Annotated in this window: 48 protein-coding genes and 1 pseudogene (1 of these 49 only partly in view); 27 read left to right on the top strand and 22 right to left on the bottom strand. The window is 69.9% G+C overall.

The window, feature by feature from the left end; translation table 11 throughout:
- Window positions 1-581, bottom strand: partial view of an ABC-F family ATP-binding cassette domain-containing protein gene (locus RZ1_RS11425; RefSeq protein WP_072811918.1) — the start only. It extends 958 nt beyond the left edge of the window; only the first 581 of its 1,539 coding nucleotides appear in the window; the start codon lies at window positions 579-581; its stop codon lies beyond the left edge, outside the window.
- A 235-nt stretch (window positions 582-816) separates the two neighbouring features.
- Between RZ1_RS11425 and RZ1_RS11420 the strand changes: the two genes are divergently transcribed.
- From RZ1_RS11420 to RZ1_RS11405, 4 genes are all read left to right on the top strand, one after another.
- On the top strand, window positions 817-2,235 hold the full coding sequence (locus tag RZ1_RS11420) for a WS/DGAT domain-containing protein (RefSeq protein WP_169917915.1): 1,419 nt from the start codon (window positions 817-819) through the stop codon (window positions 2,233-2,235).
- A gap of 68 nt (window positions 2,236-2,303) precedes the next feature.
- Window positions 2,304-4,094, top strand: a complete 1,791-nt coding sequence (locus RZ1_RS11415; protein ID WP_072812062.1) for a penicillin-binding transpeptidase domain-containing protein — start codon at window positions 2,304-2,306, stop codon at window positions 4,092-4,094.
- A gap of 83 nt (window positions 4,095-4,177) precedes the next feature.
- Window positions 4,178-5,854: a penicillin-binding protein gene (locus RZ1_RS11410; RefSeq protein WP_072811915.1), complete on the top strand. Its 1,677-nt coding sequence runs from the start codon at window positions 4,178-4,180 to the stop codon at window positions 5,852-5,854.
- 57 nt (window positions 5,855-5,911) lie between these two features.
- Window positions 5,912-6,652 (top strand): sulfite exporter TauE/SafE family protein, encoded by a 741-nt coding sequence (locus RZ1_RS11405; RefSeq protein WP_072811913.1) that lies wholly within the window; start codon window positions 5,912-5,914, stop codon window positions 6,650-6,652.
- A 52-nt stretch (window positions 6,653-6,704) separates the two neighbouring features.
- On the opposite strand, the gene RZ1_RS11400 is transcribed toward RZ1_RS11405, so the two are convergent.
- The 5 genes from RZ1_RS11400 to RZ1_RS11380 form a co-directional block, all read right to left on the bottom strand.
- A complete protein-coding gene (locus tag RZ1_RS11400) occupies window positions 6,705-8,171 on the bottom strand; it encodes a peptide MFS transporter (RefSeq protein ID WP_072812060.1) in 1,467 nt (488 codons plus the stop codon).
- A 64-nt stretch (window positions 8,172-8,235) separates the two neighbouring features.
- A complete protein-coding gene (locus RZ1_RS11395; protein ID WP_072811912.1) occupies window positions 8,236-8,616 on the bottom strand; it encodes a DUF3054 domain-containing protein in 381 nt (126 codons plus the stop codon).
- 75 nt (window positions 8,617-8,691) lie between these two features.
- Entirely contained in the window at window positions 8,692-9,249 is a 558-nt protein-coding gene (locus tag RZ1_RS11390; protein WP_072811910.1) for a YceI family protein, read from the bottom strand.
- Window positions 9,250-9,340: 91 nt separating this feature from the next.
- Entirely contained in the window at window positions 9,341-10,492 is a 1,152-nt protein-coding gene (locus RZ1_RS11385) for a lysylphosphatidylglycerol synthase transmembrane domain-containing protein (protein ID WP_072811908.1), read from the bottom strand.
- Between the two features lie 42 nt (window positions 10,493-10,534).
- Entirely contained in the window at window positions 10,535-11,992 is a 1,458-nt protein-coding gene (locus RZ1_RS11380; RefSeq protein ID WP_072811906.1) for an adenylate/guanylate cyclase domain-containing protein, read from the bottom strand.
- A 168-nt stretch (window positions 11,993-12,160) separates the two neighbouring features.
- On the opposite strand from RZ1_RS11380, the gene macS reads away from it, so the two are divergent.
- Both macS and RZ1_RS11370 read left to right on the top strand, forming a co-directional pair.
- Entirely contained in the window at window positions 12,161-13,318 is a 1,158-nt protein-coding gene (gene macS, locus RZ1_RS11375; RefSeq protein WP_072811904.1) for a MacS family sensor histidine kinase, read from the top strand.
- A gap of 19 nt (window positions 13,319-13,337) precedes the next feature.
- The gene (locus RZ1_RS11370) at window positions 13,338-13,967 is read left to right on the top strand and encodes a response regulator (RefSeq protein ID WP_072812058.1); all 630 of its coding nucleotides are present in this window, start codon (window positions 13,338-13,340) and stop codon (window positions 13,965-13,967) included.
- A 9-nt stretch (window positions 13,968-13,976) separates the two neighbouring features.
- Here the strand turns inward: RZ1_RS11370 and RZ1_RS11365 are convergent, their stop codons facing one another.
- Entirely contained in the window at window positions 13,977-15,185 is a 1,209-nt protein-coding gene (locus RZ1_RS11365; protein WP_139281816.1) for an RNA polymerase sigma factor, read from the bottom strand.
- Window positions 15,185-15,562 carry a YciI family protein gene (locus RZ1_RS11360; protein ID WP_072811901.1) on the bottom strand — a complete coding sequence of 126 codons (378 nt, stop codon included), beginning with the start codon at window positions 15,560-15,562 and terminating at the stop codon, window positions 15,185-15,187. Before RZ1_RS11360 ends, RZ1_RS11365 begins: the two co-directional genes overlap by 1 nt.
- Before the next feature lie 192 nt (window positions 15,563-15,754).
- Here RZ1_RS11360 and RZ1_RS11355 point away from each other — a divergent pair, with 192 nt between their 5' ends.
- Complete coding sequence (locus RZ1_RS11355; RefSeq protein ID WP_072811899.1) at window positions 15,755-16,387, top strand: DUF1707 SHOCT-like domain-containing protein; 633 nt, start codon at window positions 15,755-15,757, stop codon at window positions 16,385-16,387.
- A gap of 1 nt (window position 16,388) precedes the next feature.
- On the opposite strand, the gene RZ1_RS11350 is transcribed toward RZ1_RS11355, so the two are convergent.
- From RZ1_RS11350 to trmB, 3 genes are read right to left on the bottom strand one after another with little or no spacing between them, the layout of a single operon-like run.
- The gene (locus tag RZ1_RS11350; RefSeq protein ID WP_072811897.1) at window positions 16,389-19,694 is read right to left on the bottom strand and encodes an MMPL family transporter; all 3,306 of its coding nucleotides are present in this window, start codon (window positions 19,692-19,694) and stop codon (window positions 16,389-16,391) included.
- A 10-nt stretch (window positions 19,695-19,704) separates the two neighbouring features.
- Window positions 19,705-20,397 carry an NYN domain-containing protein gene (locus tag RZ1_RS11345; protein WP_072811895.1) on the bottom strand — a complete coding sequence of 231 codons (693 nt, stop codon included), beginning with the start codon at window positions 20,395-20,397 and terminating at the stop codon, window positions 19,705-19,707.
- Complete coding sequence (gene trmB / locus RZ1_RS11340; protein WP_072812056.1) at window positions 20,394-21,140, bottom strand: tRNA (guanosine(46)-N7)-methyltransferase TrmB; 747 nt, start codon at window positions 21,138-21,140, stop codon at window positions 20,394-20,396. Before trmB ends, RZ1_RS11345 begins: the two co-directional genes overlap by 4 nt.
- Before the next feature lie 142 nt (window positions 21,141-21,282).
- Between trmB and RZ1_RS11335 the strand changes: the two genes are divergently transcribed.
- From RZ1_RS11335 to RZ1_RS11320, 4 genes are all read left to right on the top strand, one after another.
- Window positions 21,283-21,879 (top strand): hypothetical protein, encoded by a 597-nt coding sequence (locus RZ1_RS11335; RefSeq protein ID WP_072811894.1) that lies wholly within the window; start codon window positions 21,283-21,285, stop codon window positions 21,877-21,879.
- Window positions 21,876-23,309, top strand: a complete 1,434-nt coding sequence (locus RZ1_RS11330; protein ID WP_072811893.1) for a hypothetical protein — start codon at window positions 21,876-21,878, stop codon at window positions 23,307-23,309. Before RZ1_RS11335 ends, RZ1_RS11330 begins: the two co-directional genes overlap by 4 nt.
- 43 nt (window positions 23,310-23,352) lie before the next feature.
- Window positions 23,353-23,679 (top strand): DUF6802 family protein, encoded by a 327-nt coding sequence (locus RZ1_RS11325; RefSeq protein WP_072811891.1) that lies wholly within the window; start codon window positions 23,353-23,355, stop codon window positions 23,677-23,679.
- 275 nt (window positions 23,680-23,954) lie between these two features.
- Complete coding sequence (locus RZ1_RS11320) at window positions 23,955-25,787, top strand: phosphoenolpyruvate carboxykinase (GTP) (RefSeq protein WP_072811889.1); 1,833 nt, start codon at window positions 23,955-23,957, stop codon at window positions 25,785-25,787.
- Between the two features lie 72 nt (window positions 25,788-25,859).
- Here the strand turns inward: RZ1_RS11320 and RZ1_RS11315 are convergent, their stop codons facing one another.
- Window positions 25,860-26,849 (bottom strand): bile acid:sodium symporter family protein, encoded by a 990-nt coding sequence (locus tag RZ1_RS11315; protein ID WP_218020459.1) that lies wholly within the window; start codon window positions 26,847-26,849, stop codon window positions 25,860-25,862.
- Window positions 26,850-26,979: 130 nt separating this feature from the next.
- On the opposite strand from RZ1_RS11315, the gene RZ1_RS11310 reads away from it, so the two are divergent.
- The 11 genes from RZ1_RS11310 to katG all read left to right on the top strand — a co-directional run bounded on the left by RZ1_RS11310 (window position 26,980) and on the right by katG (window position 37,627).
- Entirely contained in the window at window positions 26,980-27,651 is a 672-nt protein-coding gene (locus RZ1_RS11310) for a GntR family transcriptional regulator (RefSeq protein ID WP_072811887.1), read from the top strand.
- Complete coding sequence (locus tag RZ1_RS11305; RefSeq protein ID WP_072811885.1) at window positions 27,648-29,069, top strand: amidase; 1,422 nt, start codon at window positions 27,648-27,650, stop codon at window positions 29,067-29,069. Before RZ1_RS11310 ends, RZ1_RS11305 begins: the two co-directional genes overlap by 4 nt.
- A gap of 133 nt (window positions 29,070-29,202) precedes the next feature.
- Window positions 29,203-30,000, top strand: coding sequence for a transporter substrate-binding domain-containing protein (locus tag RZ1_RS11300; RefSeq protein WP_072811884.1), 798 nt, complete (start codon window positions 29,203-29,205; stop codon window positions 29,998-30,000).
- 6 nt (window positions 30,001-30,006) lie between these two features.
- Window positions 30,007-30,720 (top strand): amino acid ABC transporter permease, encoded by a 714-nt coding sequence (locus tag RZ1_RS11295; RefSeq protein WP_072811882.1) that lies wholly within the window; start codon window positions 30,007-30,009, stop codon window positions 30,718-30,720.
- On the top strand, window positions 30,717-31,466 hold the full coding sequence (locus RZ1_RS11290) for an amino acid ABC transporter ATP-binding protein (protein ID WP_072811880.1): 750 nt from the start codon (window positions 30,717-30,719) through the stop codon (window positions 31,464-31,466). The genes RZ1_RS11295 and RZ1_RS11290 overlap by 4 nt, the downstream gene beginning before the upstream one ends.
- A 17-nt stretch (window positions 31,467-31,483) precedes the next feature.
- Window positions 31,484-32,221 (top strand): fumarylacetoacetate hydrolase family protein, encoded by a 738-nt coding sequence (locus tag RZ1_RS11285; RefSeq protein WP_218020458.1) that lies wholly within the window; start codon window positions 31,484-31,486, stop codon window positions 32,219-32,221.
- Window positions 32,218-33,204, top strand: coding sequence for a DUF4862 family protein (locus RZ1_RS11280; protein ID WP_169917911.1), 987 nt, complete (start codon window positions 32,218-32,220; stop codon window positions 33,202-33,204). Before RZ1_RS11285 ends, RZ1_RS11280 begins: the two co-directional genes overlap by 4 nt.
- Window positions 33,205-33,302: 98 nt before the next feature.
- The gene (cysK, locus tag RZ1_RS11275) at window positions 33,303-34,238 is read left to right on the top strand and encodes a cysteine synthase A (RefSeq protein WP_072811874.1); all 936 of its coding nucleotides are present in this window, start codon (window positions 33,303-33,305) and stop codon (window positions 34,236-34,238) included.
- 8 nt (window positions 34,239-34,246) lie between these two features.
- Entirely contained in the window at window positions 34,247-34,831 is a 585-nt protein-coding gene (epsC, locus tag RZ1_RS11270) for a serine O-acetyltransferase EpsC (protein WP_072811872.1), read from the top strand.
- Window positions 34,832-34,939: 108 nt separating this feature from the next.
- Entirely contained in the window at window positions 34,940-35,383 is a 444-nt protein-coding gene (locus RZ1_RS11265; RefSeq protein WP_072811870.1) for a Fur family transcriptional regulator, read from the top strand.
- Window positions 35,384-35,446: 63 nt separating this feature from the next.
- A complete protein-coding gene (katG, locus tag RZ1_RS11260; RefSeq protein ID WP_174565192.1) occupies window positions 35,447-37,627 on the top strand; it encodes a catalase/peroxidase HPI in 2,181 nt (726 codons plus the stop codon).
- Window positions 37,628-37,683: 56 nt separating this feature from the next.
- Here the strand turns inward: katG and RZ1_RS11255 are convergent, their stop codons facing one another.
- The 5 genes from RZ1_RS11255 to RZ1_RS11235 all read right to left on the bottom strand — a co-directional run bounded on the left by RZ1_RS11255 (window position 37,684) and on the right by RZ1_RS11235 (window position 43,053).
- A complete protein-coding gene (locus tag RZ1_RS11255) occupies window positions 37,684-39,132 on the bottom strand; it encodes an aldehyde dehydrogenase (protein ID WP_072811866.1) in 1,449 nt (482 codons plus the stop codon).
- A 31-nt stretch (window positions 39,133-39,163) separates the two neighbouring features.
- Window positions 39,164-40,291 (bottom strand): phosphotransferase family protein, encoded by a 1,128-nt coding sequence (locus tag RZ1_RS11250; protein WP_072811864.1) that lies wholly within the window; start codon window positions 40,289-40,291, stop codon window positions 39,164-39,166.
- A gap of 96 nt (window positions 40,292-40,387) precedes the next feature.
- Window positions 40,388-41,284, bottom strand: a complete 897-nt coding sequence (locus RZ1_RS11245) for a dienelactone hydrolase family protein (protein WP_072811862.1) — start codon at window positions 41,282-41,284, stop codon at window positions 40,388-40,390.
- A 55-nt stretch (window positions 41,285-41,339) separates the two neighbouring features.
- Window positions 41,340-42,224 carry an ROK family protein gene (locus RZ1_RS11240; RefSeq protein WP_072811860.1) on the bottom strand — a complete coding sequence of 295 codons (885 nt, stop codon included), beginning with the start codon at window positions 42,222-42,224 and terminating at the stop codon, window positions 41,340-41,342.
- A 49-nt stretch (window positions 42,225-42,273) separates the two neighbouring features.
- A complete protein-coding gene (locus RZ1_RS11235) occupies window positions 42,274-43,053 on the bottom strand; it encodes a class I SAM-dependent methyltransferase (RefSeq protein WP_072811858.1) in 780 nt (259 codons plus the stop codon).
- An 87-nt stretch (window positions 43,054-43,140) separates the two neighbouring features.
- Here RZ1_RS11235 and RZ1_RS11230 point away from each other — a divergent pair, with 87 nt between their 5' ends.
- The 3 genes from RZ1_RS11230 (at window position 43,141) to RZ1_RS11220 (ending at window position 46,450) form a co-directional block, all read left to right on the top strand.
- Entirely contained in the window at window positions 43,141-43,797 is a 657-nt protein-coding gene (locus RZ1_RS11230) for a GntR family transcriptional regulator (protein ID WP_072811856.1), read from the top strand.
- Complete coding sequence (locus RZ1_RS11225) at window positions 43,794-45,089, top strand: MFS transporter (protein WP_072811854.1); 1,296 nt, start codon at window positions 43,794-43,796, stop codon at window positions 45,087-45,089. The genes RZ1_RS11230 and RZ1_RS11225 overlap by 4 nt, the downstream gene beginning before the upstream one ends.
- A gap of 143 nt (window positions 45,090-45,232) precedes the next feature.
- Window positions 45,233-46,450 (top strand): glycosyltransferase family 4 protein, encoded by a 1,218-nt coding sequence (locus RZ1_RS11220; protein WP_072812052.1) that lies wholly within the window; start codon window positions 45,233-45,235, stop codon window positions 46,448-46,450.
- Here RZ1_RS11220 and RZ1_RS11215 read toward each other — a convergent pair.
- Window positions 46,373-48,106, bottom strand: a complete 1,734-nt coding sequence (locus RZ1_RS11215; RefSeq protein ID WP_072811852.1) for an MmpA family trehalose lipid delivery protein — start codon at window positions 48,104-48,106, stop codon at window positions 46,373-46,375. The genes RZ1_RS11220 and RZ1_RS11215 overlap by 78 nt on opposite strands.
- A gap of 41 nt (window positions 48,107-48,147) precedes the next feature.
- On the opposite strand from RZ1_RS11215, the gene RZ1_RS11210 reads away from it, so the two are divergent.
- Window positions 48,148-49,374, top strand: coding sequence for a polysaccharide biosynthesis protein (locus RZ1_RS11210; protein WP_072811850.1), 1,227 nt, complete (start codon window positions 48,148-48,150; stop codon window positions 49,372-49,374).
- Between the two features lie 126 nt (window positions 49,375-49,500).
- Here RZ1_RS11210 and pgfA read toward each other — a convergent pair whose 3' ends face one another.
- Window positions 49,501-50,742 (bottom strand): cell envelope lipid trafficking protein PgfA, encoded by a 1,242-nt coding sequence (gene pgfA / locus RZ1_RS11205; RefSeq protein WP_072811848.1) that lies wholly within the window; start codon window positions 50,740-50,742, stop codon window positions 49,501-49,503.
- 195 nt (window positions 50,743-50,937) lie between these two features.
- Between pgfA and RZ1_RS31235 the strand changes: the two are divergent.
- Window positions 50,938-52,101 (top strand): annotated as a pseudogene (locus RZ1_RS31235) (acyltransferase family protein); the annotation flags it as partial.
- On the opposite strand, the gene RZ1_RS31765 reads toward RZ1_RS31235, so the two are convergent.
- From RZ1_RS31765 to RZ1_RS11185, 3 genes are all read right to left on the bottom strand, one after another.
- The gene (locus RZ1_RS31765; protein ID WP_307718282.1) at window positions 52,008-56,267 is read right to left on the bottom strand and encodes an alpha-(1->3)-arabinofuranosyltransferase; all 4,260 of its coding nucleotides are present in this window, start codon (window positions 56,265-56,267) and stop codon (window positions 52,008-52,010) included. The pseudogene RZ1_RS31235 and the gene RZ1_RS31765 overlap by 94 nt on opposite strands.
- A 40-nt stretch (window positions 56,268-56,307) precedes the next feature.
- Window positions 56,308-56,481, bottom strand: a complete 174-nt coding sequence (locus RZ1_RS11190; protein WP_072812050.1) for a DUF2613 domain-containing protein — start codon at window positions 56,479-56,481, stop codon at window positions 56,308-56,310.
- Window positions 56,482-56,575: 94 nt separating this feature from the next.
- The gene (locus RZ1_RS11185) at window positions 56,576-57,658 is read right to left on the bottom strand and encodes an isochorismate synthase (RefSeq protein ID WP_072811844.1); all 1,083 of its coding nucleotides are present in this window, start codon (window positions 57,656-57,658) and stop codon (window positions 56,576-56,578) included.
- Window positions 57,659-57,671 lie beyond the last annotated feature (13 nt).

Raw genomic sequence — 57,671 nt, 5'->3', positions numbered from 1 at the left:
AACTGCCGTAACGCCTCGGACAACCTGCCGCGCGCGGCGGTGTCGAGGTTGTTGGTCGGTTCGTCGAGCAGCAGGACCTGCGGATCGTCGAGCAGTCGCGAGGTGAGCGCGAGCAGGACCGTCTCGCCGCCCGACAGGGTTCCGACGGTGCGATCGAAGTCGTTCCGGTCCTGCAGGATCCGGTCGAGCCCGAGCCTGTGCACGGTCGCGATCGCGCGTTCCTCGATGTCCCAGCGATCGCCGACGGTGTCGAAGTCCGCGGCGGTTCCGTCACCGGATTCGATGCGCCGCAGTGCTGCCCGGACGTTCTCTATTCCGAGGACGGTCTCGACCCGCAGGTTCGCGTCGAGGGTGATGTCCTGCGGCAGGTAGCCGACGCGTCCGCGTGCCGTGACCGAACCGCGAGTCGGCCTCAGGGATCCCGAAACAAGATGCAGCAGAGTGGTTTTTCCGGATCCGTTGCGGCCGACGAGACCGGTGCGGCCGAGCGGGAACGTCGCGTCGAGCCCGTTGAACACGGGATCGCCGTCCGGATGCGCGTAGTGCAGATCGGAAAGTGAAATGCCGACGGGAGAGGTCATGGGAACTCCTGGAGGTGGGGGCGGATCGCACGTGGGACGTGCGGGGTGCGAAACCTCTACAGGAGCAAGGGCCTTCTCCGATCGGCGACGATGTGACGTAACCACGGTAGGCATCGGGGTCGGGACGCGCAACCGATTTGTCACTGCACTCACAGCGGTCGCCGGGGACACACGGTATCCGGGGCGGGCGTGGGTGCAGAGGGGCGACCCGAGCGTTTCGGTACAGTGCACCCTCATGGTCATTCGTGCGGGTCACGACGCGCTGCGAAAGAGTGGGGTGGGACCGACATCGCAGGCTCGGCCGGTCGACGCTGCCTATGTCCTCGAAGCCGATCGCGGTCACCACCTCGACACACTCTTCTTCTGGGTTTTCGATTCCGGGAGCGGGACACCCCCGACCCCCGCGGAGATCACCGAACACTTTCGGCGGCGCGCGCCGTTCTACGCGCCGATGAGCCGTCGCTTCGTGCGCGTTCCCGGACACCTGGACCACGCGTACTGGGTGGCCGACGACCAGTCGGTGGAGCAGCGGGTCGTCCATGACCAGCGGACAGGACTCGACTGGCCGGCGTTGATCGACGCACTCGAACAACTCGCCGCCACCTCGCTCGACGTCCGCGTCACGGCCTGGCGGATCGACGTATTCCACGGTGTCCGGAACGTTCCCGGCACGACCGCACCCGGGACCGTCGTGGTGTTCCGCGGGAACCATTCACTGATCACGGGACCGATCCTGGATCCCTTGTCGGAGGCGCTGTTCGGCGACGGTATCGAGCCGGTGCACTTCCCGGGTCTGGGCCCGGTCGTTCCTCGCGTGAATCGTGTCCTCGCCGCGGCGCGCGGGATTGCCCGAGCCCCCCGCGCGACGGTGCACTACCTGCGGACGATGCGTGCCGCGCTGCGCGACGCCGAGCGGGCCCTGGCCGGCGCCGCCCCGGGTTCTGCTCCACCGGCGAGCCTCACCGCGACCACGCTCAACCGCGATCCCGGCGACCGGCGCACGCTGCTCGTTCTGCGGCTCGGTCGCGCCGGGCAGCTCCCGAAGGGTTTCACGGTCACCGCGCTCGCGCTGACGGCGGTGTCGGTTGCGCTCGAGCGGTATCTCACCAGCGTCGCCGGACAGTGCCCCCCGGACCTGACCGCATTCGTCACGATCGCGTTGGGTGCGGAAGCGGAGGCCCTCGGCATCAACAGCATCGACTGGACGGATGTCGCGTTGCACCCCGGCATCGACTCGATCCGCGGACGCGCGGCAGCGGTGCTGGCGTCGCTGGTGGAGCGCAGGGAGGCGTCCTCCCTGCGGCATCTGACCGACACGAACGCGATTCCGTCGTTCCTGCTCCCGGCGGAACTGGCCGCGAACCGGCGACGCCTGCGCGCCAGGACCGGTCCGCGCATGCATACGATGCTGACCAGCATCCGAATCGGCAACGACGGTCCGTGGGCGCTGGCCGGTCGGCCGATGCTGTTCGGAACCCTCTGCCCGCCGTTGACCCCTGAGGCCACCGTCACCCACGGGCTGATCGGCCTCGGCGACGATCTGACCCTGACGGTGCTGACCTCCCCGGAGATCATGCCGGACCCGCAGCGCTACGCGGCGCTTCTCGAAGCGGCATTCGAGGAGGTGGCGGCGGCACTCCGGCCCGGGGCGTGAGTGCGGCCGACTCTCGCGGCTGCGAGGTAATGGGTGTCGGTGACCGGCACGGGTCGTCGAACTCGGGCATGATCGAACGGGTGCGCCCTCTTCGACGACGAATGGTCCTGCCGACGCTGACGGTGGCTGCGCTCGTGGTGGCCGGATGTTCCTCCGGTCCCGATCAGCCGGATACTGTCGCCGGGCAGTTCGCGGAGGCGCTCGAGGCGGGTGACGCGCAGACCGCGGCGGATCTGACCACCGACCCGGCGGCCGCGGCCGCAGTGATCGGCGGGTTGTTCGAGGGGCTCGGCTCCGACTCACCCGACGTCACGCTCGGTGGTACCGGGGACGGGGGCACATTCGAGCTCGACGTCGTGTGGCGGTTGGGACCCGACGCGGACGCCGCAGGTGATTCCGGCGAGTGGTCCTATCGCACCGCCGGGTCCGCGGTCGACGGCGACGCGGGCTGGCGGATCCGCTGGGATCCCGCGGTGCTCGCACCCGGGCTGACCGCGGACACGTCGTTGCGGTATGTCCGGACCCAGGGCGTGCCCGCCTCGGTGCTCGATCGCAGCGGTCAGCCGTTGATGGAACAGCGGGTCGTGACGTTGGTGAATCTCGATGCGACCGCGGATCCGGCGGCGGTCGCACCGGTGCTGGCGACCGTCGTGCCGTCGATCACGGCGGAGTCGCTGGCGGCGGATCTCGCGGCGGCCGGGTCCAGCCCGGTGACCGCGTTGACGTTGCGCGACGAGGACCTGGCACCCGTCGAAGCGCGGCTGCTCGCGTTGCCGGGAGTGTCGCTGGTCGCGCAGACACGGTTGCTGACCGTGGATCGGGCACTGGCATCGCCGGTGTGGTCGGGTCTGGCGGAGCGGTGGCAGGACGGGCAGGACGCGGCGGCCGGATGGGCCGTGCAGTCGGTGGAGTCGGACGGTCCGGCGAGGCGGGTGGCGGGTGTCGACGGGTCGGACGCGCCGGACGTGCGCACGACCATCGATCTCGGATTGCAGGCACGCGCGGAGGCCGCGGTCGCGCCGGTGTCGCAGCCTGCCGTCGTCGTGGCGGTGGAACCGTCGACGGGAGCGGTGCGCGCGGTCGCGCAGAACGCGGCGGCGGACGCGGAGGGCCCGGTCGCCCTGACCGGTCTGTACCCACCGGGGTCGACCTTCAAGACGGTGACGACATGGGCGGCGTTGCAGGCGGGCGTGGCGGATCCGGACACCGTGCTGCCGTGCCCCGGCGTCGCGACGATCGAGGACCGCACGATTCCGAACGACGACAGCTTCGATCTGGGAGCGGTGCCTTTGCACACGGCGTTCGCGCGCTCCTGCAATACGACGATGGCGCGGTTGGCGGTGGGCCTGCCGGCGGATGCGCTGACCGATGCCGCGGCACAGTTCGGTCTCGGTATCGACTATGTGACACCGGGGTTGGTGACCGTTACCGGCAGTGTGCCGGTAACGGAGTCGGCGGCGCAGCGCGTCGAGTCGGCGATCGGTCAGGGGACGGTCACGGCATCGCCGTTCGGGATGGCGATGGTCGCGGCGTCGATCGTGCGCGGTTCGCCTCCGCTTCCGATGATCGTGCAGAGCGAGCCGGCGACGGCGGACCGAACAGTGGACGCGGCGTCCGAAACGACGACTGCTGCATTGCGAACTATGATGCGCGAGACCGTGACCGACGGGACCGCAACCGCTTTGCGGGACATTCCGGAACTGATCGGTAAGACGGGGACCGCAGAGTACGGTGACAACAGCGGGGCGCACGGATGGTTCATTGCAGCGCAGAACGATCTTGCGTTCGCGGTTTTCGTTGCGGGGGCGGGTAGTTCGGCTCCCGCGGTGGAAGTGGCAGGACGAATGCTCAGGGGGTGATTCGATCCTCGTAGTCCAACTGTGACAGCATCGTAGGCAAGCTGTGCTTGAGGCTCCAGTGACTGAAGTGAAGGTTGAACTGTATGGGTTCTCGGGAACGGCGACGAGTGCGCGTGGTCGCCCTCATCTCCGCGATCGTGATCTGCGTGGCGGCTGGGATCGTGGCGTTCACGATGGCCGATTCCCGCACCGATGCGGAGCGCCTCGTCGACGATTTCGTCGCAGAATTGAACGATCGTGACGTCGAGGGCGCCGCCGCCCTCACGTCCTACCCGAACGCAGCAGCCGCGACCCTGGCCCAGCTGTTCGACGGGCTCTCCGACGGCACCGTCGACTTCGACATCACCCAGTTGGTCGAGCTCTCCGGCGAGTCCGGCTACTTCACCCTCGCGGGGAACTGGAATTTCGGCCCGGACAAGGACTGGTCCTATCAGGTGGACGGTTCCGTCAAGAAGCTCGCCGTCGGCTGGCGCGTGTCGTGGAGCCCCGACATCGTCGTGCCCGACCTCGGGGGCGGACGTACCGTCCACCACGTGCGCACCGACGCCGCGCCCCCGCGGATCTTCGATCGCAACGGGCAGTTGCTGATGGCCGAGCAGACGATCAACACCGTCGTGCTCGATCCCGCGAAGATGCCCGACCCGGTGTTGACGACCACGCTGCTCGGCGACGTCCTCGCGCCGGTCGCACCGGTCATCACCGCCCAGTCGATGCAGCAGCGCCTCGCGGATCAGCCCGGTGAACGGATCGCCGCCGTCAAGCTGCGTGACCAGGACTACCAGTTCCTCGAGGACGCCATCGTCCCCATTCCCGGCGTCGAGGTGATCAAGACCCCGACGCTCGTCAGCGCCGATCGTCGGATCTCGAGCCCGCTCCTCGACTCGCTGCGCGGCGCGTGGCAGCTCGAGCGCGATCGGACCGCCGGCTGGGCCGTGACCCTGGAGGATCCGCAGGACGGCCCGATCCAGGTCGCCGGATTCCAGGGGCCGCCGCCGCCGGACCTCGTCTCGACCCTCGACTCGCACGTCCAGCTCGCCGCGAAGGAAGCGGTCGTCAGTGTCGGCACGCCCGCCGCGATCGTGGCGGTCCAGCCGTCCACCGGCGGCATCCTCGCCCTCGACGTGAACAACCAGGCGATGGAGCTCGGGCCCGTCGCAACCCTCGGGCTGTACCCGGCGGGCTCTGCCCTGGACCCGGTCCGGGTCGCGGCAGGCATCGCCCTGGGGAAGGACCCGTCGCAGGTCAGCACCGCCGAACTGGGTGACATCGCGCGCAGCCTCGGTCTCGGCCTCGACTATTCCGTGCCCGGATTCGACTTCGAGACCGCACAGTTCGGCCAGGGTCGCAGCGGGGTCGTGCAGTTCGCGAGATCCGCGGCCGACAGCGACACCCTGCTCAGCCCGATCGGGGCCGCGCTGCTCGCGGCGTCGATCGCCCGCGGCACGGCGCCCCCGCCCACGATCGTCCAGGGACAGCCCGCGACCGTCGCGGACCCGGCCGAACCGCTGCCGGCCGCGGTGATCGACGCGCTGCGCGGCATGATGGGCGACAACGTCCAGAACGGACCGGCGTCGTTCCTGAAGGGCCATCCCGGCCTGACGGGCATTGCAGGGGAGAACGGCAACGACCGCTGGTTCTACGGCGTCCGCGGCGACATGGCGTTCGCGGTGTTCGTCGCGAACGCCGACGGCGGCGACCGCGCGATCAAGATGGCCGACATGTTCCTGCGCGAACTCGCGAAGCCGGCCGACGCGTTCTGATCGGGCACCGGCACCAGCGTTCGCGGGCGGAATCGGACCACGGTACGTTTATCCTTCGTGACCGTCTTCGACCTGCTGCTGCTGCTCGTCGTCGCGGGCTTCTTCGCCGGGCTCATCGGCTTCGTCACCGGACTCGCGTCGATCGTGTCCTATCCCGCCCTCCTCGCGGTCGGCCTGTCGCCGGTCGCGGCGAATGTCACCAACACGGTCGCGATGGTCGGTGTCGGGGTCGGCGCGTTGTCCAACTCGGCGCGCGAGGTCGTCGACACCGGACCGCGGGTGTGGCGGTGGACCGCCTATGCGGCGATCGGCGGTGTGGCCGGTGCGGTCGTGCTGCTCGCTGCGCCCGATGGGTCGTTCGAGGCGATCGTCCCGTACTTGGTGGTGCTCGCCGCGCTCGCATTGCTGTTCCAGCCCCGAATCCGCGCGCTCGCCGGGGACCGCGACCTGCCGCGCACCTTCTCGGCGGCGGTGTTCGTCGTCGCCGTGTACGGCGGGTACTTCGGCGCGGGCGCCGGCGTGATCTTCCTGGCGCTCATCCTCGTGTGCTCGTCCGAGAGCATCTGGCGGGCCAGCATCCTCAAGAGCTACCTGCTCGGCGTCGCGAACCTCGTCGCCGCGATCGGATTCGCCGCATTCGGTCCGGTGCACTGGCCCGCGGCCGTCGCGATGGCGATCGGGACGGCCGCGGGCGGCTGGTGCGGCCCGCCGGTCGTCAGGCGCATTCCCGCCGGTGTGCTGCGGATCGGTGTGGCGATCGCGGGGTTCGGTCTCGCCGCGTGGCTCGCAGTGCGGTAGCCGTCCGTGCGCCGGAACGGCCTGCACCCGCGCCCGGGACCGTCCGCAACACTCAGTGCACCGCCTGCATCATCTTGCGGATCCACGGCGAGATCAGCATCAGCACGACGCCGACGAGGATCGACGCCCCGCCGATCCACAGGTAGTACGGCACCTCGTTGCTCTCGTCGTAGTACTTGGCGAGGGTGCCGGCCATCGCCGTGCCCAGAGCCACCGACAGGAAGAACAACGCCACCATCTGGGTGTGGAAGCTCCGCGGGGCGAGCTTCGTCGACAGCGACAGACCCACCGGGGACAGGAACAGTTCGGCGAACGTGAACAGCAGCAGGATGCCCGCCAGACCGAGCAGTGGCGCACTGTTCGACCCGCCACCGGACATCGGGATGAAGCACAGGAAGGCGACGCCCATGATGATCGTGCCGATCGAGAACTTCATCGGCGACGACGGCTGGCGTGGACCCAGCTTCGTCCACGCGGCGGCGAACACGCCCGCGAAGATGATGATGAACACCGGGTTGATCGACTGCACCCACGACGGCGGGAAGTCCCAGCCGAACAGGTTCCGGTCGAGCCGCGTGTCCGAGTACACCGCGACCATCGTGAACTGCTGCTGGAACAGCGACCAGAACGCGGCGCTCGCCAGGAACATCGGGATGAACGAGATGACGCGTTTGCGCTCGACCGGCGTGATCGCCCGGCTCGACAGGATGAGCGCGAAGTAGACGACCGCCGCGATGATGGTCAGGGTCACCACGAGGTCCGACATGTTGTCGGTGGTGATCAGGCCGGTCAGCGCGGCCACGGCGATGATCAGAACGGCGGCGGCCGCGAGGGCCGCGACGCGCATCCGCAGCGCCGCCGGTAGCGGGTGCGGGGGTGTCGCCCCGATGCCCGCGAGCCGCTTGCGCCCGATCGAGTACTGGATCAGGCCGATGGCCATGCCGATCGCGGCGAGGCCGAAGCCGTAGTGGAAGCCCATGCTGGTCTGCACCCAGCCGGTGAGCAGCGGGCCGGCCAGGGCGCCGAGGTTGATGCCCATGTAGAAGATCGAGAAGCCCGCGTCGCGGCGTTCGTCGTGTTCTTCGTACAGGTCGCCGACCAGCGACGTCGCGTTCGCCTTGAGTCCGCCGCTGCCGACGGCGATGAGCACCAGGCCCACGCCGACACCGGCCAGCCCGGGGATCAGCGCCAGCGCGACGTGGCCGCACATGACCATCACGGCGCTGTAGAACAGGGTCCGTTCGGAGCCGAGCAACCGGTCGGCGATCCACGCGCCGAGGATCGTGGACAGGTAGACGGTGCCGCCGTAGGCGCCGACGATCGAGGTTGCGGCCGCCTTGCTGATTGCCAGCCCGCCCTCGTCTGCCGAGTAGTACAGGTAGTAGATCAGGATGCCCTGCATGCCGTAGAAGGAGAATCGCTCCCACATCTCGACACCGAACAGGTTGGCCAGAGCGAGCGGCTGGCCGAAGAACCGGTGGTCGGATCGCGAATCCTGGCGTGCCGCGAGATCACTCATGAATGTCACTTTCTCATCGGGAACAGTGCACGCGCGGAGGTTTCGGAGGCCGGACGCGCCGGCGTCACCGGGTCGGGACGCTGCGGCGAGCCCAGACGCGGGCGATCAACCGCCAGCCGACCAGGAACACTCCGAGGAAGATCGTCGCGACCACGATGAACGCCGTTGCCGTGCCCTGGCCGGTGGCCGCGCGCAGCAGCATGCCGACGATCAGCGTGCACAGCCACACCAGGAGTCCGGTCGGGACGGCGGCGCGCGCGTCGAACTTGTCGCGGTAGAGCCCGGCGGTCGCGAACCAGCCGACGGTGAGGCCGGCGAGGAACGGCCACGCCGTCGTGGCGATACCCGGAATGTTCAGGGTTTCGTCGTGGCTGGAACGCCCGAGAGCGGCGAAGACCACGACGAGGACGATGTCGATCAACAGCGCCGGCGCGTACTTTTTCACGAACTCAAGGGTAGGTCGCCGACGAAAACGAGCGCCCTCCGGGGACGGAGGGCGCTCGTTCGGGGGTGCCGCGGATCAGGCCTGCAGGCCGGCCTCGATCTCGAGGTTGATGGTGATCTTGTCGCCGACGACGGCGCCGCCACCCTCGAGCGGCATGTCGATGCTGATGCCGAAGTCCTTGCGGTTGATGACGGTGGTGGCTTCGAAGCCGGCGACCGGGCCGTTGCCCATGCCGGGGTTGACGCCGTTGAACTCGAGCTCGAGCTCGACGGGCTTGGTGACGCCGTGGAGGGTGAACTCGCCGTCGACGACGTAGCCCTTGCCGGTGCTGCGGACACCGGTGGAGGTGAAGGACGCGGTGGGGAACTGCTCGGCGTCGAAGAAGTCGGCGGACTTGATGTGCGCGTCGCGGTCGCTGTTCTTGGTGTCGATCGAGTCGACGGCGATCTCGGCGGACACGGCCGCGGTGCCGTCCTCGGCGACGGTCACGGCGCCGCTGAAGTTCTCGAAGCTGCCGCGAACCTTGCTGACGACGAGGTGGCGGACGGTGAAGCCGACGGTCGAGTGGACGGGGTCGATGGCCCAGGTGCCGGCGGTGAGGCCCGGGAACGTCGTGCTGGTGGTGGTCGTCATGGCAACTCCTCGTATTGATTGAAGTTTCAACTTCTGATGTGTTCCACGATGACACCGAATGGTTGATTGCGCAACTACTCTGTGGCGTGGATCACGATGAGGCCCGGCCCGGATCCCGCTTCGGCGCGTCGCCGGAGGGGGGCGCGGACTCGCTCCGCCGCGTCAGCAGTGACCGTGCCTGGTGCTCGCGCTCGAGATCCAGTTCGGCGTCGTCGATGCGATGCGACCGGTACTGCACCGCGATGACGATCCAGCCCACGATCGCGACGATGACAAAGCTGACCACGCGATACACGAACACCGCCGCCAGCGACTGCGAGGCGCTCATCCCCGCCGCCGTCAGCGTCGCGATCAGCGTGCCGTCGACGAAACCCAGTCCGCCCGGAGCCAGCGGCACACTCGCCACCGCTTTCGCCGCGGTGAACGCGATCAGCAACCCCGGCAGCGACGGATCCCCGCCGACCGTCCAGCACGCCAGACCCAGGCATGCCACGTCGGACATCCGGTGCACGCCGGACCATCCCAGGGCGGTCAGCGCGTCCCGGCGACCGAGTTTCACCGACTCGAGCTGACTCAGGATCCGCTCGAACGTCTGCACGCCCGTCTCGGCCGGCTTCTTCGTGACTCGGTTGGCGCGGTGGATCACCCACAGGCCCAGCGCCTCGATCGACGACGGATTCTTCGCGATTTGACGCAACCCGAAGAACAGGGCGAACGTACCGGCGACGGCCAATACCAGCGTGACCGGGCTGACCCGCGAACCGACCGCCAGTGCTCCCGCCACCCCGACCGCCGCGAGGGTCGCCGTCGCGATCACCCCGGACACCGCGAGCTGCCAGGACGCGACGACCGGCGTCGCACCCCAGCGGCGCGTCGCCTTGTAGGTGAACGCCGTGGAGAACACCGGCCCGGCCGGCAAGGTCACCGACATCGCCGTACTCGCGTAGACCACCGATGCCGAACGGAAGTGCCCGACGGTGACCCCACCGGCGTGGAGCAGGCGCTGCTGGACACCGGCGAACCCGCTCAGCGACGCGGCCTGGGCCGCGATACATGCTGCGAACCAGCCCCAATGCATCTCCGTCAGCGCCCGCCACGAATCGCTCAGCGACGGCCACAGGTAGACGGCCTCGACCGTCAGCAACACCACGAGCGCGGCGCCGAGCAGCCATTTCGCCCATACGAAGCCGCCCCGGCGCGGCGCGGCGCCGGGACGGGGTGGTTCATCGCGAGGCGGCGCCACGCGGATCAGCGTAGCCAACGCCCTGCTGCGACCGGTCTCACTTCACTCGGGATATTTCACCGGCGAGGCCAGGTGGGTCAGCCGCCGGCGGCCCCGCAGCTGCACCTCGTCGCCCAGCTCCCAGTGCTCGCGTTCCTCGTCGTCGGCGAAGTACAACGCACTCGACGACGCCAGCACCCGGCTCGGACGCATCTTCGCGAGCTCGGTCAGGCGCGACGCCTCGTTCACCGGATCACCGATCACCGTGTACTCGAACCGCTCCGCCGCACCGATGTTGCCGGCCACCGCGAGCCCCGCCGACACGCCGATGCCGATATCGAGGCCGGTGATCTCGTCGAGGGCGAACCGCAGCTCGCGCGCCGCGGCCAGTGCCGCCGTCGGGGCATCCGGGCGGTCCAGTGGCGCCCCGAAGATCGCCAGCGCCGCATCACCCATGAACTTGTTGACGAACCCGTGGTGCCGGTCGACGACATCGACCACGACCCGGAAGAACTCGTTGAGCAGGTCCACGACCTCGCTCGGCGGCCGTTCCGCGGCGGTCGCGGTGGAGCCGACCATGTCGACGAACAGCACCGCCACGTATCGAGTCTCCCCGCCCAGCTCGGTGCCGTACTGCAACGCGCGGCGCGCCACATCCTCGCCGACGTGCTGACCGAACAGTTCGCGCAGCCGCCGCCGCTCGTCGGACTCGGCCATCATCCGGTTGAAGCCGACCTGCAGACGGCCCATCTCGCTGCCGTCGAACACCTCGACCTGCACCCCGGTCGCGCCGCGCTGCACCCGCTCGATCGCCCAGCGCAACTGTTTGACCGGATCGGAGATCTGCGCCGAGGTCAGCGTCGAGAGCACCAGCGCCAGCCCGATCGCCATGATCGACAGCGCGAGGATCGCCCACGACAGCGAATCCGGGGAGAACTCCATATCCGACGTGAGCTGGGTGACGCACAACAGCACGATCCCGGCCACTGGCATCAGGGTGCCCAGCCCCCACGTCATCGCCAGACGGGTGCCGACCCCGGGCGCCATGGTCCGATCGAACCGGCCCTCGCTGAGCGCCTGGGCGGCCACCGGGCGCAGAATCCGTTCACCGAGCATGTAGGTGAATCCGAACGTGCTGGTCGCCGCCATCGCCACGGTGATCGCCACCGCCGCGGCCAGCGACGGCATCTCCTCCGCGGTGAGGAACACGAACAACACCCCGCCGAGGATCCACAACACCAGATGCACGATCGCCTGCCGCAGCGGTGCGTGCAGCGCGGCCATCTGCTCCGAGCGCGTCGGCGGGCCCCCGCGCAGCTGCCAGCGCACCACCGACCGCAGCATCACCGCCGCAGCGGTGAGACTGACGACACCGGCGAATGCGAGATACACGGCGAACACCGCGAAGTTGCGGACCCGGTCCGCGATGATGTTCGCCGATTCCGCGATCGGGATGCCGTAGCGGACGAACGCGAACACCAGCAGGGCGCCGAACAGATTCGAAGCGCCCATCGAGACCATATAGAGCGGCCAGCGACTACGCAGCGTCGTCGCAACAGCCCGATATGACCTCAGCACGACTTCAAATCAAACCACTGTGGCTACGGTCACAGCACGTCGTGGTCCATAAAACGCGTCACCGGGAGGCTACGATCTGCTCGATCGATACGAATCGGGGGAACGTCGGAAATGGGAGGAACCGTACGAGACCGGCATGATGCCGATCCGGATGCACCGCTGTGGCGAGCTTCGCAGGTGTTCCGCCTCGTCACCCTCGCGTATGCGGTCAGCTCCCAGATCTCCACCGTGCCCAACTACACGAGACCCGAGCTGAGCTGGTTCTTCATCGCCGTGCTTGCGGGGTGGTCGGTGCTCTCGGCGGTGCTGCTGTCGCGAGGAACGACGCAACGCTGGAAGGTCGTGGCACTCGACCAGGTCGTCGCGATCGCCCTCATGGGCGCGACCCGGATCGTCGCCGACCCCGAGTGGTACAGCAACCATCAGACCATGCCGACCACCCTGTGGGTCGCCAATGCGGTGCTGTCCGCAGCGGTGCTCGGTGGTCCGGCCGCCGGGACCTGCTCGGCACTGGTGATGGCCACCGTCAGTGCCGTCGTGCGCGACCAGATCAACCTCGACCTGTGGCGGGACGCGACGGCCCCGGTGCTCGTCGCGGTCGGCGTCGCGATGGGGTTCGCGACCGTGACCGCGCGCCGCGCCCACCGGCAGCTCGAACAGGCGGTGCGTATGGCCGCCGCCACCGAGGAACGCGACCGGCTCGCCCGTCAGGTCCACGACGGGGTGCTGCAGGTGCTCGCGCTCGTCCAACGGCGCGGGAACGAACTCGGGGGGCCGGCAGCCGAGCTGGCCCGGCTCGCCGGCGAACAGGAAGCCGCGCTGAGGATGCTCATCTCCGAACAGGACACCCGCGTCGACTGCGGTGACGAACAGGTGGATCTGCGCGCACTGCTGCGCGTCCGGGCCGGCGCGAACGTGACGGTGTCCGCTCCTGCCGATCCCGTCCTGCTCGACCGGGTCCGTGCCGCCGAGCTCGCCGCCGCCGCCGCCACGGCCCTGGAGAACACCGCGCTGCACGCCGGTCCCGGCGCCAAGGCCTACGTGCTGCTCGAGGACCTCGGGGACGAGGTGATCCTCAGCATCCGCGACGACGGCAGCGGCATCCCCGACGGTCGGCTCGCCGAGGCGCAGGCGCAGGGCCGGATGGGCGTGTCCAAGTCGATCGTCGGCCGCGCCGCCTGGCTGGGCGGTGTCGCAGTCCTCGACAGTGCTCCCGGTGAGGGCACCGAATGGGAGATCCGGGTACCGCGGGTGGTCACTCGTGACTGAGCCCGCCCCGATCACGGTGATGGTGGTCGACGACCATCCCATCTGGCGTGACGCCGTTTCCCGCGACCTCGAGGCCGCGGGTTTCCGCGTCGTCGCCGGTGCCGACAGCGTCGGGACCGCCGGGCGGCGCGCGGCAGCGGTGCGGCCGGCCGTCGTGCTCATGGACATGTCGCTGCCCGACGGGAGCGGCACCGACGCGACCGTCGCGGTGCTGCGCGCCTCGCCCGCGACCCGGGTGCTGGTGCTGTCCGCGTCGTCCGAACGCGACGACGTGCTCGGCGCGGTGAAGGCCGGTGCGTCGGGGTATCTCGTCAAGAGTGCGTCGGCCTCCGAACTGGTGGAGGCGGTCGCGGCCACGGCAGCCGGCCAGGCGGTGTTCACTCCCGGGCTGGCCGGGCTGGTGCTCGGCGAGTACCGGCGGATGTCGGCGACGGCGGACCGGCGCTCACCCGCACCACCGACGCTCACCGATCGGGAGACCGAGGTGCTCCGGTTCGTCGCAAAAGGTATGTCCGCCAAGCAGATCGCCGCGAAACTCACCCTCAGTCACCGGACGGTGGAGAACCACGTCCAGGCGACCTTGCGAAAATTGCAGCTCGCCAACCGTGTCGAACTGACCCGCTACGCCATCGAGCAGGGACTGGAATAGCCCGGCGGACTACGGCGACCGGTTCCGCAGCCAGGTGCGAACCGCGTCGTCGGTGGCGAGTTCCGCGGCGCGGTCGAACGCCGCGCGGGCCTCCTCTGTGCGGCCGTCGCGCGCGAGGAGATCGGCGCGCACCGCGTGGAACGGCTGATACGAGGTTGCGCCGGAATGGTCGCGGGCCACCGCCTCGAGCGCGGCGAGGCCCGCACGCGGACTGTCGACGCGGCCGACGATCGCGGCCCGCGCGACCCGCGCGCCGAGAGTCGGTGCGATCTCTACCAGTGCTCGCGAAAGCGTATCGAGCGCAAACCAATCCGTGACCCCGGTGTGACGGCGGGCGGCGTGGACGGCCTGCATCGCAGCCTCGAGCTGGAAACGTCCGATGCGCCCGCCGGCCGAGGCGCGGCGGAGCAGGTCCTCGCCGCGTTGCGCGAGTTCGGCATCCCACGATGCCGGGTTCTGCTCGTCGAGCGGCACGAAGGTCGCGCCGGTCGCGCCCGCCCGGCTCAGCGACAACGCGACCAGCGACGCCAGACCCCACGCTTCGGGTTCGTCGACGGACTCGGCGAGTATTGTTGCCAGATAGAGTGATTCGGACCCCATCGGCGTGACGTCGAGGTTGCGGGTGATCGTGAAACACCCGTAGACCGCTTCGAGGACGGCGGGCAGACGCTCGAACATTACGGTGCGGTCCGGGACGGTGAACGGGATCCGTGCGTCGCGGATGCGCCGCTTCGCACGGACCAGCCGCCCGCTCATCGCAGATGCGGAGACCGCGAACACCGAAGCAACCTGTGCCGCATCGAAACCCAGCACCGTCTGCAGCATCAGCGGCGTGCGCGCGGACTCCCCGATCGCGGGGTGCGCACACACGAACAACAGCGCCAGCCGTCGATCCGGGATCGCGTCCGGGTCGACATCGTCGAGGACCGCCACCGCGTCGGCACCGCTGTCGAGCACATCCTCGAGCGGAGCCGCCGTGCGGTGCGCGGCGGACTTCCACACATCACGCTGCCGGTTCCGGGCGACGGTGAGCAGCCACCCGTCCGGATTCGCGGGGACACCGCGCTCGGGCCAGACGGTCAGTGCCTGCTCGAACGCCGCTGCCACGGCGTCCTCGGCGAGCGCGAGGTCGCCGGAGCTCGCCGCGAGCAGCGCAACCAGCCGGGTCCGCGAGGCGCGTGCCGCGTGCTCGGCAGCGGCCCACGCCCCGGACCGCATCATGTGTTCGGGGTCCAGACACCGTCGACCGTGTACGTCGCGCCCGGCCGGACCTCGACCGCACCCCACTGGATCGGCGGGGCCTGCCGCGCCCACTCGATCGCCGCATCGAGGTCCGGCACGTCGACGACGACGGTTCCGCCCAACTGCTCCTTCGTGTCGGCGAACGGCCCGTCCTGGACGCGGAGTTCGCCGTCGGCCATCGTCAGCGTGGTCGTCAGATCGGACGGGGCGAGAACCTCCGCGCCGATCAGCACGCCGGCCTGCTCCAGCGCCGCCGCGTAGGCGGCGAACGCCTTCCGGCCGGCCGCGATCGTCTCCTCGCCGATCGACGCGCCGGTCTCCTCCGGGTAGTGCATCAGAATCGTGTATCGCACGGGACCTGTCCTTTCCCTCGTTGCTCCGACTCGATCCTGCCGAGTCGTCCGTCCGCATACCGCGGCTCGGTGAAATTCGGTGGTACCGAGTTCGGCCCGCCGCAGTGATGACGATCGGGTCCGCCGCCGATCGACAGGTGACCGATCCGAGGCGCCGGGACGAGGCACGATCTGCCGCTTACTGTGGTGGCCATGGACTCGAGGGATCTGCGCGTTTCGGACGCCGAACGGGAACACGTCGGACAACTGCTGCAAAAGGCCGTCGGTCAGGGCATGCTCTCGCTCGGCGAGTTCACCGAACGCATGGACACCGTGCTGGCCGCCAAGACCCGCGCCGACGTCAACCAGGTTCTCATCGACCTTCCGGGCATCCAATTGCGCCCGGAATACGTCCAGCAGGCCCGGGTGCAGAACGCGCCGGCACAAACCCCGGCCCCCGTGCCGTCGTCGCCTGCCGCCGGCACGATGGTGATCCGCGGCCGCATGTCGAATCTCTCCCGCAAGGGACGGTGGGAGGTTCCGCCGGCACTGCAGATCGACACGCGGATGTCGACTGTGGTCCTCGACTTCACCGAAGCGGTGATGCACACCCAGGTTGTGCACATCCAGGTGAACGACTACCTCGGATCCGTCACCCTCGTCGTGCCGGCGGAAGCGACCGCGGACATCAACGGCATCGACCCGGTCGCGTCGAGCACGAACTCGAAGGTGCGGTCCGGAGCGCCGTTCGGGCCCCTGCACCTCGTGGTGACCGGCAAGCTGCACTTCAGCTCACTGACAGTGCGGTACCCCCTGGGCACCGCACTGCGTGAGTTCTTGCGCTGATTTACGGCCGGCGCTGGCGGGCGATCAACTCACTGACGCTGATCCCGCCGGCGTTGTCCTCGTCCCCGTGCCGACCCGTGACCGGACCGGACCGCTCCGGATCCGGGTCGCGGTACCGGCCGAGGTGCGGATCCTGCTCCCGCGGTGCCGGAACCTGATCCTGAGCTGGGCGCGCGGGCCGAGGCTGGTCGGCGCCGGGTGCGGTACGCCGCAACTGGGACAGCCAGTTCTCGATGGCCTGGGGGTCGCGGGGCCGCGCCGCTTCCGTGCGGGGCGCCGGGGCCGGGCCGGCGGGCGGCTGCTGCGGGACCTGCGGCCGCACGAACGGATGCGGAAGTGGCGGCGGCACGGTCCCGCGCTGGCGACGCGGCAACGGCGGAATCGCAGTCGGAGACTGGGGGTCCTGTGCGGGCGCCGAACCCTGAACATCACGACGCGGTAGCGGCGGGACAATCGTGGCCGACACCTGCGGGAGTGCCGTGGCAGCCTGCGGTGACGCGGTGGTCGGCGGAAACTGCGGCACCGCGGTCGGCGACTGCGGATCCGTCACGGGACGCGGCACCGGCGGTTGCTGATCTGCCATGGGCCGCTGGGGCAGCGGCGCTGCCTGACGGGGCTGCGGAGGCGCCGGGGGAGCAGGACGCATCGGCCGGTCCGACGGTGCCTGCGGATTGCGCTGTAGCGCGGTGCTGTCGTGGCCCCGCGGATCGCGCTGCGGTGGTGCCGCTGGGGTGCGCGGCGGTCGTGCCGCCTGTGTGCGCGGCGGTGGTGCCGCCTGTGTGCGCGGCGGTGGTGCCGCCTGTGTGCGCGGCGGCGGTGCCGCTTGTTCGCGCGGCGGCGGTGCCGCCTGCTGGCTGGGTGCGGCCGGTGGTTGTCCCGGAGTCTGGAGGTCGGGCCGCAGGCGGCGATCCGGAGCGGGGAGGGGTACGCGTCCGGCCCGCGAGGGCGAGGGCCGTCGCGGCGCGGGCGGGAACTCCCGTGCACGGCGCTGTTCGGCGGAGGACCTGGGCGCTGCGATCTTGGGCAGCGGCTGCGTCATGTCCGACGGGCCGACGCCGGGGACCATCGGCGGGAGGCGGTGTGAACCGGTCGCCGCGACGGTCGCCGGGCCGAACATGCCCACGGTGATGAGTTCGGGCACGTCCTGAGGCATCAGCTCGTCCGCGAGGATCGGTTCGGCGAGGCCGATCTTCTCCTGGATGCGTTTCATCCATGCCGGCGCCCACCAGCAGTCGTCGCCGAGCAGCTTCATGGTGGCGGGGACGAGGAACATGCGGATGACGGTCGCGTCGAGGATCAGCGCGGCGATCATGCCGAATGCGATGTACTTCATCATCACGAGATCGGAGAACCCGAACGCGCCCGTGACGACGATGAGGATCAGGGCGGCGGCCGTGATGATGCGACCGGTGTGGGCGGTGCCGATACGGATCGATTCGGTGGTGCTCGCGCCCTGGGAACGGGCCTCGACCATCCGGGAGAGCAGGAACACCTCGTAGTCGGTGGACAGGCCGTAGATGATCGCGATGATCAGCACGAGCACCGGCGACATGATCGGGCCTGCGGTGAAGTTCAGCGGTCCGGCGCCGTGTCCGTCGACGAAGATCCACGTGAGGATGCCGAGGGTGGCGCCGAGGCCGAGCGCGCTCATCAGGGCTGCCTTGATGGGCAGCACCAGGGAGCCGAACGCGAGGAACATCAGGAGGGTGGTCAGGAGCACGACCACGGTCACCATCAACGGCAGCGTGTCGAGCAGCGCGGCGATCGAGTCCTGCTCGATGGCGGGGGTACCGCCGACGAGGACCTCGACGCCGTCGGGCCAGGACGCCGAATGCAGGTAGTCGATGGTGTCGGCCGATGCGTTGCGGTCGACCAGGCCGGCCTTGATGACGCGGACGCCGTCTTTGGCGGGGCCTTCGATGGCGAACTTCTCCACCAGTCCGGGTGCGGCGCTCGCCGTCTTGACGATCTGGTTGAGGTCGCCGCCTTCCGCGCCGCGGATGACGATGCGCACGGGCTCGGCACGCTGACCGGGGAACAGTTCGTCGAACTTCTCCTGAGCGACGCGCGTGGGGTGATCCGGCGGAAGGTACGTCTCGTTGATGCCGCCGAACTTGATACCGGTCAGCGGCATGATGAGCAGCAGCAGACCGATGACGGTGGGGATGGTGACCTTGAGCGGATTGCGCATCACCCAGCGGGTGAGGCGGCCGATGAGGCTGTTCTCGATCTGCTCGTTCGACTGGATCTGACCGAATCGCTTGAGGCCGAATTTGTCGATGCGTTTGCCGAGGATGCTCAGGATCGCCGGGAGCAGCGTGATCGACGTGAGCGCTGCGAGGGAGACCGCGGCGATCGCGCCGTAAGCGACGGACTTGAGGAATGCCTGCGGGAACAGCAGCAGGCCGCCGAGGCTGGTGACGACCATCGTCGCGGAGAACACGACGGTGCGGCCTGCGGTGACGACCGTGCGCCGGACCGCCGCGGCCGTCTCGTATCCCTCGGCGAGTTCTTCGCGGAACCGGGACACCATGAACAGGCCGTAGTCGATCGCCAGTCCCAGGCCGATGAGTGACACGACGGGAGCGACGAACGAGTTGACCTCGGCGAAGTTGGTGATGAACCGCACGACACCGTTCGCGGCGATGATCGTGAGGCCACCCGTGATGAGCGGCAGCGATGCGGCGACGACACCGCCGAAGACGAAGAACAACAGGATGCCGACGGCGGGGATCGCGAGGATCTCCATGCGTTTGATGTCGTTGGCCATCGTGTCGTTGAGGGCGCCGGCGATCGGTTGCAGACCGGCGAGTTGCACCTCGACGCCGTCGATGGCGAACTCGTCCTTGATGACGCGGAAGTTGTTGGTCAGTGCGGTGTCGTCGTCCCCGGCGATCGCGATCGACGCGACCGCGTGCTGACGTGATTCGTCGGCGAGTGCGGGAAGCGCGGGTGCCCCGTTCGTGGGCCAGTAGGCACCGTTGATCTTGAGAATCTCGTCGGGGTGGTTCGCGACCAGGGTATTGAGGCTGTTCTTGACCTTCGCTGCGAGCTCGGGATCGTCGACGGTCTTGCCCTCGGGTGCCGTGTACAGCACCAGGACGTCGCCGGCGGTGTCGCGACCGAATGTGCTGTCCGCGAGCCGTGCGGCCTGCGACGACTGCGAGCCGGGATCATCCCAGCCGCTCTGGCTGAGATGATCGTTCAGGCTGAGCCCGTATCCGGCCAACCCCAACAAGGCGGCGACCATCACCGCGATCACCGTGAAACGGGCGCGGAAGACGAGCTCTCCCCAGCGGTCGAACACGTGAAGTCTCCTATTCGGCGACGCTCTTGCGTCCGACGAGCAAGGCGGAAAGCGGTCGGAACGGCTGCAGCCAGGCACCCTCGTCGGGGAGCATGTCCAGGCTGACACGCGGCAGCGGCTCACGGAACACGCCGGGGATGTCCTCGAGATCGACGAAGTCGAGGATCTCGGACGTCACCGCCCAGCTGGCGTGTTCGCGGAACCCGAGCACCTGCACCGCGACGCCGGCACCGGCGAGCGCCTCGAGGGGTTCCCGGAACGCCTGCCCGTCCGCGGAAGCCACCATCACACCGGCGAGGCCCTCGCTGTGCCGCAGCTCGATGTGGCGCAGCATATCGGAGTCGACGTCGCTGTCCTCGTCGATCTTGGGCTTGGCGAACACCGCGAAACCGACATTGCGCAGCGCCTCGACCCACGGCCGGACGACGTCGGCGCTGCCCGGCGCGATGTTCGTGAACACCGTCGCTTCGGGTTCGAGGGTCGCCGAGGTGGAGCGGGACAGTTCGGCGGTGCGGCTGAGCAGCCAACGGCCGAGCGCGTCGAACCGGGGCCGGTATGCGGCGGTGGGCCGGCCGCCGAGGATCGCTCCGAGCCCCATGTCGAGGTTCGGCGCATCCCACACGAGCAGTACGCGCCGGTGCGGGTTGCCGCCTCCCACCGCCGTCGAATCGAACGTGGCGGCCATATCTTCGTCGAGGCTCATGCTCCGATCTTCCCCCAGATCAACTCGGTGATGGCGCTGCCCACCTGGTGGGCCTTGCCCTCGAACTTCGTGACGGGCCGTTCGTGGCTGATCGGCGAGTCCCACTCGACGGCCGTGAGCAGAGGCTCGGCGTTGCCGGCCTCCTCGATCGCGACGGCGTATTCGGCGTGGTCGGTGGCCACGTGCAACACGCCCCCCGGCTTCAGGCGGCTCGCGATCAATGCGAACGTCGGTGCCTGCAGCAGGCGGCGCTTGTGGTGGCGGGCCTTGGGCCAGGGGTCGGGGAAGAACACCCGCACCCCGGTGAGTGATTCCGGCGCCACCATGTGCTCGAGCACCTCGACGGCGTCCCCGCGCAGGACCCGCAGATTGTGGACGGGCTGCTCGGTGCCGTAGGTGCGTTCGATGCGCTGCAACGTCTGGGCGATCCCCGGCTTGTAGACCTCGATCGCGATCAGGTTGACGTGCGGCTCGGCCTGCGCCATCGACACCGCGGCGGTCCCGGTCCCGGAGCCGATCTCGAGGATCGTGGGAGCGTTGCGGCCGAACCAGCCGTCGATGTCGAGCAGGTCGTCGCCGACATCGCGGCCGAGTTCGGGCCACAGTCGGTCCCAGGTTCCCTGCTGCGGGTCGGTCAGCGAGCCGCGGCGGGAACGGAAACTCGTCACCCGCGGGTAGAGGCGGTTTCCTCGGGTCGGGCGCTGTTCCGACGTCTCGGTCGTGTGCTGATCGGCTTCGTTCACGGCACCCATTGTCGCGTATCTCGGGAGTGCGTGACAGGAGGGACTGATGTGACCACAGGGTTTTCTCAGGGCCGCTGCCGCCGGGCGCCGGGTCTGCGATAATCCGTCCACCGTTGCCGGGGACATTTCGGGGGATGTTCGCATGGGGGATTCCGACGACGCGTGGTGTGCGCTCGCCCATCGCGTCGAACAGTTCGACGCGGATGCCGGTCGCGCCGTGCACGCGGCGCTGCGCGCCCGCGACCGTCCACTGACCGTGCAGATCGTCGGGCGTGCCGGCGGTGGCGGCGGCGGGCTCGCCGTCGCGGAGTCGTCGGCGGAATACGCGGTCGAACACGTCGAGATGGACGTGCCCGGCCGGTCCGATCCTGTCGTCGACGGCGACGTCGTGGTCCATGTCACCGCCGTCCGGTGTCCGCCGCACGCGATCCACCCCGCGGACCGGGCGGTGATCAACCGGGTCGAGGCGGGACGCATGCTCGTGGTGCTCACCGGCACCGAGCGGCTCGACGATCCCGACGCGGCGGTCACCGCGGTCGCCGGGGAACTGCGCGTGCCGGTCCTTCACTTCTCCGATACCGATGCCCTCGCGACGGCGGTGGCCGCCCGGCTGCACCACGCTCGGCGACGCCGCGACGAGGAGCTGGCCCGGACGGTCGCGGGGATCGCCGCGAATCCGCCGGCGCGGGACGCGATCGAGAACGCGCTCGATTCACTGACCCTGCAGGGCGCGCGGTGACCGAACCGGCCGCCGACGACGTCCTGCGCCGCTGGGATCCCGACGGCTGGGCGCGCCTGCACGGCGACAAGCCCGCACTGCGCGTCCGGGTCGCGGCGGTTCCCGGCGCGGGCGAGAACGACCTTGTCGCGGAACTCGTCGAACTCGGCGGGACGGTCGGGGAAGGGAACGTCGAGTACGTGCGGGATGGGTCCGCAGCGGTCGTGCTCATGGTGCTCGAGGCATCCGCGTTCGTCGGCCGCACCGAACTGGCCGTGCTCGGGGCAGCCGCCCCCGGCGCCGCGCGTGTGGTGTGTGCACTCACCGGCATCGAACGTTGCCCGGACTGGCGTCGTGTTCTCGACACCGATCTCGCGCTGCTGCAGCGGCACGCCGGTCTGCTCGACGTGACGATCCTGCCGGTCGCCACGACCGTCACGGTCCGCGCCCGCGAGATGGGCGGCGATGCCGGTCACGTGCTGCGGCTCGAGTCGGGCATCGTCGACCTGCACGAGATGCTGCGCGCCGCCGCCGTGGCCGCGCACACCGCGGCCGTCGCGCGGTCCGCGGTGATCGCCCGGACCCGCAGCACGATCGCCGCGACCATCGAGGAGTTGCGTGCCGACGACGGCGCGTCGGTGCGCGCCGAACGAGCACGGCTCGTGCAGCAGGCGTCGGCGCCCGCCGACCCCGGCGGTCGCGCACGCAGCGACCTGCAGCGTGCCCGGCTCGAACTGCTGCAGGAGGTCGCCGCGAGCGTGCGGGCCACCTCCACCGCGGTCCGCGACGCCGTGGACGCCGACCCGGTGCGCGCGTACGAGGCGTTCGACGGGGCGGTGAGAAACCTGAGCGAACGTGTGTCGGCGATCGTCGCCGCCCGGCTGGGCGAGAAGGAGTCCGCCCGGCCGGGTGAGCCGGGCACCGCGCCGCTGAGGACCCCGGCACCGATGGCGCCGGTCACCGAGACGGTCGAGGACCGGCTCACCGTCGTGCTCGGCGCGTCCGCCGGGGCCGGGCTCGGCCGGCTGCTGGCCTTCCCCTTCGAAGCGGTCCCCGCCGCGCACCTGGCGACGGTGCCGATCACCGTCGCGGGTGGGCTGGGAGCGGCGTGGTGGCTCGTGCGGGTCCGCCGACGGCTCGCCGCACGCGACCGCGCGCGGCGCTGGGTGACCGACGAACTCACCGAGATCCGCTCCGACCTGGACACGTGGGTGCTCGCCCGGATCGTCGACGCCGAGGCTCGCGCCGCCGCGTCCGCCGCGGCTGGACACACCGCCCGGGTGGCGGCCCTGCACGACCGTGTCACCGCGCTCGACGAGGAACTGCGCCGCCGCCTCGGGGAGCGCAACGCCCGGATCGAGGCGTGCCGACGGGACCTGGCCGCCCTCGAACGGCCGAACCGATCCCGGCCGGGGGAACCGAGGGCGGTGCCGGCGCGTCCAACCCCGTGAGAACCCGGAAACACACGGGTACGGACCGTTCGAGGAGACACAGATGGTGGAGAGCTACCTGATTCCCGATTGGCTGCCCGAACCCGAAGGGTTCGCCTCGGGCGCGCCGTTCGATCCGGTGTCCGTCGCCGCGCTGGCCGACGCCGTCGACCCGACCGCGGATCTCGACGGCGACGGCACCTTCGACACGGTCACCTGGACTTCGTCGTCGGCGCTGGTCGTCGCCACCGACCTCGACGCCGACGGCAGCACCGACAGGCTCACCGCGATCGCCGACGACGGCGAGTTCGGGGTGTGGGAGTTCCACCGCGAACCCGACGGGACACCGCGCTGGCTGCGCGTGGACGCCGGAAATCTGGGCCCGGAGTGAGATGAGTCGCTCCTGCGGATACGGCATTTTCGGTACGATGCGGCCTCTGAATCGTTTCTGTGACATTTCCGACCGGACCCGATTCCCCCCGATCGGAAGTCCGGCGTTAACCTCTATGAATAGGACTTCCGGCGCTCGTTTCCTCCGTTCGGCCACGGAGGGAAGCGGGTGGTACCCCTGCCGAGAGGGGAATCCCGGATCTGCCACTGATTTCTGCGTGCGTTTGTGCAGGTCGGAGGTGGTATCCGGTTCCGGGCACACCCCAGGAGAGTTTGATGACCTCAGCGACCATTCCCGGTCTCAACGGAACCGACGACAAGCCCCCGACCCAGCATGCCGAGTTGCTTGCCTGGGTCCGAGAGGTTGCCGAGCTCACCGAGCCGGATCGTGTTGTCTGGGCCGACGGCTCCGATGAGGAATGGGATCGGCTGACCTCCCAGCTGGTGGAGGCCGGAACGTTCACGCGCCTGAACGACGAGAAGAAGCCGAACTCGTTCCTCGCCAGCTCCGATCCGTCGGACGTGGCGCGCGTCGAGTCCCGCACGTACATCTGCTCGAAGAACGAGATCGACGCCGGTCCGACGAACAACTGGGTCGACCCGACCGAGATGCGCGCCACCATGACCGAGCTGTACCGCGGCAGCATGCACGGCCGCACGCTCTACGTCGTGCCGTTCTGCATGGGCCCGCTCGGAGACGACGACCCGAAGCTCGGCGTGGAAATCACCGACTCCGAGTATGTGGTCGTCTCCATGCGCATCATGACCCGCATGGGCGCCGCCGCCCTCGAGAAGCTGGGCACGGACCGTCCGTTCGTGAAGGCCCTGCACTCGGTCGGTGCGCCGCTCGAGGCCGGCCAGCAGGATGTGGCGTGGCCGTGCAATGACACCAAGTACATCACCCACTTCCCCGAGGACCGCGAGATCTGGAGCTACGGTTCCGGCTACGGCGGCAACGCTCTGCTCGGCAAGAAGTGCTACTCGCTGCGCATCGCGTCGGCGATGGCCCACGACGAGGGCTGGCTCGCCGAGCACATGCTGATCCTCAAGCTGATCTCGCCCGAGGACAAGGCGTACTACGTCGCGGCGGCGTTCCCGTCGGCGTGCGGCAAGACCAACCTCGCGATGATCCAGCCGACCATCCCGGGCTGGCGTGCCGAGACCCTCGGCGACGACATCGCGTGGATGCGTTTCGGTGAGGACGGCCGTCTCTACGCCGTGAACCCGGAATTCGGCTTCTTCGGCGTCGCGCCCGGCACCAGTTCGGATTCGAACCCGAACGCGATGGCGACCATCGAGGCCGGCAACACCATCTACACCAATGTCGCGAAGACCGACGACGGCGACATCTGGTGGGAGGGCATCGGCGGCGAGAAGCCGGCGCACCTGACCGACTGGCTGGGCAACGATTGGACCCCCGAGTCCGGCACCAACGCCGCGCATCCGAACTCGCGGTACTGCACCCCGATGTCGCAGTGCCCGATCCTCGCCCCCGAGTGGGACGACCCGCAGGGTGTGCCGATCTCCGCGATCCTGTTCGGTGGCCGCCGCAAGACGACGGTTCCGCTGGTCAGTGAATCCTTCGACTGGCAGCACGGCACCTTCCTCGGCGCGACCCTGTCGTCCGAGCAGACCGCTGCGGCCGAAGGCAAGGTCGGCAACGTGCGTCGCGACCCGATGGCGATGCTGCCCTTCATCGGCTACAACGCCGGCGACTACCTCGACCACTGGATCACGCTCGGCAAGAACGCCGACTCGGCAAAGCTGCCGAAGATCTTCTACGTGAACTGGTTCCGTCGCGGCGACGACGGCCGCTTCCTGTGGCCCGGCTTCGGCGAGAACTCGCGCGTGCTCAAGTGGATCGTCGACCGCATCGAGCACAAGGCCGATGCGCAGTCCACCCCGATCGGGTACGTGCCGACCGCGGCCGACCTCACGCTCGACGGTCTCGACGTCGACGCAGCCGACGTCGACGAGGCCCTGAAGGTCGACGTCGACGAGTGGAAGGCCGAGATCGAAGGCATCGCCGAGTGGTTCGAGTTCCTCGGTGAGAAGGTGCCCTCGGGCATCCGCGACGAGTTCGAGGCACTCAAGCAGCGCCTCGGCTAGTCTGCCCCGGACCCAATGTGACCGAATGTCGCAGTCGCTCAGTTCAACTGACCGACTGCGACATTCGGTCGTTCAGGGGGTGGAACGTGCCTCGGCCAACCGGCGAGCCAGCAGCGCACAGACCAGCAGTTGCAGCTGGTGATAGATGATCACCGGGATGACCACGACCCCGGCCATAGGGCCGGCGAAGATGATGGCGGCGATCGGGAGTCCTGTGGTCAGGCTCTTCTCCGCACCACAGAACATCAAGGGAATCCGATTCTCTCGGCTGAATCCCAGCCTGCGGCCCGCCCACCAGGTGCCGACCAGCATGAGGATCAGTAGCCCGGCGCACAGCCCCACCACAATGAGCAGTTCCCCGACCGCGATGCGCTCCCAGACTCCTCCCACAACGGCGGCGCCGAACGCCGAATAGACGATCAGCAGGATCGCGCCCCGATCCACAATCCTCAGCGACGAGGCGTGGCGTGCAGCGGCGTCGCCGAACCTGCCGTGCAGGAGTTGTCCGATGGCGAACGGTACGAGGATCTGCGAGACGATCTTCAGGACCGGTCCGCCGTCGATGCCGGTGTCGGACGAGGTCAGTACGGCGACGAGAACCGGCGTGAGCACGATCCCGAGCAGGTTCGACGCGGACGCCGCGCAGACCGATGCCGCGGCGTTTCCCCCGGCGATCGAGGTGAAGGCGGTCGACGTCTGCACCACCGACGGGAGGGCGGCCAGGAACAGCAGGCCGAGCGCGAGATCGGTCGAGAGCCACGGCGTCGCCAGCGTGGTCGCAGCCCAGCCTGCGGCCGGGAACAACACGAAGGTCGTCGCGAGGATGGCGGCCTGCAGGCGCCAGTCCCGGATCCCGGCTGCCACGGCGGCGGGGGACAGCCGCAGGCCTGAAACGAAGAACAGGACCGCGACTGCCACGGATCCGGCGATCGGCAAGAGCTCGGCTGCGGTTCCCCTGGCGGGCAGAACCGTAGCCACGACGAGTGTCGCGAGAAGCATCGCGACGAACGGGTCGACGGCCGCCGCGATTCCGCGGACACGTTCGAATACGGGTGATGCCACGAGCGCCTACTTCCTTCATTCGAGACTGACTACAAAATACTGTAGACAAAATGTTTCCATTGCGTCTCGTGAGGGATTCAACCTTGGTCTCGAAGTCGTAGCGGTGATCTGTAGACAGTAGTCTGGTGGAATGATCATTCAGGAAAGCCTCGTATCGATGGCTGCCGACGGGATCAGGAAGATGGTGATCGGCGGCGAACTCCGGCAGGGCGACAAGCTCAACGAACCGCCTCTTGCCGAACGGCTCGGCATCAGTCGTCCACCCCTTCGGGAGGCGCTGCGGACCCTCGAAGCCGAAGGAATCCTCGAACAGACACCGCGGCGCGGATACCGCGTCGTCGTCCTCACGGACACTGATATCGAAGAGATCTACTCGCTGCGGCGCTCGCTGGAGGACTTTGCGCTCACGCTGATCGAGCGGCATCGCACCCCGGAGATGTTCGATGAACTGGACGCCGTCATGCGCCGGATGCGCTCGGCGGCCTCGGCGGGGGACCGGCCCGCGGTGGTCCAGGCCAACGTCGACTTCCACGTCGGTGTCGTCGCGGCCTCGGGACACCGCCGGCTCGTCCACGTGTACCGGACGCTGATGGTGCAGATGCAGCTGTCGATGGCAACCAACGTCCTGACCGAGGAACGGTCGTCCGGTGACCTGCTCAAAGGCTGCGAGCGTCACGAGCGCCTGTTGTCGAGTTTGCGCTACGACGACCCGAATGCCGTCCGGAAGGCGTTCGACGAACACGGCGAGCTGGACTATGTCGGCACCGCGGCGGCGATCGACACGAAAGGAGAGCGCGCATGACGCGTTCGGTTCTCGACGATATGAACGCCGCGTACCCCGAGGACGCGACCGAGATTTCGGCCGGCGTCCGTAGCGGCCGGGTCTCGGCCGTGGAGACGATCGAGCGGGCGCGCGCCCGCCATGAGGCGCAATCCGATCTGAACGCATTCACCCACGAATCGTGGGCGGCAGCCGAGCGTGCCGCTGTCGAACTGGACAGGCGCCGACGCGCGGGTGACGATGTCGGGCCTCTCGCCGGTGTCCCCGTTTCGGTCAAGGACGTCATTGCGGTCGCCGGGCTTCCGATCACCGCAGGCAGTCGTGCGCTGATGGGAACGACGGCCCGGGCCACGGCGACCGCAGTGCGGCGATTGCAGGATGCCGGCGCAATCGTGGTCGGAAAGTCGAACTGCCCGGAGTTCGCGTTCGGAGTGACGTGCGAGAGCCCGCTGCAGGGTAGGACTCTCAATCCCCGCTTCCCCGACGTGACGCCCGGCGGTTCGAGTGGCGGCGACGCCGCGCTGCTCGCGGCGGGGATCACCGCGCTCGGGATAGGCACCGACTTCGGGGGATCGTTGCGGTGGCCCGCGCAGTGCACGGGAACCGTGTCGATCCGGCCCACGGCAGGTTTCGTGCCGACCGCCGGGCAGGTTCCCGCGGCGGGCGGTGACGTCGGCGCGACCGGTCGGCTCGTCGACGTGTCGCCGGGAATGCAGGGCAGGTTGCAGGTGGTCGGTCCGCTGGCACGGTCGATCCGGGACCTGCGCACGGCGCTCGCGGTAATGGCGGGACGCGCTGCCGATTCGGTGGACGTCGGCGACTTCGATCCCTCGGCCCTGCGCGTCGCGTGGAGCGATGGAGGTGCGCTCGGCCCGGTGCGCCGGGAGGTCTCGGACCGCGTCGCGAAGGTTGCCGAGGCAGCCGCGGGACGGGGTGCGACGGCCATCGAGCGACCGCGCCTGTTCGAGGGCTGTCTGCCGGCATACAACGCGTTACGGGCCGTCGACCCGATGCGCGACCACGCCGCCGTCGTCGCGGGGCGTGAGCACCTCCTGCTGCCGGAGAACCTGCAGACGATCCGGGCGTCGCTGGTCACGACCCCCGCCGAACTCGCGGCAGCCGAACTCGCGGCGGCCGACTCGGCGCGAGCAGCGTTGCGGATCTTCGACGAAGTCGATGTCGTGCTGCTTCCGGTCGCGGGCGGACCGGCGTGCGATCACGACGGCACACTCGCCGTCGACGGTGTCGTGGTCCGCGGCTGGGAGCTGATGGGCGCGTGCCGTGCCGTGACGCTCACCGGGGCACCGGCCGTGTCGGTGCCGGTGGGTCGGTCCGAGGAGGGGCTACCGCTCTCCCTGCAGGTCGTGTGTGCGCCCGGCCGGGACGGGAGGGCGCTCGCCGTCGCCGAGTGGTTGGCCTCGATGTGCGAGGCCGAATAGCCACCGCTTCCCGGCAAATTGTCTACAGAATTCATAATTAACCCGGAGGAAACGAACGACACCAAACACGTAACGAACCGCGCATAGCTTTCTGTCATCAGTTCCCACGACGACGATCGGAAAGCTGGTCACCATGCGCATCCTCACCGGGCACAAGAGCCTCGCCGTTGCCGGCGCCACCGCACTCGCACTTCTCCTTGCCGGCTGCGGAAGCGATTCCTCGTCCGGCGGCGAGGGTTCCGAAGACACCTTCCTCATCGCCACCAGCGGTACGTTCCGGCCGATCACCTTCGACGACGGTGGCAAGCTCAACGGATACGACATCGAGGTCGGAACCCGGATCGCCGAAGAACTCGGAATGAAGCCGGAATTCGTATCCGGGCAACTCTCCGGCCTGCTGCCCGGGCTGAACGCCGGCAAGTTCGACGCCGTGATGTCCGGTCTCACCATGACCGACGAACGCAAGGAGTCGATCACGTTCTCGACTCCTTACCTCGCGGACGGCGCGGTCGCGGTCGTGGCGGCCGGCAACACCACGGTGACCGACGTGACCGCACTCGACGGCCTGGTCGTCGGTGTCATCGGAGGCTCGGGAACGGAGGCCGACATCAAGGGTGTGGGCGGATTCACCGAACTCCGCGCCTATCCCGGTGCGCCGGAAGGGTTCGCCGACGTCGCAGCCGGCCGGATCGACGTCTTCGCCACGGGACGTATCGCCGCCGAGAACTACATCGAGATCGCCCCCAACGGCAAGGATCTGAAGATCGTCGGCGACGTGTACGCGGTCAAGCCGGCCGGGGTGGGATTGCCGAAATCCGACACCGAGATGAAGCCGAAGATCGACGCTGTGATCGAGGAGATGCGCGCCGACGGCAGCCTGGCCGAACTTCAGCAGAAGTGGTTCGGCTTCACCATCGAGACCTCCGAGTAGGGTGCGATGAATCCGTTTCCAGCAGATTCGGTGGTGGGGCAGTACTTCCCGGTGTTCCTGGAGGGTGCTGTCACCACACTGGCCATCGTTCTCGCGGCGATCGTCTGCGCGACCGCACTCGGCTACTTCATCGCGTTGATGCGGCTGTCGCGCTTCAGGCTTCTCAGTGCCGTCGCTGCCGTGTACGTGTGGTTCTTCCGCGGCCTGCCGCTGATGTTGTCACTGTTCTTCTTCTACTACACCCAGCCGTTCGGCTGGACGTTCGACGCGTTCACCGCGGGGCTGATCGCGATGAGCCTGAACTCGGCGGCGTTCTTCTCCGAGATCATCCGCGCCGGAATCCAATCGGTCGCGCGCGGCCACCTCGAAGCCGCCGAATCGATCGGGATGAACCCGCTCCAGAAGTTCTTCCGTGTCACCGCGCCGGAAGGCATCCGGTTGATGACGCCGCCGTACATCAACAACTGCATCATCATGCTCAAGGAGTCCGCTCAGGTCTCGGTCATCACCGTTCCCGACCTGATGCTCCAGGGGCAGAAGGCGTACAACTCCACCTACAACGTCGTCGAAACCCTCGGTGTCGTCGCCGTCATGTACCTGGCGATGACCAGCTTGCTCATGGGTCTGCAGCTTCTCATCGAGAGGAAGACCGGCCGCAAGGTCGCCCGTAACACGCCGACCTCGAAGCCGGCCACGAAGGAACTGGAGGGCATCGCGTGATCACGGTGTCAGGGCTGAAGAAGAGCTACGGTGGGCGGGAAGTGCTGTCCGACATCGATCTTCACATCCCCAGGGGGGAAGTGGTCGCGATCATCGGGCCGAGCGGGGCGGGGAAGAGCACCCTGCTGCGGTGCATCAACATGCTCGAGGTGCCGAGCGGCGGCGACATCCATATCGACGGCCGGCAAGTGATCTACCGACCGACCGCAACAGGTAAACTCGGACTCGCAGACCAATTCCGGCTGACCTGGCTGCGGCGCGAATTGAGCATGGTGTTCCAGCAGTTCAATCTGTGGCCCTATCGGACCGTCCTGGGCAACCTGCTCGAGGGCCCGACGATCGTGCAGCGTAAGAAGAAGTCCGACGTCGTGGATGCCGCGATGGAGAAGCTGCGCATGGTGGGACTCGAGGACAAGGCACACAGCTATCCGTCCGACCTGTCCGGCGGGCAGCAACAACGCGTGGCTATCTGCCGGGCGCTGATGATGAGCCCGAAGGCGATCCTGTTCGACGAACCGACGTCTGCTCTGGACCCCGAACTCGTGAACGAGGTTCTCGACATCATGACCCGGCTCGCAGGGACCGGCATGACGATGGTGATCGTGACCCACGAGATGAAGTTCGCACGTGAGGTCGCCGACCGGATCGTGTTCATGGAGAACGGGGAGATCGTGGCCGACGGTCGTCCGGAGGTCGTGTTCGGTCATCCTCGGCTCGAGCGCTACGCCTCCCACCTGAGTCACTGAATCCCGGAGGATCGTCGATGGCCCGCTATTCACTGACCCGAATGCACACATCCGGCAGACCGGCGCTGACCTGCGCCGGCCTGCCGGGTGTCCGGATCCCCGAGACCATCATCGGGATCGGGCACAACTATCGGAGCATCGGCAACGCCGTCACCCCCGTTCCGGTCGTGTTCGGAAAGTTCTCGGGAAGTGTTGTTGCAGATGGAATTCCGATTTGCATTCCGGAGGAGATCGACGGCCCGATCGTCTGTGAGGGGGAGTTGGCCGTCGTTGTCGGGCGCTCCGCCCGCAGTCTGCGGACCCGCGAGGAGGCCCTCGCATGCGTGGCCGGGGTGACCGTCGCCAACGACGTGTCCGCGCGCGGATTGCAGGATGCCGACGTCCAATCGACCCGCGGCAAGAGTCTCGATACGTTCTGCCCGATCGGGCCCGAACTCGTGACGCTCGACGAAGTGGCCGACCTCGGTGCACTCACCCTCGAAACCCGTATCGGCGGTAGGCTCGTGCAGTCCTCGACGACCGCGAAGATGGTGCTCGACGTCGCCGAACTCGTTCTCTACGTGTCGCGGTTCGCGACGCTGTATCCGGGCGACGTGATCCTGACCGGAACACCCGCGGAACAACACGATGATGACCTGGCGCTGCGGCCGGGAGACGTCGTCGAGGTGGCTATCGAGGGTGTAGGCATCCTCACCAACCCGGTGGTCGCGTGTCCCGCGCCGGTGCTGTGCCCCGGCCCGCACCGAACCGCGTGAGCGGACCTCGGATACCCGGTTCCACAACCCCTCCGCTGATCGTCAGCGCTTACACGGCGGCGATCGCAGATCTCCCCGCAGGCGGCGGCATCGAACTGCCCTTCGGCGAGGAGCTGCGTCCCTTCGACGAGGAGCGGATCACGAGGCGCGGCCCGGGACGGTTCGGCGTCGTCATCACCTCGATCCCCGACACCGTGCACCGGGCCGTCGTCGATCCTCGATTCGGTCTGGCGTCACACGACCGCGAGGGACGAGCGCACGCAGTGTCCCGCGTCCGGGCGATCCGCGACGCCGTGTCGCGGCTCGTCGACGATGCAGGCCGGCAGGTGGTCCTCGCGGTACAGGTACACACGGCACCGCGTCGTTGGTCCGGATACTTCGACGCCGGCGCGCTGATCCGCTCGGTCGCCGAGTTGGCGTCGTGGGACTGGAACGGCGCGGTCCTCGCGATCGAACACTGCGACTCGCCGACCGATCCGCGTCACGCGGTGAAAGGCTTCGCGCCGCTGAGGGACGAACTCGTCGCCCTCGGGCGCGTCGTCGGCGGTGGCGGGTGCCGGGTCGGTGCCTCGATCAACTGGGGGCGATCTGCCGTCGAAGGCCGGTCGGTCGCGACACCGGTCGAACACATCGAACTCGCTCGCACCAGCGGGCTGCTTGTCGGCGTCACCTTCTCGGGTACATCGGCGGTGCCGACCGCATCCGGGGATGCGTGGGACGATGGGCACCCGCCGCCCGCGCCACCCCCGACCGGCAGGTTCGATCGGCTCGAGCCCCGCAGTCTGCTCACCCCGACCGCCGTGCGCGCCGCACTCGCGGCGATCGGTGGCGCGCGTCCGGTGTTCATCGGCGTGAAGGTGTCCGCGCCGGCCGGTTCGGACACCGACGACCGGATCGCGGTGGTGACCCAATCGGTCGCGGTTATCGACGAAAGCGCCGCGGCGGCGGTTGCCCGGACCTGCGAAGACTTTTGCTCACGGTGATTCGAACTCCCCAGGTGAACCGGCCACCGGTCCGGATGATGCAATAGGTGCATCGCACACGAGAGCCGGTCGCGCGGCGGCCGGGAGGAGGATCTGCTATGAGCGGGATCTACAACAATGTCACCGAGTTGGTGGGGCGCACCCCCCTCGTCAAGCTCAACCGGCTGACCGACGGTCTCGACGCCACGGTCGTGGCCAAGCTCGAGTTCTACAACCCGGCCAACAGCGTCAAGGACCGGATCGGGGTGGCGATCATCGACGCAGCCGAGAAGTCCGGTGAGCTGAAGCCCGGCGGCACCATCGTCGAGGGCACCAGCGGCAACACCGGCATCGCGCTCGCCATGGTCGGCGCCGCCCGCGGCTACAAGGTGATCCTGACGATGCCGGAGACGATGTCCACCGAGCGTCGCGTCATGCTCCGCGCCTACGGTGCCGAGATCGTCCTCACCCCGGGCTCCGAGGGCATGAAGGGCGCGGTCGCGAAGGCCGAGGAGATCGTGGCGAACACCGAGAACGCGGTGCTCGCGCGCCAGTTCGGTAACCCCGCCAACCCCGAGATCCACGAGCGCACCACCGGTGAAGAGGTCTGGAACGACACCGCCGGTGAGGTCGACATCTTCGTTGCCGGCATCGGCACCGGCGGCACCCTCACCGGTGTCGGCCGCGTCCTCAAGTCCCGCAAGCCTGGTGTGAAGATCGTCGGCGTCGAGCCCGCCGATTCGCCCATCCTCACCGGCGGCGAGCCCGGTCCCCACAAGATCCAGGGCATCGGCGCCAACTTCGTGCCCGAGGTCCTCGACCGCGGTATCTACGACGAGATCATCGACGTCGAGTTCCCCGACGCCATCGAGACCGCTCGTGCTCTGGGCACCGACGAGGGCATCCTCGGCGGCATCTCCGCCGGCGCGAACGTGTGGGCGGCGCTGCAGATCGCGAAGCGACCCGAGAACGCCGGCAAGCTGATCGTCGTGGTCGTTCCCGACTTCGGTGAGCGCTACATCTCGACCCCGCTCTTCGAGCACATCCGGGACTGAGTGCGACGGTGACTCTGCTGCGAACCCTTCGAGAGGATCTGGCCGCCGCGCGCGGGCACGACCCGGCTGCGCGCAGTGACGTCGAGAACGCGATCGTCTATTCGGGACTGCACGCGATCTGGGCGCATCGGCTCGCGCACCGGATGTGGGGCACACCCGCGTTGCGCGGTCCGGCCCGGGTTCTCGCGCAGTTCACCCGCTTCCTCACCGGTATCGAGATCCACCCCGGCGCCACGATCGGCCGCCGGTTCTTCATCGACCACGGGATGGGCGTCGTGATCGGCGAGACCGCCGAGATCGGTGACGACGTGATGCTCTATCACGGCGTCACCCTCGGCGGCCGGTCGATGGCGAAGGCGAAGCGTCACCCCACGATCGGCAACCGCGTCACGATCGGCGCCGGCGCCAAGGTACTCGGCCCGATCACGATCGGCGACGACAGTGCTGTCGGAGCGAACGCCGTTGTCACCCGCGACGTTCCGCCGGACTCGATCGCGGCGGGCATTCCCGCGACGGTCCGGTCCCGGACGCAGAAGCAACACGAACCGCTGGTCGATCCGACGACCTACATCGACCCCGCGATGTACATCTGAGCGGTCCCCCTCATCGGGTGATGGGAATCGATATCCGGTCTGACCGGCTGAAGGTTCCTATCACCCGATTTTGCGACTGATTCCAGAAAGGTGCGTCATAGTGGTGGCGTGCCCTCTACGCCGGAGTACGTAGAGCAACTACGTACCGCAGCGCTGCGCGTGACCCGACCACGGGTCGCGGTGCTCGACGCGGTGCACCGCAATCCGCACGCCGATACCGACACGATCTTCGGGGTCGTGCGCACCGCGCTGCCCGAGGTGTCCCGTCAGGCCGTCTACGACGTGCTGCACGCCCTGACCGATGCCGGTCTCATCCGGCGGATCCAGCCGGCCGGTTCCGTCGCCCGTTACGAGTCGCGGGTCGGCGACAACCATCACCACCTCGTGTGCCGCTCGTGCGGCGCCATCGCCGACGTCGACTGCGCGGTCGGCGCCGCCCCGTGCCTGACCGCCTCGGAGCCGCACGGCTTCGCCGTCGACGAGGCCGAGGTCGTCTACTGGGGACTGTGCCCCGGCTGTTCTCCTCCGTCGGCTCCACGGCCACAGCCGTGAGCGGCTCCACGGCCACGGCCGTGAGCAAGGTCCGTGTCACCCACACCTGGAAGGAAGGGCCAAGTGTCCGAAAGCGAAAATCCGGTCATCGAGTCGCCGACACCGGCGGCGCACCGTCCGCTCACCAACCGGGACTGGTGGCCGGACCAGTTGGATCTTAGTGTCCTGCAACATAATTCGAAGAGACCGTCGCCGCTGGGCGACGACTACGACTATGCGACCGAGTTCGCGAAACTCGACGTCGACGCCGTGCACCGCGACCTCGTCGAGGTGATGACCACCTCCCAGGACTGGTGGCCCGCGGACTTCGGTCACTACGGACCGTTGTTCATCCGCATGAGCTGGCACGCCGCGGGCACCTACCGCATCGCCGACGGTCGCGGCGGCGGCGGTCAGGGCGCGCAGCGGTTCGCGCCGCTCAACAGCTGGCCGGACAACGCGAGCCTCGACAAGGCCCGCCGGCTGCTGTGGCCGATCAAGCAGAAGTACGGAAACCGCATCTCGTGGGCCGACCTGATCATCTTCGCGGGCAATGTCGCCTACGAGTCGATGGGATTTCCCACGTTCGGTTTCGCGTTCGGCCGCGAGGACATCTTCGAACCGGAGGAGGTCTTCTGGGGACCGGAGGACTCCTGGCTCGGCGATGCGCGCTACGCCGGCGACCGCGACCTCCAGGGTCCGCTCGGCGCCGTGCAGATGGGGTTGATCTACGTGAATCCGGAAGGGCCCAACGGCAATCCGGATCCGGTTGTCGCCGCCCGCGACATCCGCGAGACGTTCGGTCGCATGGCGATGAACGACATCGAGACGGCGGCGCTCATCGTCGGCGGCCACACCATCGGGAAGACCCACGGTGCCGCCCCGGCCGACCACGTCGGACCGGAACCCGAGGCCGCACCGCTCGAGCAGCAGGGCCTGGGCTGGAAGAACAGTTACGGCACCGGTGTCGGCGGCGACGCGATCACCAGTGGTCTCGAAGGCATCTGGACCCCGACGCCGACCCAGTGGGACAACAGCTTCCTCGAGACGCTGTACGGCTACGAATGGGAAAAGACCAAGAGCCCGGCCGGGGCATGGCAGTGGGTCCCGAAGGACGGCGCGGCCACCGATCTGGTGCCGGACCCGTTCGATTCGTCGACGCGGCACGCCCCGACGATGCTCACCACCGACCTGTCCCTGCGGTTCGACCCGATCTACGGGCCGATCACGCGCCGGTGGCTCGACCATCCGGAGGAACTGTCCGAAGAATTCGCCAAGGCCTGGTACAAGCTGCTGCACCGCGACATGGGCCCGGTCTCGCGGTATCTCGGTTCGCGCATCCCCGAGCCGCAGCTGTGGCAGGACCCGGTCCCGGCCGTCGACCACGAACTGGTCGGTGCCGACGACGTGGCCGCGCTCGAGACGAAGGTCCTCGAGTCGGGGCTGACGATCCCGCAGCTGGTCGCGACCGCGTGGGCCTCGGCGTCGAGCTTCCGCGGCACCGACAAGCGCGGCGGCGCGAACGGCGCTCGCATCCGGCTCGCCCCGCAGAAGGACTGGGAGGTCAACGAGCCCGCGCAGCTCGCCGAGGTGCTCGCGAAGCTCGAGTCGATCCGCCAGGACTTCGAGAGCGGCGGCAAGAAGATCTCGCTCGCCGACCTCATCGTCCTCGCGGGCGGCGCCGCGGTCCGGAAGGCGGCGCAGAATGCGGGCCTCGACCTCGAGGTGCCGTTCACGCCGGGCCGGACGGACGCGACGCAGGAGCTGACCGACGTCGAGTCGTTCGCGGTGCTCGAGCCACCCGCCGACGGGTTCCGCAACTACCTGCCGGCTGGGGAGAAGCGTCAGCCGGAGAAGTTGTTCGTCGAGCGCGCCAACCTGCTGTCGCTGACCGCACCGGAGCTGACGGTGCTCGTCGGTGGCCTGCGGGCGCTGAACGCCAACCACGGCGGCAGCACCCACGGTGTGCTCACCGACCGGCCGGAGGCGTTGACCAACGACTTCTTCGTGAACCTGCTCGACATGGGCACGGAGTGGAAGACGTCCGAATCGACCGAGAACGTCTACGAGGGCCGCGACCGCGCCTCCGGTGACGTGAAGTGGACGGCGACCGCCGTCGATCTCGTCTTCGGCGCCAACTCGGTGCTGCGAGGTCTGGCGGAGATCTACGCCGCCGACGACGCGCAGGCCAAGTTCGCCGACGATTTCGTCGCCGCGTGGACGAAGGTGATGAACCTGGATCGGTTCGACGTGGAGCGAAAGTAGGCCCGGACACGAGTGGGGCACCCCGGCCGCGGCCGGGGTGCCCCACTCGTTGGGTATCAGCCCTGGTAGCCGGGCGGGTAGAGCACGGACTTGAGCTCGCAGAACGCCTCGATGCCCTCGGGGCCGTTCTCGCGGCCGATGCCGGAATTCTTGTAGCCGCCGAACGGCGAACCCGGATCGAACGCGTACCAGTTGATGCCGTAGGTGCCGGTGCGGACCTGCGTGGCGACCTCGAGACCCTTCTCGACGTCGGTGGTGTACACCGAACCGGCGAGGCCGTAGTCCGAGTCGTTGGCGATCTTGATCGCCTCGTCGACCGAGTCGTACGGGAGCACGCACAGCACCGGTCCGAAGATCTCCTCGCGGGCGATCGTCATCGAGTTGTCGACATCCGCGAACACGGTCGGCTCCACGTAGTAGCCGGTCTCGATGCCGGCCGGGCGGCCACCGCCGAGCACCAGACGGGCGCCTTCCTTCTTCCCCTGCTCGATGTAGCCCTCGACGCGGTCGCGCTGCTTCGCCGAGATCAGCGGGCCCAGCTGCGCGGCCGGATCGTCGGGCAGGCCGACGGGGAAGAACGCGGCGGTCGCGACGATCTTCTCGACGACCTCGTCGTAGCGCGAGCGCGGCGCCAGGATGCGGGTCTGACCGACGCACGCCTGCCCGGTGTTCATCAGGCCGGACATCACGAGCATGGCGATCGTCGAATCCAGATCGGCGTCCTCGAGCACGATCGCGGCGGACTTGCCGCCGAGTTCGAGCGAGCAGCGCTTGAGGTTCTGCGCGGCGATCGCACCGATGTGCTTGCCGACCGCGGTCGACCCGGTGAAGGTGACCTTGTCGACATCGGGGTGCGAGACCAGGTACTCACCGGTCTCGGCGCCGCCCTGCACGATCGACAGCACGCCCTCGGGCAGTCCGGCTTCGGCGAAGATCTCGGCGACCATGTTGATCGTCAGCGGTGCCTCGGGCGCCGGCTTGAGCACGACCGAGCAGCCGGCGAGCAGGGCCGGACCCAGCTTGTTCGCCGCCAGGAACAGTGGCACGTTCCAGGCGACGACCGCGGCGACCACGCCGACACCCTCGCGGGTGACGCGGGTGCGGCCGAACGAGCCGGAGCGTTCGTCGACCCACGGGAAGGAGTCGGCGGCGCTCGCGTAGTAGTTCAGGGTGCCGAGTGCCGAGGTCATCTGCATCATCTGCACCGACGCCGGGGGCTGGCCCATCTCGTCGGTGAGCTTCGCGACGATCTCCGCGGAGCGTTCCTCGATCAGCTTGGCGGCCTTCGCGATCACCTGCGCACGCTCGGCGGGCGCGGTGCGGGGCCACGGCCCCTCGTCGAATGCGGTGCGTGCAGCGGCGATCGCGGCATCGATGTCCCTCGGCCCGGCGACGGGGACCGAGCCGACGCGTTCCTCCGTCGCAGGGGAGAACACCTCGAGTTTTTCGTCCGTCGACGGTGCGACCCACCGGCCGCCGATGAAGAGCTTGTCGTAGTCGGTCATTTCCCTCTTCCTCGTAATTTGTTGAGCGAAGTCACGCCAGTGCCTGCCAGTAGGTGCCGTCGAGCATTGCCTCGAGGGTCGCGCGGTGCAGGATCATGGAGTCGGGGTCGTCGGGTTGTTCGGCCTGCCCGAAGTGCACGGCGCGAGTCTGGATGCGCAGCATGATGATTGCGTGCTGCACCGCGGCATAGCAGGTGTAGAAGTCCAGGTGCTGCGGGGTGTGCCCGGTGCGGGCGGCGTATGCGGCGGCGAGGTCGTCGCGGCGCAGGAAGCCGGGAAGCCCGGGCAGGCTCGCCGACGCGGCGATGTCCTCGAAGAACCTGTGCAGGAACGTCATCCACGCCAGATCCATCTCGCGGGCGCCGATCGTGGCGAGTTCCCAGTCGAGGACGGCGACCGGGCGGAAATCGTCGAACAGGATGTTGCCGATGCGGGCGTCGCCCCAGCACACCACCGCCGGGGACGGATCGGCCGGTACGTGTTCGTCGAGCCACGCGAAGGCGCGTTCGATGAGCGGCGAGCGCGGGCCGGTGCGGGTGGTCCACTCGTAGTAGCCGCGTTGCCGGCCGATGTGGGCGCGCACCGCGGCGGTCACGTCGGGTGCGGCAGTGCCGAGATCGACTGCATCGAGAGGCAATTCGTGGATCTGCGCCAGGATGCCGACCGCGGCGTCCTGCATCGCGGCGCGTTGCGCGTCGTCGGCCTCGGTGACCCACGATCCGAAGTTGTAGGGCATCACGTCCGGCGGGACGACACCGTCGACGCGTGACATCACGAAGAACGGTGCGCCGAGCGGACCCGCGTCGGGCTCGAACCACAGGACGGCCGGAACCGGCACGTCGGTGTGCTCGGCGACGGCGCGCATCACCCGGAACTGGGACTCGAGGTCGTAGGTGGGGAACACCGGCACGGCGGTCTCCGCCGGCGCGATGCGCGCCACGAGCGGGTGGGTGCGACCGTCCCAGGTCGCGTCGAACAGCACGGTTTCGCTGGACATCCCGTTCGCGGCGGGGGAGTGCACGTTGTCCACGCGCGGATCCGGAACGTGGACGGCGAGCCACTGCTGCAGATCGGCACGGACCCGCTCGGGGTCGCGACGGGAATCGTGGGGACGGGCGACCTCGGCGTGATGGGCGGTGTCGTCCGGATCGATGGTCACCCGAGCCTCCCTTCGGCCTCCCGCTCCAGTGACCTAGAACACTAGAACACGTTGCAACTTTAGGGAAGGGAGTCCCGGAATCAAGAGTCGCGGGGGTCAGCCCGGATGCTGCCCGAACCACTCGAGCACCATCCGGTAGGCCTCGGCCGCGGCGGCCGGGTCGTACCGCGGCCCGGTGTCGTTGAAGAACGCGTGGTCGGCGCCGGGGAACGTCACCACCTCGTGCGTGAGCCCGGCCCGCTCGAGCGCCGCGGTCGCGGCATCGCGCGTCGCGTTGACCCGCTGATCCTTCTCCGCATAGATCGCGAGTACCGCCGCCCGCGAACCGGAGAAGTCCGCCCCCTCGGGCAGCGGCCCGTAGAACGGGACCGCGGTGGCCAGGCGCGGCTCACCGGAGGCGAGCAGCAGCCAGGTCATACCCCCGCCGAAACAGAAGCCGACCGCCTCGAGCGGCAGGCCGGGCAGCCGCCGGGACAGCTCGTCGACCGCGGCCTCGAGGTCCGCGGTGAACCGTTCCGGCGGCACGGCGCTCAGCGCTGCGGTCGCCGCCGCCGGATCGGCGAACGACGCCGTGCCGCCCTCCTCGGAGAGCAGGTCGATCGCCAGCGCCGAATAGCCGGCCCCGGCGAAGCGACCGGCGACCGAGCGGATGTGATCGTTCAGTCCCTTGTTCTCGTGGATCACCAGAACACCTCCGCGAGGGTCGGCGGCATCGGCCCACGCACCCCGCAACGTGCGGCCGTCCGGACCCGGGAACGTGACCTCCCCGGCCGGGATCGCGTCGGCGGTGCCGGGTGGCGGCGACACGGGGGTGTCCGGTCCTGTGCTCGCCGGCGGCGCCTCGTCCCGCGCGCACGCCGCGAGCAGCGACGACGCTGCCGCCAGCCCGATGCCGAGCAGGCCCAGCCGCCGCAGCGCCTCCCGGCGCGTGAGCAGGCCGTCGGCGTGATCGACGGCGATCTCCTCGGCGATGTAGCGCTGGAAAGGTGTCATCGTGCCCCCGCCCGGGTTGCGACCTTCCGAGAAGTATTTCGCATCCGCGCGGCGCTCAGGGCTCGATTGCGAGCACTCCCGCGCCGGTGAGTGTGCCGAGCGGACCGAGCTCGGCCGGCACGATCCGCAGTTCCCGCAGGAACGACAACCGGGCGTACCGCGTGGCCGCCGCCTGCATCGGCCCCCACAGCGGGGGCCCGGCCTGGGCGAATCCACCGCCGACGATCACCAGGCCGACGTCGGTCAGGGCCGCCGCCGATGCGAGGACCTGGCCCAGCGCGGTGCCCGCCCGCTCGAGTGCCGCGGACGCCGTCCGGCTCCCGGTGGCCGCGTCGGCGCACAACGCCACCGCGTCGACGCCCGACCACCCGTGGCCGCGGGCCCAGCGCACGGCCGCCGGACCGCTCGCAACCGTCTCGATGCACCCGGTCGCGCCGCACGCGCACTGGTCGACGCCGTATGCCGACGTCATGTGCCCGACGTGTCCCGCGTTGCCGGAACGACCCGTCACGACCCGGCCGTCGAGGACGAGGCCGCCGCCGATGCCGGTCGAGACGACCACGCTCAACAGGTTCGCGACGCCTCGTCCCGCGCCGTGCCGTTGCTCGCCGAACGCGGCGGCCGCGCCGTCCCCGATGAGCCGGATCCGCGCGTCCGGGAACAGGGTCCGAACCGCGTCGACCAGCGCGAATCCGGTCGCCCATTCGGTGATGTTGATGGGGGAAGCCGTGCCCGCGGTGGTGTCGATCGGGCCGGCGCTCGCTATCCCGATCGTGGTGATCTTCCGGTCGCCCGCGGCGCGGCGCAACAACGCGGCCGCCGCGTCCCACACGCCGGCGGGCGGCGTCGGGACGCTCAGCGGGTCGATCGGGAGTCCGTCGCCACCGACGATGGCCGCGGCGAGTTTGGTACCGCCGACGTCGAACGCGAGTGCGGTCATGACGGCTGACCTTAGCGGGCGGCCACCCGGGACGCCGTGCGTCGCGACCTCAGTTCCGGCGCAGAACCAGCACGAGGTTGCTGACCAGGAACTCGCGGACCACCGGGACCTTCACCAGCCACCACGCCCAGCGCGGGTGGTAGCGGGGGAACGCGGCGAGCAGTTCCCCGTCGGACGTGGCCCGCGCCCAGCGCAGACCCTCCGCGCAACTCACGTCGAACAGCGAGACGCCGTAGCGGTTCTTCGGCTCGCGGCCGTGTTTGCGGGCGTAACGCCGGGCCGCGTACTCGCCGCCGAACGCGTGCCACGGCCCGGTCTCGTGACCGCCGAACGGACCCCACCACAGCGTGTAGGACAGCATCATCAGGCCGCCCGGCCGGGTGACACGCAGCATTTCGTCGGCCATCACCCACGGCCGGGAGACGTGCTCGGCGACGTTCGACGAGAAGCACACGTCCACCGAGCCGGTACGCACCGGAAGCGCCAGCCCGGACCCGCGGATCGCGCCGCCCACCTGCAGGCCCGCCGCGTGCATCTCCGTCGGATCCGGCTCGATCGGCACGTACCGGGCGCCGACACCGTCGAACGCGTCGGCGAAGTAGCCGGGGCCGCCGCCGACGTCGACGACGGTGGTGCCGGTCAGGTCGCGGCCGGTCAGGCCGGTGTAGAGGTCGCCGATCAGGTCGACGGTGTCGCGGGCGACTCCGCCGTAGAACACCTCGGGTGCGGTCTGTTCGAACCGGAAGCTTCCGAGCAGGCCGACGGAGCGGCGCAGCGTCGCGCGGTGCGCGAAACGCCCGGTGACGCGGGGCGGGCGAGTGTCGGACACGAGAGGCCAGCTTAGTGGGGGCGGTCCGCGGCCGGGAGCGCCCCCCGCGCGCGACGAATTCGTTCGCGGAGCGTATAAATACATCTTGTGTCTAAGTTGCATTCAGCGGCCGAGCAGGTCTACCGCGAGGTGAAGGAACGGATCCTGTCCGCCGCCCTGCCCGGCGGCGAACTGATCAGCGAAGGCGAGATCGCCGCCGAGATGGGAACGAGCCGCACCCCGGTCCGCGAGGCGTTCCTGCGCCTCGAAACCGAGGGGTGGATGCGGCTGTATCCGAAACGCGGCGCGCTCGTCGTGCCGGTCGCCGACGGCGAAGCCGAACACGTCGTCGCCGCCCGGCTGCTCCTCGAAGCCGACGCCGTCCGGGTCGTGACCCGCGGCCCCGGCCGCGCTGAACTGGTGCGCGCACTGCGCGCCAACCTCGAAGCCCAGCACGAGGCCGCAGACTCCGGCGACGTCGCCGTGTTCAGCGGGCTCGACGCCGACTTCCACGGCCTGATCGTGCGCGCCGCCGGAAATCCGCTGCTCGTCGACTTCTACGTCGGACTGCGCGAACGCCAGCGCCGCATGACCGCGCGATCGCTGGTCCGCGACCCGCTGCAGCTGAACTCGATCATCGACGACCACACCCGGCTCGTCGACCTCGTCGACGCGGGTGACGCCGACGGCTTCGCCACCGCCGACGACGTCCACATGCGGCGCGTCCACGGACTGCCGCGCACCACCGGAGAGGATGCGCGATGAGCGTCGACGCAGACACCGTGACCGAAGCGGCGGCACCCGCCCGGCGGCGGATCGCGCCCTGGGTGCTGGTCGCGTCCGCCATGTTCGCGGTCGCGTGGGGCGGGAACGAGTTCACGCCGCTGCTCGTCATGTACCGGCTCGACCACGGCTACTCGCCCGTCGTCGTCGACGTCTTCCTGTTCGCCTACGTGCTGGGCATCGTCCCCGCGCTGCTGCTCGGCGGACCCCTGTCGGACCGGCTCGGCCGGCGCCCGCTCATGCTGCCCGCACCGTTCGTCGCGGCCGCGGGCTCGATCGTGCTCGCCTTCGGAGCCGACAGCGCGGGGCTGCTCGTCGCCGGGCGCATCCTCAGCGGCATCGCACTCGGACTGGGCATGGCCGTCGGCGGCAGCTGGGTCAAGGAACTGTCGCAGCAGCCGTGGGACGCCGGTGCCGGTGCCGGTGCGGGCGCCCGCCGCGCGGCGATGAGCCTGACCGCCGGATTCGCACTCGGCGCCGGGGTCGCCGGCGTGCTCGCCCAGTGGGCGCCGTGGCCGAGCGGCCTCGCCTACGCCACGCACCTCGTGATCACGCTCGGCGCAGGACTCGCGGTCGCCGCGGCCCCCGAGACACGTGCCGCGACCCCGATGGGCGAGCGCCGCCCGCTGCTCGACGACCTGAAGATCCCGGCCGCCGCGCACCGGCGCTTCCGGCGGGTGATCGCCCCGGTCGCACCGTGGGTGTTCGGCGCCGCGAGCTGCGCCTACGCGGTGATGCCCGCGCTGATGACGGAGCATTCCGGCGGGAAACCCGTCGCGTTCTCGGCGCTGCTGTGCGTCGTCGCGCTCGGCTGCGGATTCGGGATCCAGGCACTGGGCCGGCGCCTCGACACCCCGCACAGTGCCCGGGCCCTCGTGGTCGCGTTGATCGTCCTGGTCGCCGGCATGGTGGCCGGCGCGGTCGCCGCGGACCGGCTGACGGTGCCCCTCGCGATCGCGGGGGCCGCGGTCCTGGGCTGCGGCTACGGCCTGGCCCTGGTGTCCGGTCTGCAGGAGATCCAGCGCATCGCCGGTCCCGACGACCTTGCGGGTCTGACCGCCGTGTTCTACTCGCTGACCTACCTCGGTTTCGCGGTGCCCGCGGTGCTCGCGGTCGTCGTGCAGACCGTGCCCGGGGTCGGCTATCCCGTGCTGTTCCTGGCGGGGGCGGCCGTCGCCGCGGCGAGCCTGATCCTGGTGTTCGGCAACAGCCGGTCGGACCTGCCCGGCGGCGGTGAAGGCGAACCGGTGAACCCGGCCGCGACCGCACGCTGATCGGCCCCGCGCGCTGCGACCGATACCCGGCGGTAACCCCCGCCGGATACGAAGCGATCACACCGTTAGTGTGTTCCCCGATACAGTCGCAGCGCACGTTCGTCCGGGTCGCGGGCGAACCGGAATCCGAGGGGGGTCGCCACGTGCGGGAGGTTCTGCTGCTCTGCTGGCGCGACAGCGGGCACCCGCAGGGAGGCGGCAGCGAGCGCTACCTGGAACAGGTCGGCGCCCAGCTCGCGGCCCGCGGTGTCGCCGTGACGTTCCGCACCGCCGCCTACCCGGGCGCCCCGAAACGCGAGGTCGTCGACGGCATCACCATCAGCCGCGGCGGTGGCCGCCTGACCGTCTATCCGCGGGCGCTCGCCGCGATCGCCGCCGGACGGCTCGGTTTCGGCCCGCTGCGCGGATTGCGGCCCGACGCGGTGATCGACACCCAGAACGGCATCCCGTTCTTCGCGCGGCTCGTGGCCGGCGCGCCCTCCACGGTGCTGGTGCACCACTGCCACCGCGAGCAGTGGCCGGTCGCGGGCCGGGTGATGGCCCGCATCGGCTGGTGGATCGAATCGACGCTCTCCCCGCGCGTGCACCGCCGCAGCCAGTATCTGACCGTGTCGCTGCCGTCCGCCGACGAACTGCGTACCCTCGGGGTCGAACACGATCGAATCGCCGTGGTGCGCAACGGCATCGACCCGATTCCCGACACCGTCGAACCCGGCGACGATCACACCCGCACCGCCCGTCCGAGCGTGTGTGTGCTGTCGCGGCTGGTGCCGCACAAGCAGATCGAGGACGCCCTGGGCGCGGTCGCCGCACTGCGCGAACACGTGCCGGGTCTGCACCTGGACGTCATCGGCGGCGGCTGGTGGGAACAGAACCTGCGAGACGCCGCCGCCGACCTCGGCATCACCGACGCCGTCACCTTCCACGGGCACGTCCCCGAGGACCGCAAGCACGAACTGCTCGCCCGTGCCTGGGTGCATGTGATGCCGTCCCGCAAGGAGGGATGGGGACTCGCCGTCGTCGAAGCCGCCCAGCACGGCGTCCCGACGATCGGCTATCGCAGTTCGAAGGGCCTGACCGATTCGGTGATCGACGGGGTCACCGGTCTGCTCGTCGATTCCCCGACCGAGCTGACCGCCGCCGTCGCCGAACTGCTCGGCGACGCCGACCGTCGCCGCGACCTGGGTCGCAAGGCCCGCGTCCGCGCCGGCGAATTCTCATGGGCGGCAACCGGTGAGGGCGTGCTCGACGTGCTCACCGCGACCGCGGACGGGCGACGGGTCTCAGGTCTGTTCCCGCGCAGCGCGGGCCTGCCCACGCAACCGGACCGCGAGCCCGCCCGCAGCGCCGCCACCCAGTAACAGCGCCCACAGCACATGCGCGGCGACCGCCGCGTCCCGGTCTGCGGGCTGCCGGCTCGCCCCGGGCACCCGGTACAAGCTCAGCTCGGCGTCGCCGTGGACGCGTTCGAGCCCGTCCAGGGTGCGCTGCGACTCGCCGAGTTCGCCCGGCGTGCCGTGTTCGACGAGCACCCAGCCGACGCCCCGCGCGGCCAGCTCGCCCGGGTCCGCGCCGGCCAGGAGCAGGGTCTCGACGTCGGCGGCGCGACGACCCTCCCCGGCGACCGCGCCGCCCGCGACCACGAGCTGCCCGGTCTGCAGCACGTCCGCACGCAGCATCCGCGGCGCCGGATCCAGCACCGCGGCGCGGCCGCTGTACTCGAACCGCCGGAACATTCCCGCCGGGAGCACCGCGACGTCCCCGTCGTCCGCGGTGACGATCCCGGCGACCTGCCGCCATCCCGCCGGGTACTGCACCGGCCGCACCCGGCCGCCGACACCCCACACCAGGTCGGGGGTGGCGACCAGCACGACGAGAACCGCCGCGGTCGCCCACACCGCGTCGCGCCCGCCGAATCGGGCCCGCAGCCCGCCGATCCCCGCACCCGCGGACAGCACGTACAGCGGCAGCGCCAGCGCAACCCACTTCTGGGTGTCGCGCAGCAACCCGGCCCCGGGCACGTGCAGCATCGACCACTCCCCGGCCCGCAGCCCCACCGCGGTCGCTGCGAGCGCCGGGGCGAGCACCGCGACGACGGCGAGCACCGCCAGCGTCACCGTGACCGGCTCCCGGCGCCGCCACAGCGCGGGCAGCCCGCACGCGACCACGATCAGCAGCGCGACCGTGCCGACGAGCGCCCACGGCGTCGCCCGCGACCCGGGCACCGCGTCCGCATTCCAGATCCCACCCAGGCCCGCGAGCGATCCGAGCGTGCCGAGCAGCGGCTCGGCGCGCGCCGCGAACGCCGCGACCCCCGCCGGGTCGGCATCGGACCCCCCACCCGAGACCGCGGTCGCGACCAGCCACGGCATCGACGCGACGACGCTCAGCGCCGTCCCGCCCGCGATCCGCGGCCACCTCCAGGTGGTGCCGCCCGGCGCTGCGAGCAGCGCCAGCGCCGTGATCGCCGCGAGTACCGCACCCGTCGGGGTCAGGCCGGCCGCCGCGAGCCACGCCGCCAGAGCCCACCATCCCCCTCGCTGCCCGCCGCGCACCGCGACGGTCGCGCACACGACCCACGGCAGCGCCGCGTAGCCCACCAGCAGGCTCCAGTGGCCCTGCAGCAGCCGTTCGGCGACGTATGGATTCCACACCGCCACGGTGGCCGCCACCAGCTGCGCGGGGAGCCCGGACGTCCGGCCCGGCAGGAGCGTCGCCACCAGCCGTGCCGCGCCCCAGCCCGCCGCCCACAACGCCGCCATGAGCAGCACCGTCACCGCGACCCCACCGTCGACGACGACGGTGACGACGGCCAGCAGGGCGTCCTGCGGCACCGCGCGGGCCGCGGCGTCCGTGATGCCCAGGGCCGAATCCGTCGGGAAGGAACGCGGGGTGCTCACCGCGTCGCGCAGCAGCAGATAGCCGGGGGAGAACACCAGGGGACCGAGCACCGCGACCGCCAGCGCGAGGCTGTAGACGACCGGCACGACGGAACGCAGCGACACCGGCCTGACCATGCGCGCAGAATACGGGCCGGTGCGGGTGTAAGGATGGGCGGATGCCGCGACCCCAGACGCCGCGCCCGGCGCCCACCGGATCCGCTGTCGCCGGAATGACGATGGTGACCGCCGGTGCGATGACCGCCAGCCTGGCGTCGTACCTGCTGCACTTGCCGGCCAGCCGCTGGCTGGGCCCGGCCGGATACGGCGAGTTCGCCAGCCTGCTCGCCGCCCAGCTCGTCCTCGCAGTGCCCGCCCTCGCCCTGCAGACGGTGGTCGCGCGGGAAACCGTGCACGGCAGCGGCACCGAGGCCCTGCGCCGTCTCGGATACCGGTGTACCGCGCTGGCGGCCGCGCTCGCGATCGTGTTGGTGCCGGTGGTCGCGTGGGCCCTCGACACGAGCCTGACCGGGGCGTTCGGGTCCCTTGTGACCGCACCCCTGCTGGTTCTCCTCGCCGCCGAACAGGGGCTGCTGCAGGGCCGCGGCCGGTTCGCGGCGCTCAGCGTCGTCCTGGCCGCCGCGGGCATCGCGAAGGTCGTTCCCGCGGTCGCGGTGCTCGCCGTCGGCGGTGGGCCGGGTGCGGCGCTGCTGGCGGGGGCGGTGGGCACCGGGATCGTCGCCGCCGGTGCGGCGGTGATCGCGGGACGCGGCGGGGACGCCGCGGCGGTTCCGGACGCGCCGCGCGCTCCCGGGATCGCAGCGGTCCTGCGTGCCTCCCAGGTGCAGCTCGCGCTGATCGCGATGACGTCGCTGGATCTGCTGCTCGCCCGCATGGTGCTCGACGCCGACGCGGCCGGTCTGTACGCGTTGGGTGCGGTCGCGACGAAGGTCGCGTTCTGGTTGCCGCAGGCCGTCGGCGTCGTCCTGTATCCGCAGATGGCCAACCCTGCCCGGTCCGGGGCGGCGGTCCGGTCCGCGTTGACGGTGCTCGTCGGGCTCGGGGCCGTGCTCGTCGCGGGCGCTGCGCTGTGCGCCCCGATCGTGCCGCTGCTCGTCGGCGACGCCTACACCCCGGTGCAGTCGCTGCTGTGGGTGTTCGCGCTGCAGGGCGCGTGCTTGGCCGTCCTGCAGGGAGGACTGCTGTCGGCGATCGCGAGCGAGCGCACCTCCCTGGCGGGGGTCGCGTGGATCGGCCTGGTCGTCGAGGCGGTGCTCATGACGACGGTGGCGTCCACGGTGCAGCAGTTCGTCGCCGTGGCGGCCGCGGTCGCCGCGGTCACCGCCACGGTGGTCGCGGTGCTCGCCGTGCGCGCGGCCGGACCGGCCGTCCGGAATCCGGCCTGACGAGACCGTTCCGCTTCGGGCTGTCGTCGGCTCCGCCCGCCGGAGGTCATCGGCGCCCGGCTCCGGCCGAAACACGAACGCCCGGCCGGGAGAGCCCGGCCGGGCGTTCGTGTGAACTGTCGACGACTACTTGTCCGTCGGCGGCTTGCGCAGATCCGTCGTCGGGATCTCCTGCGTCGCGTCGGTGGTCCAGTCCCGCTGCTGCGGCGGATTCTGTTCCGCCTCGGTCCGCGGGATCACCTGCGTGTCGTCGGTGGTCCAGTCCCGCTGGGCCGGAGCGGCGTGCGCCGGGCCGGACGGGGTGGTTGCGGCCGGACCGGCCGGAGCCGGGCCGCCGGCAGCGGCGGCCGGGGTACCGCCCTTGCCGCCGCGCAGGCCGAGCACGATGCCGGCGATCAGCGAGAGGGCACCGAGGATGCCGAGGATGATCGGGACCGTGCGGCCGAACGTCGACAGCGTGTCCTGGCCGTCCTTGGCCTGCCCGACCTGGTATTCGACGGTGTCCTGGTCGAACGGCAGCGTGACCTTGAGGACCGTCACCTCGGGCTTGTCGGCCTCGCGGGCGTAGTACTGGTACTGCTGCTCCTGGCCCTTGACGACGACACCGGTGACCGGGTCGACCCACAGGTCGCGGACGTTGGTGTACCAGCGGACCATCGTGATCGGTCCGTCGCCCTCGACACCCCACGTGGAGGCGGGCAGGCTCAGCTTGTACGACGGATTCGTCGGATCGGCCTTCGACAGGTCGACCGGATCGACGGTGTGCCGGAAGTGGTAGACGTCGACGCCGCTGATCTCTTCCTCGCCCTGGTACTCGACGTCGTAGTTCTCGCGGGCATTGAGGTCGTAGTACGGGTAGTTCCTCTGCTCGACGTCGAACGGGAACTTGTACTGCAGACCGTCACGGTTGTCGATCTCCGTGGGCGGCGCGGTCGCCGAGGTCTGAACCGTGCTTACACGGTTCGGGTACTCCTCCTTCGACACCGGCATCGAGGTGACTCGGTCGATGGTCAGCCGGTCCACGATGGCGGACACCAGGCCGGTATCGCCCTGCATGTCCAGGCGACGCACCGTCTGGCCGGCCTGCAGCGTCATGATATCGGCGTCCGAGGGGTCCTCGACCGTGACGAAACGCTGCGCGACGATCGGAACATTCGTGTCGACCTGCGCCTTACCGGAGAGCAGAGCCTTGGAGTTCAGAATGTCGCCCGTACCCTCGGCCACCGTGGTGACCTCGAGGTCGAGCGGCGTCTTCTTCAGCTTGCCCACTGTGTAGGTCGGCACCAGCAGCGCGATCGCCAGGAGGAAAGTCCCCAGGCCCACCAACACCAGCGCAAGTTTCCGGCCCGAGCTCGAACGCTCAGCCATGCTGTCTCTCCTCACTCAACGGTTGTCATCGAGTACCCCCACCGGCAGCCGGGCTGCACGGATCGTCTGGTGCACGACATTGCGGACACCACGTGAGCCCAGACACTAACAGCCGACAGACGTTGTGCGTACGTTCGGATCGCGGAAGAACCCGGACTTCCGGGACAGGACGCTTCCCGGGCACACTGGTCGACGATGACCAATCGACCCGATACCGGTATGTCGCCCCGTGGTGCCACCGGCTTCCTGCCAGCTCTCGAGGGCATGCGCGGATTCGCCGCAGTGGGTGTTCTCATCACCCACGTCGCGTTCCAGACCGGTGCTGTGCACGATCCGGTGATCGGCCGCGTGTGGGGCCGGTTCGATCTCGCGGTCGCTCTGTTCTTCGCGTTGTCCGGTTTCCTGCTGTGGCGCCCGCACGCCGCGGCGGCCCGCGGATACGGTGTCGCGCAGCCGACCGGGCGCTACCTCGTTTCCCGGGCCGTGCGCATCCTGCCCGCCTACTGGACCGTCGTGTGCCTGGTGCTGCTTCTGCTGCCGGGCGCGGGCGGCGGGTGGCGCGTGTGGGTGGCGAATCTGACGCTGGTGCAGGTGTTCATGCCGCTGACCCTCACCGAGGGGCTCACCCAGATGTGGAGCCTGTCCGTCGAGGTCGCGTTCTATCTGTTGCTGCCTGTGCTCGCACTCGCGCTGTGCCGGCTGCGCGGGAACGCCGCGCGGTTCCGCATTCCGGTGATCCTTGCGGCGTGCGCGCTGAGCTTCGTGTGGGTGTGGCTGCCGGTGGCCACACCCGAGCACATCCACCACGACAACTGGCTGCCCGGCTACCTGCCGTGGTTCGGTGCCGGCATGCTGCTCGCCGAACTGGCAACCGTCGCCTCGACGTGGGTGCATCGTCTCGCGGCGCGGCGCGGGCTGATGGCGGCGATCGCGGTCGGTGCATTCGCGCTCGCCACCACCCCGCTGGGCGGTCCGGAAGGACTCACGGATCTCGAACCGTGGCAGTACAACGGCAAGATCCTGCTCGGGGCCGTGATGAGTGCGGCGCTGCTCGCCCCGTTGGTCCTCGCGCCGCGCGGCAACCACCGCATCCTCGCGTCGCCCGCGGCGCTGGCCGTCGGCCGCTGGTCCTACGGCATCTTCATCTGGCATCTCGCCGTGCTGTCGATCGTGTTCCCGGTATTCGGCATCCTGCCGTTCCAGGGCGACTTCTGGTTCGTGCTGGCGATCACCCTCGCCCTGAGCATCGCGGTCGCGTCCGCGAGCTACGCGCTCGTCGAGGAACCCGTCCGCCGCGAGTTCCATCGCAGGACGCGGGCGAACCGTGGAGACAGCGGCACGGTGGCGAGTCCCAGCGCGACCAGCCCGACGACCGCCGCGAACTGAATCAAGAACGAGTGGCCGACGTAGCCGCCCGGCGCCCGCCACGGACCCGTCGACAGCAACGCGATCGCGACCATCGTCGCCGCACCGGTCGTCCCCACCAGGAGGCGTGACGCGGCGGTCTCGCCCCGGCGCGCGATGATCACGCCGATCGCCGCGGCCCCGGCCACCGCGACCCCCGCCCCGAGCGCGCCTGCCGCGACCGTCGCGACCGCGACGACCCCTGCGAGTCCGACGAGGGTGCTGCGCCACGGCCTCGGTGCCGGACCGGGCAGTTCCCGGGCCCGACGTCGTCGCGGCCACCACGCCGCCGCGAACAGCGGGAGCAACAGCAGCAGGCCGCCGAAGATCCCCGCGCGGTACCAGCGGTCGGTGGCGAACGCGAGGGTGACGGTGCCGCCGGTTCCGGCCGGCACGATCCAGCCCTGCTGCCAGCCGTCGACCACGACCGGGGTCAGCTCGCTCCCGTCCGGTGCGGTCGCGACCCAGCCGATGTTGGTGCTCTCGGGCACCACGACGATCCGTTCGGTACCCGCGACGGGTACGTCGAGCTCCCGCAGGTCCTCGGTCCACGTGCCCGTGTCGAGCTCGACCGGCGCGGGCACGGGCGGTACCGCACCCGGGACGGGCAGGTTCACGCTCGACACGATGAACGCCGTACCCGGTTCGATGTCGATGTGCACGCGACCCGACGGCAGCGTGACGGTGCCGGTGTCGCACAACGTTGCGGGGACCTCCGCACCGGCGGCCAAGGCGCCGACCGTCGTGGTCACCGACGTGCGGTAGGTGCGGTCGCCGACGGTCACGACCGGGCCGCTGTCGCAGCCGATGGTGACCGTCCGGTCGGCGACCGGATCCTGCGCCCCGACCTGTCCGTCGGGGCCGAGGACGGTGATTTCGGCGAGGCCGGGCGGGCTGAGCTTCGCGAATCCGAGGACCGTGCGGTCGAGGACGTCGGGCCAGTCGACGAGGCTGACGACGATCCGGTCGGTGACGTGCGGCTCCAGCTCGAGACGGGCCGCGCCCTCGGCGAGGTCGACATCGCGCACCTGCGGGCCGCTGCCGAGGTTGACGGCGATCCGTGTCGGCGCGACCGGCAGCGCGCCGAGGCTCGCGGCCACATCGAGACCGGTCACGAATTCCGCCGACGGCAGTTCGAGGGTCAGGGTCGGGCGCGGTGCCCCGGGCTCGAGGGCGGATTCCGGCGCGGTCCAGGAGGTGCGCGGATCCCCGTCGGTCGCGGCGAACGCGGAGCCGGACAGGTCCACGACATCGGCGGGTCCGCTCGCGGTGACCCGCTCCGGCGGCGCGGCGATCGCGTCCGCGGCCGGGCCGGGACGCATCCGCACCCACACCTGCGGCGCGACCTCGGTTTCCGCGGGCACCGACAGGGTGCGGGTGAACGTGTTCGGTTCCTCCGCCGCCGTCGCCAGTCCGCGGGCGCACCGCACCCGATCCGGGGTGTCGACGCAGCTGCCGCGGCCCGGGAACTCCTGGCCGAGCTGCCAGCCGAGCACCTCGGCGCCCTCGGGAACCGGCGGCAGCACGATGCGCCGGCGGATGTCGATGCGCTGCGGGTTCTCGCGATCGGTGAAGTCGTCCACCGCGACCTCGGTGATCCCGAACTGACTGCCGGCGGTGCCGTCGTCGGTGTTGGTGGCGGTGATCCGGATCCACGTCGTGGTGCCCAGCGGCAACGCGACCGTCTGTTCGCGGCCGGGTTTCTCGACCCGAACGGCGGTGGTGCCACGGTCGGTTTCCACTTCCAGCCACTTGACGGGCGCGCCGAGCGCGCCGGGGCTGGTGGTCAGGCGCAGCATCCCGGCCTCGATCGGGGCGTCGAGGTCGATCTGCAGCCATTGCCCGACCGCCGATTCGAGACCGTTGCTGTGCCAGCCGGTGGTCGGGTCGCCGTCGACGACGGTGGCGGGTCCGCTGCCCGGTGAGGTGCCGCCGAGCTGTGTGGCGTCCGACGCGGCGCTGGACACCGCGATGCGGGCCCCCTCCCATTCGGCGTGGACGAGGTCGGTGTCGGCCACCGGATAGTCCGGCACCAGGTTGTGGGTGCGCCGCGGATCGTCGGCGGCCCGGATCGTCGACGAGTGGTAGTCGACCTGCCCGTAGTCGGTTTCACGATCGGTGGGGGTGTCGGTGACGGTGACCGCGTCGACGGGCAGGCCGGCGCGCCGCGCGTCCGCGGCGAGCAGCACCGGGCCGGCCAGCGGCGGTTCACCGTCGGCGAGTTGCAGCAACGATTCGGGGCCACCCTGCACGAGCGGAACCGACGCGGCGTCGACGACGTAGGGGCCGACGGGCGCCGGCTCCGGCACGTCGACGCGGTAGATCTCGATCGCCGGATAGTCGGGTTGCAGATCGGCGTCCGCGACGAAGTCCGCTCCGAGTTCGCGCCGGATGTCCGGGCCGAACTCGGCGACGGGGACCAGCCCGGGGGAGCCGTCGAGCGCGCGGTGTACCAGCGCGCTGCGCGCGGCCGGGGACGTGTCCGGGTCCAGGTCGTTGCGGACGACCACGTAGCCGATGCCCTGGCCGCGCAGCGTCGCGGCGAGAGCGTCCGAGGGCCGGCCGTCGGCGATGAGCCGTTGCACCGAGTCGAGTGCGCGGATCGCGCCGGGCGGCACCAGCGGCACCGCGTCGCGGGAGACCCACGGCGATTCGGCCAGGGCCTGGATCGGTTCGTCGCGGGTCAGGCCCCAGACCTGGCTGCCGAACGGGGCGCCCGGCACGATCAGGGCGCGTTCGCCGCGGTCGGAGGTGTGTTCGCCGAGCCAGGCCGCGGTCTCGTGCCAGTACCCGGGCACCTCGTCGTAGGCGCCGCGCGGCGCGAGCTTGCCGGTCCACGCCAGGGACGTCGCGAGGGTCGCGGCGACCAGGATCAGGGTGGTGAACGCGACCATGGGGTCCCGTTCGGGATGCGCGAACGCGTTGCGGGCGCGGCCCCACGGCACCGACCCGGGCAGCGGCACCCGCCGCAGCAGGTGCGCGAGGCCGAGCACCAGCGGCAGCCGGACCAGAGGTTCGAGCTTGTGGACGTTGCGCAGCGCCGCCCCACCGGAGTCGAGGAACAGGCGTACCTGATCGGCGAACGGGGAACCGAGCTCTCCGGCGTAACCGGCCCCGAGCCCGGCGACCCCGACGAACAGGATCAGTGTCAGCCGGCCGCGTGCCGGCATCGATCGCATTGCCAGACCGGCCATGCCCGCGGCGGCGAGGAGACCGGTGACGAGGACCGCGGCGGGTTGCGTGACGAGCACCGCCCCGGCGATTCGTTCCGGCGAGACGAACGGTGTCCAGCTGTCGGTGCCGCGCAGGATCTCCGCCAGCGACGTCCACTCGGTGGTGACGCCGGACGACTCGATGAAGTCGAGGAAGGGCGGACTGACCCTGCCGAGCAGCAGCAACGGCACCATCCACCACAGCACCGCGACGATGCAGCACGGGATCCACCGGATCGTGAAATACCACCACGCCCGGTTGGGCCGGTGCGCGAGCCACCACACGCCGGCGACGAGGCACGCCGCCGCGGTCGCGACCGCGTTGATCGCGCCCATCAGGGCCACCGCGACCGCGGACTGTGCGGCGAGCTGCAGGGCGGAACGCCCGGAATCGCCGCGGGCGTACCGGACGACGGGCAGCAGCACCCACGGCGCCAGCATCATCGGCAGGGTTTCCGACGAGATCGATCCGAGGGTCGTCAGGACCCGAGGGGACAGCGCGAACACCACCGCGGCGAGAACCCGGGAGCTGCGGCTCCCGATGCCCAGTGCCTCGGCGAGCCGCACGATGCCCCAGAACCCGGCGATCAGCAGCAGCGCCCACCAGATCCGTTGGGTGATCCACGGGGGAACGTGGAGGACCTGTCCGGCCGCGAAGAACGTGCCGTGCGGGAAGAAGTAGCCGTACGCCTGGTTCTGGACCTGCCCGAGCGGGGCGATGCTGCTCCACTGATGGGAGGCGCGCGCCAGGAACCCCAGCGGGTTCTGCGTCAGGTCGTACTTGGTGTCGGCCACGATCAGGCCGGGGACCTGCGCGAAGGCCAGCGCGAACGCCACCGCGGCAGCCCCGAGCAACCAGCGACGCGACAGGGGTGCGGCGGACGGCCCCGGATCGTGCGGGGCCGTCACGCCGGAGGAAGTGCGTGAACTCGCAGCGTTACCGGCGCCGTCAGCGGCTGCCGTACTCAACCTGGTTCAGGAGGGACGAATCGGCGTTGCCGCTGCGGTCGATCTCCGGGCGGGTGTTGTCCTGCACCGCGGCGGTTACACCGAAAACTGCAGCAGCACCGAGGACGGCGCCGATCACAGCGCTGCCCAGGCCGGGTCCAAGGAACTTCGCCATGCCCATCTCCCCATCGTCAACGTCGGCGCGGGAAGTCCCCGCGCCGTTTCGCACCGCGTCAAGGTATCACCCGCGTCACACAGTGCGCCTGGAGCTAGAGTCCGAGCGCGCCGAGCAGGGTCCGCAGCTTCGCGGTCGTCTCGTCGAGCTCGGCGCCGGGATCGGAATCGGCGACGATCCCGCCGCCCGCCCACGCGCGAGCGCGCAACCCGTCGGAGCTGATCTCCGCGCAGCGGATCGCGACGAGCCAGTCGCCGTCACCTGCGGCATCGCACCAGCCGACGGCACCACCGTAGAAGCGGCGGTCGCCCTCGACGGCCCGGATCGAGGCGAGCGCGGCCTCGGTGGGCGTTCCCGCGACCGCGGGTGTCGGATGCAGCACCGTCGCGAGGGTCAAGGCATCGGTCGCCGGGTCGCGCAGTGTCCCGGTGATCGGGGTCGCCAGGTGCCACACGTCGGGGGTGCTCGTCAGCACCGGCACGTCGCGGATGTCGAGGTCGGTGCACAGCGGGCCCAGGCGGTCGCGGATCCACGCGGTGACGTACGCGTGCTCGGCGAGGTTCTTCGCGGACGCGAGCAGTTCCCGGCCGGCCGCCTCGTCGTCGGCGGGGTCGGCGCAGCGCGCGGCCGTCCCGGCGAGCGGACGGCACGTGACGGTGCTGCCGCGGCGGCTCACCAGCACCTCGGGGGTCGCGCCGACGAGGGTGTGTCCCCAGTAGCGCTCGCCGGCGGCACTGAGGTCCACGGCGTAGGTCGAGGCGGTCGGGTGCCGGGCGACCATGCGTGCGGCGACCGCGAGGGGATCGAGCGGTCCGTCCGCCTCGAGCGACACCGAACGCGCGGCGACGACCTTGCCGAACTCGCCCAGTGAGAGCCGGTCGATCAGTGCCCGTACCCGTGCGACGTGGATGCGCGGCTGCGGGGTCTCCGCGACGACCCGCACCGTCGGTAATGCATCGAGGTCCGCGGGCGGGGTCCACGGCCCGTCGGTGACGGTGCTCGTCTCGGGTTGCATCAGTGCGGGCATTCGTTCGGGATCGAAGGGCAGGGCACCGACGATCAGGTCGGCCTCGTCGCGTTGCAGTGCCCGTGACGCCGCGGCGGTGGTGTCGTAGAGGCGCCGGGTTCCGGTGGTGCGGAGGGTGCGATCGGGGCGCGAGAGCAGGAAGCCGTCCATGATCGCTCGACGA

The organism is Rhodococcus zopfii NBRC 100606 = JCM 9919, assembly GCF_001895025.1.
Classification (GTDB): domain Bacteria; phylum Actinomycetota; class Actinomycetes; order Mycobacteriales; family Mycobacteriaceae; genus Rhodococcus; species Rhodococcus zopfii.
Note: the sequence above shows the minus strand (reverse complement) of the source record. Positions and strands in the feature narration are given on the sequence as shown.

Excerpts from the sequence above, each read along its gene's own strand:
- RZ1_RS11185 (WP_072811844.1), bottom strand. The coding sequence starts at position 57,658 with ATGGACGGCTTCCTGCTCTCGCGCCCCGATCGCACCCTCCGCACCACC.
- RZ1_RS11210 (WP_072811850.1), top strand. The coding sequence starts at position 48,148 with ATGCCGCGACCCCAGACGCCGCGCCCGGCGCCCACCGGATCCGCTGTC.
- RZ1_RS11370 (WP_072812058.1), top strand. The coding sequence starts at position 13,338 with ATGGTGGTCGACGACCATCCCATCTGGCGTGACGCCGTTTCCCGCGAC.
- RZ1_RS11300 (WP_072811884.1), top strand. The coding sequence starts at position 29,203 with ATGCGCATCCTCACCGGGCACAAGAGCCTCGCCGTTGCCGGCGCCACC.
- RZ1_RS11335 (WP_072811894.1), top strand. The coding sequence starts at position 21,283 with ATGGGGGATTCCGACGACGCGTGGTGTGCGCTCGCCCATCGCGTCGAA.
- RZ1_RS11390 (WP_072811910.1), bottom strand. The coding sequence starts at position 9,249 with ATGACGACCACCACCAGCACGACGTTCCCGGGCCTCACCGCCGGCACC.
- RZ1_RS11410 (WP_072811915.1), top strand. The coding sequence starts at position 4,178 with ATGGGTTCTCGGGAACGGCGACGAGTGCGCGTGGTCGCCCTCATCTCC.
- RZ1_RS11215 (WP_072811852.1), bottom strand. The coding sequence starts at position 48,106 with ATGGTCAGGCCGGTGTCGCTGCGTTCCGTCGTGCCGGTCGTCTACAGC.
- RZ1_RS11355 (WP_072811899.1), top strand. The coding sequence starts at position 15,755 with ATGGACTCGAGGGATCTGCGCGTTTCGGACGCCGAACGGGAACACGTC.
- RZ1_RS11295 (WP_072811882.1), top strand. The coding sequence starts at position 30,007 with ATGAATCCGTTTCCAGCAGATTCGGTGGTGGGGCAGTACTTCCCGGTG.
- RZ1_RS11320 (WP_072811889.1), top strand. The coding sequence starts at position 23,955 with ATGACCTCAGCGACCATTCCCGGTCTCAACGGAACCGACGACAAGCCC.
- RZ1_RS11325 (WP_072811891.1), top strand. The coding sequence starts at position 23,353 with ATGGTGGAGAGCTACCTGATTCCCGATTGGCTGCCCGAACCCGAAGGG.
- RZ1_RS11420 (WP_169917915.1), top strand. The coding sequence starts at position 817 with ATGGTCATTCGTGCGGGTCACGACGCGCTGCGAAAGAGTGGGGTGGGA.
- RZ1_RS11240 (WP_072811860.1), bottom strand. The coding sequence starts at position 42,224 with ATGACCGCACTCGCGTTCGACGTCGGCGGTACCAAACTCGCCGCGGCC.
- RZ1_RS11345 (WP_072811895.1), bottom strand. The coding sequence starts at position 20,397 with ATGAGCCTCGACGAAGATATGGCCGCCACGTTCGATTCGACGGCGGTG.
- RZ1_RS11255 (WP_072811866.1), bottom strand. The coding sequence starts at position 39,132 with ATGACCGACTACGACAAGCTCTTCATCGGCGGCCGGTGGGTCGCACCG.
- RZ1_RS11190 (WP_072812050.1), bottom strand. The coding sequence starts at position 56,481 with ATGGCGAAGTTCCTTGGACCCGGCCTGGGCAGCGCTGTGATCGGCGCC.
- RZ1_RS11305 (WP_072811885.1), top strand. The coding sequence starts at position 27,648 with ATGACGCGTTCGGTTCTCGACGATATGAACGCCGCGTACCCCGAGGAC.
- cysK (WP_072811874.1), top strand. The coding sequence starts at position 33,303 with ATGAGCGGGATCTACAACAATGTCACCGAGTTGGTGGGGCGCACCCCC.
- RZ1_RS11225 (WP_072811854.1), top strand. The coding sequence starts at position 43,794 with ATGAGCGTCGACGCAGACACCGTGACCGAAGCGGCGGCACCCGCCCGG.
- RZ1_RS11365 (WP_139281816.1), bottom strand. The coding sequence starts at position 15,185 with ATGCGGTCCGGGGCGTGGGCCGCTGCCGAGCACGCGGCACGCGCCTCG.
- RZ1_RS11380 (WP_072811906.1), bottom strand. The coding sequence starts at position 11,992 with ATGGTCTCGATGGGCGCTTCGAATCTGTTCGGCGCCCTGCTGGTGTTC.
- RZ1_RS11415 (WP_072812062.1), top strand. The coding sequence starts at position 2,304 with ATGATCGAACGGGTGCGCCCTCTTCGACGACGAATGGTCCTGCCGACG.
- pgfA (WP_072811848.1), bottom strand. The coding sequence starts at position 50,742 with ATGGCTGAGCGTTCGAGCTCGGGCCGGAAACTTGCGCTGGTGTTGGTG.
- RZ1_RS11400 (WP_072812060.1), bottom strand. The coding sequence starts at position 8,171 with ATGAGTGATCTCGCGGCACGCCAGGATTCGCGATCCGACCACCGGTTC.
- macS (WP_072811904.1), top strand. The coding sequence starts at position 12,161 with ATGGGAGGAACCGTACGAGACCGGCATGATGCCGATCCGGATGCACCG.
- RZ1_RS11245 (WP_072811862.1), bottom strand. The coding sequence starts at position 41,284 with ATGACACCTTTCCAGCGCTACATCGCCGAGGAGATCGCCGTCGATCAC.
- RZ1_RS11285 (WP_218020458.1), top strand. The coding sequence starts at position 31,484 with ATGGCCCGCTATTCACTGACCCGAATGCACACATCCGGCAGACCGGCG.
- RZ1_RS11310 (WP_072811887.1), top strand. The coding sequence starts at position 26,980 with ATGATCATTCAGGAAAGCCTCGTATCGATGGCTGCCGACGGGATCAGG.